This is a genomic window from Rhodococcus sp. MEB032 (genome assembly GCF_030208925.1).
GTDB classification, from domain to species: Bacteria; Actinomycetota; Actinomycetes; order Mycobacteriales; family Mycobacteriaceae; genus Rhodococcus_F; species Rhodococcus_F qingshengii.
Genome location: NZ_JARVSY010000009.1, coordinates 172,273 through 229,943, shown reverse-complemented (window position 1 = coordinate 229,943; position 57,671 = coordinate 172,273). Strand labels below are relative to the sequence as shown.

Below are 57,671 nucleotides of genomic sequence, written 5' to 3'. Positions count from 1 at the left end.
GAACGCAACAGCACCTTCTCCCCCGCCCACAGCTCGCGCGGCATCACCCAAGGCGTGAACTCGTCGTCCCCGTCCTGGACGACTTGGACCTCCCAACTCCGTTGGCCGGTCCTGACATCTGTTCCGTAGACGTTGCCCTCGTCGATAACGACATCCCCGTGCCAGGCGATCTCTCCGGCGCGCTCGGCGTTCGAGCGCCACAGGACCTCCCCGGTGAGCAGGTCCACGAACTGGACCTCGGGCTCGGAACCGGAGCGGGTCACGGCGATCACGTTGCCGATCACCGCCAACGACTGTGCGGTGTCGAAGACTTCACTGTTGGACCACAATTTCTCGCCCGAAGTCCGGTCGAAACCGCTGTGTCCCAGAATGATCGGAGTCGATCCTCCCGCCGGATCATCTCGGCTGTATCGTCCGCCGTAGTACGAGGACTCCGAAGGCAGTTCGTCCGTCCTGGCGAACTCGCGCCCGTACTGATCGAGCGCGTACTCACTTGTCGGACGGCCATTGCCTTCGCAACCGCCATCCGACACCAATGTCACCCCGTCGGACGATGTGTGCGCGGTCGAACAGGTGGAGTAACCGTGTACCCACCGCTGTTCGCCGGTCTTCACGTCGAATCCCAAGGACTCGTCGAGAGCGATCACGCCCAGGTCGCCGTGAACCGACATCACCGGATCGACGTATCCGGCTTCCCACGATCCACCGACGTCGAACGCTTTGGACCAGTTCGCTTCCGGATCGTCGACGGTTCCGCTGTGCACGCGAACGTCGTTGCTCTCGATATCACCTTCGAGCGCGAGTACGGTGTCGCCCGAGACAACCGCGACGATCGGCGACCACGGTGTCTTGATGTCTCGCCGCTCTCCCGTCTCGATGTCGAACAGCGAGTACGAACCACCGGATACGTACGGCCCGGAGAAACACAGCACCGAACTGCCGAGCAGAGTCTCGGAGCAACCACCGATGTCGACCGCCGACGTGCGCCAACGAACTGTGCCATCTTCGGCGTCCAATCCGACCAATTCTGCGTCGTCCAACGAATACGCCTGACGATCCGGCATACCGATCATCGTGACCACGAGTGATCCGGCGTCGATGAATCCGCCCATGTCCATGTTGAATTCGGTTCCAACAAGTGGGCTCCGGAAGATCGCGAACTCGCGCCCGAGAATCTCGGAGGCCTCGACGCTCCATAGCGGCGACGAGATCGCTGTCGGTTCGGAACTCGTCGACGTGACCACCGTGGCGATGGCGGCAGTGACGGTGACTACGGCTGCGGCGGCCGCGATCCGAAGTCGCGATTTCGGGGAGAATCTGGTGGTCATCGAATCTCCAAGCCTTCGGTCGTCGCGAGAAACTCCAACTGCGCGAACGTCATCGGATCGTTCGGGATCGCAGCCGACGACGAAACCGAGACTTGGGTCCCATTCGGGCGGGTGACGACCACCGACCTGCTCGTTTCCTGCGTCGATTCTGCTTTCGAGCCGTCATTTGTCATGGGCACGGTCGCGTAGTTCCGTTCGTCTCGCTCGATCACGGATCCATCCGGTCGCGTCACGACCTCCAAGGGGTGCCCGTCGTAGGAAGGGTCGTATTTGTTGGGCTCCGTAGGGAGTGGTTGTCCGCCGGTAATTGTCATGTTGAGCGTCGACTCGCTGTCTCCCGTCCGGGTGAGAAGTCTCTGACATGCAGTGGACTTGTCATTCTCCGCCACCGTCAGAGTGCCCGGTCCGGTATCAAGAATCGGAAAACCCGGAGGTACAGCGCGCCATCTGACTTCGAGGACCGCGTTGAGACGTTCGATCGTCGCGCGATCGAGTTCGGCCACGTCGCCAGAGTCTCGGGGGATCCCGTGGCACCCGGGCGAAAGCGGTGCCGTACCCGGCGGAGCAGGCGTCGTGATTCGCAGTTGCGGCAGGCTGACCAAGGACACCAGTTCGTCGATGGTCAGTGGAAGCGCGCCGCTTGCCTGAACCTCGGCGCCGACTCGATCGGCAGTGTCATCGAGATAGGCGTGAACTCGTGTGCCATCGATGCCGTAAAGGAACGCCGAACGAGAGAGAGTGCGTTGTCCGTTGATTTCACTCCACGAGTCCTGCACGTCCACAACTGAACCATCCGCGAGTGAGCGACGTTCGACGAGAGAACCGGCAATGCACGGAGGAACCGGCGCCTTACTGCTGTTGACCGAGACCGACAGTCCACCACTGGCCTCGCCTCGAAGTATTGTCGCCGACGCATCAGTGGACGCCAGATCCTCGATCGTCCATCCCTCGGGTAACTCGTCCGAGGTCGACGGTGCCGAGATCGGACCGAACTGGAGTGATCGGCTCGGACTGGCGAACTTGATCTCGACGCCGTCCGGAATCGCATCGGCGACCGCATCCGACATCGATACAGCTTTGGCGCCGGAAAACCACGGAAAACGTGGGTCGTCGTACGCGTCGTCGCCACCTGTCGATGTGAAGATCGAGATTCCGTGTTCGTCGTCCGGCGCTTCGACGCTTTCACAACCCGGAATCGTGGTCGGGTACACCGCGCTCGGCGTGACGTACGAGAATTCAGGCAGGTCCTCCGGCGCCATCTCTTCCGGTGTGGACGTCATGCTGATCGACGAAGTCGCAGCTACCGAGATGTCATCGGACGGCGAACTGCTCCACCGATCCACCAGCCCGGCAACCACTGTCCCGCCGGCGATCAGGGAGACGACCGTCAGCGCGAAGGTCCACTTCTCGGCCCGCTTCAAATCGGTTTGCTCCTTCGACACGTACCCTCGCAGTCACCGTCACGGCTCGCCCCCGATGCGCGTCGCCTCTGGAATTCCTGTCGCGATCACAGCAATTTCTGTTACCAACCGGATGGTTTCCTATCGCGCGGGCTCCGTATGAACACAGAAGAACGGGGTGCCAGTTGCTGTGCAACCGGCACCCCGTTCTGACTGCCTGAGTGCTTACACCCTCACAGGCACCTGATTCGGGTCTGGATCGGAATCCGGATCCTGCTCGATCGGAATCCGTCGAATCGCTTCACCCTCGATGTCGACGTTCGGCAGGATCTTGTCGAGCCACGCCGGCAACTTCCATGCCGAATCACCGAGAATCGACATGACCGCAGGGATCACGATCATGCGGATGATGAAGGCGTCGAAGAAGACTGCAGCCGCGAGGCCGAAGCCCATCATCTTGCTTGTCGTCTCCGAGGACAGCATGAATGCGCCGAACACGGAGATCATGATGATGGCCGCCGACGCGACCACGCGAGCACCATGGGTGTAGCCGGAGATGATGGCGTCCTTGGCCGACAATCCGTGCACGTATTCCTCGCGCATTCGCGTCACGAGGAACACTTGATAGTCCATCGCCAACCCGAAGACCACACCGATCATGAAGATCGGCAGGAACGAGATGATGGGTTGTGTGTGCTCGATCAGCCCGAAGTCGCCCTCCTGGAAGATGGCCACCGTGGCGCCGAAGGTCGCACAGACGGAAAACAGGAATCCGAGAGTTGCGGTCAGCGGCACCAGGATCGAGCGGAAGACGACCATCATGATGATGAACGCCAGCCCCACAACCACGATGAGATACGGGATGAGCGCGGAACTGAGCTTCGACGACATGTCGGCAACGATCGCGGTTTGCCCCGCTACACCGAGTTCTGCGCCTTCCGATTTCACCGTCGATCCGTAATCCCGGATCTGATTCATCAGCTCGTGAGTTTCGGGGCCGCTCGGTGACATCTGCGGGGTGACCGCGATGAGCGCAGAGTTGGCGCCCGCCATCGGGTTTGCCGCGTCGGGTCCGTTTCCGACCCACATCAACTGATCCGGAGTTGCGACGTTGTCGAGGCCCTTGATGTGCGCGACAGTGCCTTCGGCAATCGCGGTGATATCGGTGCCGTCAGGCGCGTCGAGCACGACGAACAATTCGCCATTGACGCCTTCACCGAACCCACGTTGCAGCAGGGCAAGTGCCGGCCGCTCTTCGTCCTGAGTGAACGAGAGTCCGAGTTCGAGCTTCGTCATCGGAATAGCCGCGATCACCAGAAGCACCAGCGCAGCACCCGCGATCGGCCACGGGTACTTGGTGACTATCTTGGCCCAGCGATGTCCGTTGGATTCCATCGTCTCGGGCTCGTCACCGTGGCGAAGCCCGGGGATACGAGGCGAGAACGCGAATCTGCCGAAGATACCCAGGACAGCCGGGATCAACGTGATTGCGCCGAGGACGGCGATGATGACGGCAACCGCTGCAGAGATTCCCATCTGGGTGATCATCGGAACCCCGACCACCGCCAGGGCCGCCAGCGCGACCACAACCGTCAGGCCGGCGAAGACGACCGACGAACCGGCAGTACCCACTGCGCGCCCGGCAGCGGCTTCCCTCGTTCCGCCCAAATTGAGCTCACTGCGGTAACGCGAAACGATGAACAACGCGTAGTCGATCGAGACTGCGATGCCGATCATCGTGACGATTCCCGTGACGCCTTCGTTGATGTCGAAGAAGCCCGAGCCGAGAGTGACAGTCAGAGTGGCCAGCGCAATTCCCAGAATTGCAGTGAACAACGGGATGAACGCCGCGATGAGTGCACCGAACGCCACGATCATCACGATGAACGCCACCGCGAAGCCGAGCATCTCCGACAGACCGCCCGCGGCCTGCACCTGCATCATCGAGCCGGTTCCTTCGACTTGCAAGCCGCCGGTGCGGAACTTTGCCATCAAGTCGAGGAACGCGGTCTTGTTGGCCTGCGTCTGATCCTCGATGCGAATCGACTGATTGAGCTGGATCAGCCCGACCTTGCCGTTGTCGCCGAGAACGGCCGACGCCACCGCTGGATTGGCCTCCGCGAGGGTGACCGGATTGACGATCTTCTCGGGATCGACGATGTCCGGCAACGTCTTCGCCTGCGCGATCAACTGATCGATCTGATCGCTGTGCGCGGCAAGCCCGTCGTCTGCCGCGATGAGAATACTGGTCGACGCCTGAGTTTGCTGCTCCGCTGCAGCTGCAAAGTTCTCGTTCATCAACTCGGTCGCACGCTGTGAATCGGTGCCCGGAAGGTTGAATTCTTTGGAGAACGTCGGATTTGTGGCGCTGATAGCGCCCCCCACCACCGCGATCACGATAATCCACGCGGCCACCACAAGATACTTGTGGCGGAAAGCAAACTTCCCCAACCTGTAAAGATACGTAGCCAACGTAGGCCTCTCTCGCCGTGGACTGGTCTGTCCGAAGAACACGGAGTCTTTCGGTGCCAAGGTCATACGGTACGGACCGACCGGCTCGTTGGCACCTGGTATATCTGCGAAAACGGCATATCCGGCGCGCTCTCCGTCTCCTTTTCAGACCGCTCGGTACCGTGGACACGACACGGGCAGGCGCCTCACCAGAGCAGACGTCGCGTAGTACGAAAGGCAATCCCATGAATCACGGCCAGGCCGTCGATCGCGATCTCCTCCTTGCAGGCCAACAGCGACTCGACGCGCGGGGGCCACGATTGACGGGATCACCTTCACACCACGCGGTGGTGGAGGAAGTCGCGAACGAACTGACCGAACTGGGCCTCGAAGTCCGGCGTGATTCACACACTTTCGAACGCTGGGATCTACCGGCAACGTCTGACGGACTTCGCATCGAATTGCCCACGGGGCCGATCAAGGTTTCGTCCGCATTCCCCTACTCGGGATTGACCGGCCCTCAGGGAATCTCCGCTCCCCTGGTCCACGTCAGCGCGCGACGCCCCAAGTGGTCCTTGGCCAGGGGCGCGATCGCAGTGATCGAGGTCCCGCACATCGATCTTCCGCGCAAGCTACTGGTCAGCGAGTGGGGTCCGATCGCCAACGACGAGACTCTTCGAAATCCGGTTCTCTCCGCGACTCTTCTTGGCCCGAAACTCGACAAGGCCCGCAAAGCCGGAGTGCTCGGCGTGATCGCGGTGTGGCGTGACATCGCTCCGGACAACGCGCTGGGACAATATCTTCCGTTCACGCAGCCGTACCACGACATCCCCGCCGTCTGGGTGGCCGGCGACGAGGGCAGGAAGGTTGTCGCTGCAGCTCGTTCCGGCCAGCGGGCCACTCTCGTTCTGGATGCAACTCTGCATCCGGACACCCGGACCGACACGGTGTGGGCGGTATCCCCGGGGACATCACCGGAAGAGACGATTCTGCTCATCACTCACAGCGACGGAACCAACGGCGTCGAGGAGAACGGGCATCTGGGAATGTTGGCCTTGGCGCGTCACGCCGTCGCGCAGCCGCATCGACGGTCGTACGTTTTTGTGCTGACGACCGGCCACCTTCGCATTCCAGCGGTGTCCAAGCACGGACAGGCAACGTCCACCTGGCTCGAAGCACACCCCGAGATGTGGAAGGGCGAAGACGGTCAGGCGCGCGCAGTAGCGGGGATCGCAATCGAACACCTCGGCGCACTGGGTGATACCGAGAACACCTCGATCGGCAGCTATTCGTTGGAGACCACTCCGGAACCGGAACTGCTCTACGCGACGAGTCGGGAAGTACACGACATCGTTGCACCGCTGTGGCGCGACATCGGGGCAGGCGATCGCCGAATCGTGGCGCCAGGACCGGTCATTCATTTCGGTGAGGGTGAACCGTTGTTCGAGCGGAAGATCCCGGCAGTCGCCTTGGTGACGGCGCCTCAGTACCTGCTCGCTCTGCGTGACGCCGACACCATCACGCACGTCGATCTCGACGCGATGGTCAAACAGGTCGAAAGTTTCCGCGATCTGCTCGACGCCTTCGACGCAACCGACACCGCGGCTTTCGGTCCGGTGGTCTCGCGCTCGGTGTTCGCGAAGTTCTCGGCGCTACTTCAGTTGATGCAGATTTTGTCGAAAGCCAAGAAATAGTGCTGTGCGCCTTTATTAACCGCCCGCGGTTAATAAAGGCGCACAGCAGTTGTCCTACTTGTCGTGAATGATCACGCCACGGATGTTCTTGCCGTCACGTAGATCCTGGTAGCCCTTGTTGACGTCTTCGAGGCTGTAGGTGTTGGTGATCAGTTCGTCGAGCTTGAGCTGACCGGCATCGTAGAGACGCAGCAGTCGCACGATGTCGTACTGCGGATTCATGGACCCGAAGAGCGTGCCCTTGATCGTCTTCTGATTCAGCGTCAGGTCGGTACCCGACACGTGAACGGTCAGCTTGGCGGGGTCGGCGAGTCCCGTGATCACCACGGTGCCACCCTTGCCGATCACTGCCGTCGCTGCACTGACCACGTCCTCGTCGACGGTGCCGACAAGGATGAGCGCAGCGTCGGCACCCTGTCCCCACGTCAGCTCGTTGACCTTGGCAGCGGCGCTCTCGGCGTCTGCAAAGGCATGGGTGGCACCGAACTTCAGTGCGGTCTCACGCTTGAGAGCAACCGGATCGACCACAACGACGTACTTGCAGCCTGCCGAAACCGCACCCTGAACGGCATTGATGCCGAGGCCACCGATGCCGTAGATCACCGCGGTGTCACCGGCGCGGAGGTTGCCTGCGTTGACGGCCGTTCCCCAACCCGACGGCACGCCGCAGCCGACGACCACTGCCGTCTCCAATGGAAGCCAGTCGTCGATCTTGACTACCGAGTGCTGAGAAATGGTGGCGCGCTCGGAGAACGTTCCCAACATGCACATTCCGCCGAAATCCATTCCGTTGCCGTGGAAACGGAAGGAACCGTCGGGCATCGAGCCTTCGAGGATGGTGGCACCCATGTCGCAGAGGTTCTGGCGACCGGTCGAGCAATAGCGACAGGTGCCGCAGTTGGGGATGAAGCTACACACGACATGGTCGCCCGGCTTGACCTTCGTGACGCCTGGGCCGACCTCTTCGATGATGCCCGAGCCTTCGTGTCCGCCGACGATCGGGTAACGCGGCGGGAGATCACCGTCGGTCAGGTGCAGATCCGAATGGCACAGTCCGGCAGCGGTGTACTTGATCAGTACCTCACCCACACCCGGGCCGTCGAGGTCGAGTTCCATGATCTCGAAAGGCTTTCCGGGCTCGAGCAGTACAGCAGCTTTGGTCTTCACTGGTGATCTCCTTGATTGTCGGACGAGAGAATGAGCGATGGGGTCGGTCAGAGAGCGATGTTGACGGCCTTGGTCTGGGTGTAGAGATCGATAGCCGAAGCGCCGAGCTCGCGGCCCCAGCCGGACTGCTTGTATCCACCGAAGGGCATTGCAGTGTCGAAGCCGTTGTACTGGTTGATCCACACCGAACCGGCCTTCAAGCGCTTCGCCGTGCGGTGAGCCTTGGAAATGTCCCGGGTCCAGATGCCGGCGGCCAAGCCGTAGATGGAATCGTTTGCGGCAGTGATCGGTCCGTCGTCCGCATTGAACGGCAGCGCCGCCACGACGGGTCCGAAGATCTCCTCCTGAACGATGGAGAATTCGGGCTTGACGTCAACGAAGACGGTCGGCTCGACGAAGTAGCCCTGATCGCCCCAGCGGTTGCCGCCCGTCAGTGCACGTGCGCCGTCGGCGATTCCCTCACGCAGGTAGCCGGTCACCTTGTCGAACTGCTCCTGCGAGACCAGCGGTCCGAGCTGGGTGGTGGGATCGAGGCCGGGTCCGATCTTGACCTGGCTCGCTGCGTGCGCGACGGCCTCGGTGAACTTCTCGAAGATGGTGTCCTCGACGTACAGACGAGTACCCGCAACGCAGCACTGTCCGTGGTTGAACAGCCACGCGTTGAGCGAACCCTCCACCGCGGAATCGAAATCGGCGTCGGCGAACACGATATTGGGGCTCTTGCCACCGAGCTCGAGCGTAACCTTCTTCAGATTGCCCTTGGCGGCGTCGACGATCTTCTTACCCACCTCGGTGGAACCGGTGAACGCAACCTTGTCCACGTCGTCGTGGCCGGACAGAGCAGCACCTGCATCGCCGAAGCCGGGAACGATGTTGACGACGCCGGGCGGGAAGCCTGCTTCTTCGAAGACCTCCGCGAGAAGCAGTGCGGTGAGCGGGGTCTGCTCAGCGGGCTTGAGGATCACCGTGTTGCCGGCGGCGAGCGCGGGGGCGAGCTTCCACGACGACATCAGCAGCGGGAAGTTCCACGGCACGATCAGTCCACATACGCCGATCGCCTCACGCAGGGTGTAGGCGTGGAACTCGCCGCCCGGAGAGAACGGCATCGACACGTTGACGGTGCTGCCTTCGATCTTGGTGGCCCAACCCGCGTAGTAGCGGAAAACGTCTGCGGCCCAAGCCACGTCGACGGCGGTGGCGATGGCAACGGACTTGCCGTTGTCGAGAGCTTCGAGCTGACCGAATTCCTCGGCACGAGCACTGAGAATGTCGCCGACGCGCCAGATCATCCGCTCGCGCTCGTTTGCCTTCATACGTGACCAGGGGCCGTCCTCGAAAGCCGTTCGAGCGGCCCGTACCGCGCGGTCGATGTCTTCAGCCTGGCCGTGTGCCACGTCTGCGAGCTTCTGTCCGTCAGCCGGGTTGTACGTCGCGAAGGTCTGACCCGAAGCGGCGTCGACGAATTCGCCGCCGATGTAGAGCTTCTTCGGTCCGTTCAGGAAACCCTGTACCGCGGAACTGATGGTGTGTTCGGCTACTGCCGTCATCGGAAACTCCCCTGAAGTAGTGAGGTGCGAATGTGATGCACGCCATATTTCCGCGCTTCCAGGGGTGCTAACTGTCCGAACTTTGTACAACTGAAGTCGGACAGCAAACTACACAGTGATGTCGAGCGCCCGCATCCGTGTGTAGAGAGTGCTTCGGCTGATTCCGAGTTGCGCCGACGCGTGAACCTTGTTGCCGCCACAGTCTTTCAACGCTCCGATGATCGCCTGGCGCTCGGCTTTCTCCCGCCCTGCCAACCGCGACACCTTGGTCGTGGTGCGATAGTCCTCGGGCAGATCAGCGACGTCGATGCGATTGCTCGAGCGTTCATCCGAGGCGCGATTCAACACGACGCGCAATTCTGCCAGGTTGCCCGGCCAATTGGCCGCCGCGAGTGCTTCGGCAGCGCTGGCGGTCAACCTCAGTTCTGGCGAGATCCCCTCCAACATTACTTGTGCCAACTCGGCGATCTCAGCCTGTCGCTCGCGCAGTGGGGTGATGACAACCCGGGAGGCGCATCGTGAGAGCAGCGCGGCGATGGTCGGCGGAAGATCAACTGCCGCTCCGCTGGTCAGTACGATTTTCGGCCCCTCAGCGCTGGCGTCGATCAGGTCTGCGACCAGCGGCAAGACCGAGTCAGGAAGGAGTTGCACCTGTTCGATCACGACCACGCCCGAACGCTTACGGGCTGCTCGCACGAGATCGGTGACCCACTGCTCACGGCCGTCGAACGCGATTCGCGTGGCATCGAGCCAACTCGCATCGACACTGCCGACGACATCCGATGCTGCCGAGGTTCGGCCGGATCCCGCTTCACCAGAGATCGCCACTGCGGCAGAGGTTGCCCGCGCCCGCATCAGGTCGCGCCGCAGTCGTTCGCCCGGAGACGGTGCCCGCTCGTGCGTTCTGCGGATCGGTGCCCGTTCCCGTTGGAGTGGTTCGACCAGGAAGAGCGCACCACCGTCAGCCCCGGAAATCCGGTCGGCTTGAACTCGCGCCAGAGCGCCGGACGCCAATTCGACTGTCACCAATCGTGATTGGTCCGGATTCAGGTCGGCAATCAAGGAACGGAGCGATACATGGTCTGCGGTGTCGAGCAGATCCAAAGCGGTTCGGTTGCTCAGCAGGATGTCGTCGCCGATGGCCGCGACGGCAATGTGGCGCTGATGTGAAACTCGCTGGAATGCGTCGACCAGCCGCTGCTCCGATGCTTTCGAGCCTTCGAGCAGCCGTTTCTCGATGTCCGCTGCAGCACGCGCAAGGAAGGGCGCGAACAGTGGGTTGGCCTGCGAGACAACGCCGGTCATGTCGAGAATGCCTTCGACACGACGTGTGACGGGATGCAGGATCGGCTGTCCGTAGCAGCTCAAACCCTTGAGGCTGTCGAGGAAATGCTCGTCACCGTGGATCACCACGCTTCGTCCGACCTCGAGGGGCGTACCGAGCGCGTTGGTGCCGGCGTGCTCTTCGCCGAAGCGTGAACCGTTGACGACGCCCAACCGCTCGATCGTTCGCTCGACGCGACTGTCGGAGTACACCGAAGCGACGACGCGGCATTCTCGATCAGCAAGCAGCACGCAGAAACCGGTGCCCGCGATCTGTTGCGAAACTTCGTCGAGCACGGGTGCGGCGGCCCGGAGCAGACGAGACTCACCGTCCTGCTCCTCGGTGTCCACGGCGATGGCCGACGACGGGTCGAGGCCACTGAGTCGAGAACGCTTCCAGGAGAGCGCGATCTCGGGGCGTACCGGCTCACGCTCCCCTGGGTTCGCGGACATACTCTCAGGCCTGACCGATCAATTCGATCGCCTGTTCTCGCATCGCGATCTTGCGGACCTTGCCCGTGACTGTCATCGGGAACTCGTCGACGACATGGACGTACCGCGGAATCTTGTAGTGCGCGAGCTTGCCGGTGCAGAACGCGCGGACTGAATCGGCGTCGAGATCATCTGCACCTTCGCGCATCTGGACCCACACCATCAATTCCTCGCCGTACTTTGCGTCGGGTACACCGATGACCTGCGCATCGAGAATGTCGGGGTGGGTGTAGAGGAACTCCTCGATCTCACGCGGATAGACGTTCTCGCCACCGCGGATGACCATGTCCTTGATGCGTCCCGTGATGGCGACGTATCCGGCCTCGTCCATGACTCCGATGTCTCCGGTGTGCATCCACCGGGCAGCGTCGATCGCCTCGGCGGTCTTCTCCGGGTTCTCCCAGTATCCGAGCATGACCGAGTAACCACGCGTGCACAGTTCACCCGGCTCGCCACGGGGCACCGTCAATCCGGTTGCCGGATCGACGATCTTGATCTCGAGATGCGGCCCTACCCGTCCGACCGTTTCGGTGCGCTGCTCGATCGAATCGTCCGAGCGGGTCTGCAACGACACCGGCGAGGTCTCCGTCATGCCGTAGCAGATGGACACCTCCGACATGCCCATGCGATCGATGACCTGCTTCATCACCTCGACCGGGCAGGGCGAGCCCGCCATGATGCCGGTGCGAAGGGACGACAGATCGAAGCTGTCGAAGTCCGGCAACGCCAACTCCGCGATGAACATCGTCGGAACGCCGTAGAGGGACGTGCACTTTTCGGCCTGAACGGCTTCGAGCGAAGCACGCGGATCGAAAGCCGGACCCGGAATGACCATGGCAGCACCGTGACTGGTGCACGCAAGGTTGCCCATTACCATGCCGAAACAGTGGTAGAACGGCACCGGGATGCACACCCGATCGACCTCGCTGTAGTGGCACAACTCGCCGACGAAATAGCCGTTGTTGAGGATGTTGTGGTGACTGAGCGTCGCGCCCTTCGGGAAACCGGTAGTACCCGAGGTGTATTGGATGTTGATCGCGTCGTCGGCCGACAACGCGGCCTGGGCTGCGGCGAGCGGAGCCGGATCGCTTGCCTGCGCCGCCAAGCCGTCTGCAAGCACCGCGTCCCACTCGGGTGAACCGAGCAGGAGCACCGACGTCAGATCCGGGCACTGCGGCCGCACCGTCTCGATCATCGACGCGTAGTCCGAGGTCTTGAAGCTGGCCGCAGACACCAGCGTCGAGATCCCGGCCTGCTCGAGCACGTACTGCAACTCGTGCGAGCGGTACGCCGGATTGATGTTGACCAGGATCGCGCCGACCTTTGCCGTCGCGTATTGCGTGAACGTCCATTCCGGACAGTTGGGAGCCCAGATTCCTACCCGATCGCCCTTCCCCACACCACGGGAAAGTAGTCCGACAGCGAGCCCGTTCACCTGCTCGGCGAACTCCCGGTACGTCCATCGTCGACCGCTGGCGTGGTCGATCAACGCATCGCGGTCGCCGTGTGCGGCAACCGTGCGATCGAGGTTGTCTCCGATGGTGTCGCCCAGCATCGGACCGTCCCATACTCCGGACGTATAGCTGGGCAGCGGCGTACTCACGTGTTCTGTCCTCTCCGGTTACCTGTTCAGGCACCTATGAGAGGGGCCGCCGCAGCGGACCCTCTCATCTACGAATTTACTCGATTCGGTGTGATGCACGACATACTTCCCGGTGCGGGGTGGCCGTAACTGTTCAGAGTCCGGACACCCCACCCGCCTGCTGTGCGCCTTTATTAACCGCCGGCGGTTAATAAAGGCGCACAGTGGTTACAGCGCGTGGTCCTTGGTCTCGACGAGTGCCCAGGTGCAGATCAGGCTCAACACACCCAGGATCGCAAGCATGACTCCGATGGCCATGCTCCCGTAGGCCGAGGCCAGCGGTGCGGCGATCAGCGGCGGCACTGCCCCACCGAGCACTCCGGCGAGGTTGTAGCCGAGGCCGGCACCGGTGTAGCGGTAGCGGGTCTGGAACATTTCCGGAAGCAGCGCACCGCAGGGGCCGTAGGCGATTCCGAAGATCATGAGCGTGCCGAACATTCCGATGATGAACGCGATCGGCGATCCCGTGTCGAGGAGCGGGAACAGCACCAGCGCCCAGACGACGGCCAGACCACACGAGATCATGATGACCTTGCGGCGCCCGATGCGGTCCGAGTACAGAGCGGAAACGACGATCGCCGCACCGAAGACAACCGCGGAAGCGATACCGACAGACAGGACGAACGGACGGGAGAAGCCGAGGGTCTTTGTTCCGTAGCTCGTCAGGAAAGCCGTGCCCATGTAGAAGAACGCGAACAGGCAAGCCAGGGCGCCTGCCGAGAGGAGGATCTCCTTGGTCTGGAACCGCCAAGCATCCAGGAACGGGAGGGTGCGAGGTGCTTCGTTCTTCTGCTCCGCGACGCGCTCTGCCTGCTCCGCCTTGAAGACGGGAGTCTCCTCGATAGCGAGTCGCATGTAGAGGCCGATGCCGACCAACACGATGGAGAACAGGAACGGGATACGCCAGCCGTAATCGAGGAAAGCCTGGTTGGTGTCGCCGAGAACTGCGCCGGTGATGAGGAAGGTACTGCTCGAGAGAACGAATGCGATTGCAGGGCCGAGCTGCGGGAACATCGCATACAGACCACGTTTGCCCGGTGGAGCGTATTCCGCGGTGAGCAAGGTTGCGCCTGCCCACTCACCACCGACCGCGAAACCTTGGCCGAATCGCAAGAGCACCAAGATGATCGGGGCCGCGACACCGATGGTTGCAGCACCCGGCAGCAAGCCGATCAGGAGCGTCGAGATACCCATGAGCAGGAGCGTCGAGATCAGCGTCTTCTTGCGACCGATGCGATCACCGAAGTGTCCGAACAACATTGCGCCGACGGGCCGGGCGATGAATGCGACTGCGAAAGTCGCAAACGATGCGACAGTTCCCGCAGTGGCACCGAGCGCGGGGAAGAACACCGTCGGAAAGACAAGTGCCGCAGCGGTTCCGTAGATGAAGAAGTCGTAGAACTCGATAGTCGTGCCGATGCAACTCGCGATTGCGACGCGCCGCACACTGGTGGTGTTCTGCGGGGGCTGCGTCGCACCTGCGGCACTCGCACCCCCGGCGCCGGCGGCACTGGTGCCGCCTGTGGGAGAGACTGTGGTCACTCGATTCCTCCGTGGTCCCGTGGTGTCGCCCTGTGGGCATCACCGTCGATAGGAGGAAAGGTAGTGATGTGGCTCACCCCCGCACTACCCCCGAAAGGGGGTAGGAGTGATCTCGGTCACCACTTGTATGCAATGGTAACGAGTTTCACGACCCTCGACATGCCGCAGGCCGTCCGATTCGTTCTCACGAATCGGACGGCCCTCGAGAAACGGCGTCACGGTGCAACGCTACGGATCAAGCCTTACCGGCAGCCCCGAACAGTTCCTGACGGATCTCGCCCCACACCGTGGCGTAGGAGTCGATGATCGGTTCGGAAATCCACTTGGACTCCCCCGCTTGCACTTTCGCGAGAGCATCCGAGAAGAGATCCTGGTAACGAGACAACCGCGGAACGAATGCCGACAGATCGTCGAACAGGTTTGCAGCCCGGCTATCCAACTCTGCAAGGGAATCCGCATCTGCGTCGTCGATGAGCGCGGCGAACTCCTCGTCCAAGGGAAGGAACGCCTCGTACACCTCACCGATGGAGTCCTCGTCGATCGAGACGCGCTCGGCGTCCAACTGATCTTCGAGTTCTGCCAAACCTTTCTCGGTCAGGCTGATGGCGTTTTCCGCTTCGACCGCTTTGCCCTGCGCGACAAGTGCGTCGTACGCAGCTTGACCGGAAGCCGAGCTGACGCCCAGGTGCTCGGCCAGGACGACCGCTCCGACCCGCTCCTTGAGACGTACTGCTTGGAGCAGTGCCAACTCGTCCACATTGCCAGCGAAGGCCATCGATTTCTCCTACTCACGTGCCGCCTCTGCGGCTCCAGCATCACGGCGGACACCCGTGGGTTTCCGCAGCCCGACAAAGGGCTCGACAGAATCAGATCACACCCCGATCGATCGTTGTGAAGTCACCGCGACAAGTCGACCGTCACGCGACGGTATCGGCCTGATCGGGGATCACGCTGCCGTCTGCGCGGGTCACGGCACCTTTTGCCCCGGCCGCGTCGGTGTAAGCATCGGTCGAGCAGTGATAGGGAGCGTCCGCCCGGGACTTCGGTTCGATGAACATGGGGTTGACCAGCCATTTCCCGTCACTGTTGTCGTAGGCATTGCACATCAGTTCGGGATTGTTGCGGTTGATCACCAGGCGCGCACCGGTCGCATCTCCGAGGAACGTCACGTCGGTGACAGAATCACCGGCAGCAAATACCTGACGTCGATCGGCGGCCAACTGCTCGAACGCCGTAGGCCCTTGAACCCCGTAGACAACCTCGTTGACCTGGCACCGCTTCCCGTCGATGTACGGAATGACCGAGTCGTCACCGTCCGCAACCCCACCACATCCCCGCAGGCGCCCCGTCAGAACGCCGCCCTCGACGATCGGCCGAACTCCCATCACGTGATCGGCATCCAATCCCAGCTGCTCCGACCAGACACGAACGACCGGTTCGGCCGACGCGGAGATGATCCGCACGTCGAATCCATGAGCGCCGAGGGTTTTCACCAAATCTTCGACTTGCGCGTAGTAACGCACCGAGCCGTCGACTTCCGTGGTACCGACGGTCTGATCGGATCCTTCTGCAGCAGCGAGATTCTCGGCACGCGCTGCGCGGGCGTACTCGGTGATCTCGTCCTCGGTGTGCCCTGCCATCAACTGCACCGCCCACGCGTATGCAGCCTTGGTCCGGCGGTGATCGTAGCCGTCGAATGCAACCTGTCCGTCGCGAGTCTTCTCCTCGAGTACCGCAACGATCTCGTCAGCGCAGTCCAAGTCGGTACTGGTTACCAAGGGTTGACCCGGGGCGGTCTCCGAGCCACACGCGGCGGAAAGTGCGGCAGCGCCGGCTGGAGTCATGAAGCGACTGGTGGTTGCCCAGTCCGCTCCGGCGGGCTGTAACACCTTGTTGTTCTTGATCATCCAGAATGCAGTGGCGCTTCCGATGTCGTTCTTGACAACTGTGTTGTCCCAGTCGAAGAGCGCCAACGGAGCTCCGTCATCGACATCACCTGCAGCTCCACACGTTCCGAACTCCGTCATCATGGCATCCAACCTCACACGGTTGTCGCCGTACCACGCCAGACTGGGATCCAACGCAGCACAGGATGAACCACTCTGCGCCACATCTTCTTTCGGGGCGCTCTCGGCCGAACTACATGCAGTTGCACTCAACAGGACACTACCTACCGCCAACGCACACAGGGCGCGGGCATGCAGCGAACGGAACATCGATTCCCTCGTTTTCGTCGTGATTCGGGTACGACGGCATACCCGAGTGTCGATCGACCCGGGTATGCCGTGCAGTTGTCAATTAATCGAGCGTCAGCACTTCTCTCGACGCAACGGCGTCGGCGCGAGAGGTGTCCTTGAGGTCGACGCCGGAGCGGCCCAACTGGCGCGCTCCCGTCACCAATCCCAGGACGACACGAGCAGCCTGCTCGTATCCGAGTCCCTCGGGTGGGTGGACATTGGAAATGCAGTTTCGATCCGCGTCGGTACGACCGACGCGCGGAAGGTGAGTCAGATAGATCCCGACGCTGTCCGCAACGGAGAGCCCTGGACGTTCGCCGATCAGGACGATCGCCGTCTGCACTCCCATCGCGGCAGCGATGTGATCACCCAGTGCCACACGGGCATTCGTGGCGATCACCGGCGGCGCGATCGAGTACCGCTCCCCCAACACCGTGACCAACGCAGACAGTAATTGCTCGCCGTGGTCCATCAGTGCTCGCGGCGAGAGTCCGTCGGCGAGGATGAACCCGATTTCCTTGTCGGAACTCGCGATCGCACCCAGGTCAGCCGGTTGGCGCCCCAGGTCGGGTCTCCGGAGATACTCACTGCGGGTGGAGACGCTGCTCGCGACCACCACCGGCGCCCCGATGCCCACCCCTTCGACCCGACTGGCAAGCGTCTCGGAGTCGAGTGGCTCGTGGACCGCGTCGCGGGCTGCAGCGTGCGCTGCCTTGAATTCGAGAACCCGCTTGGTGGGCAACGAATCACCGGCGCGGCCCAACCCGATACGCGATTGTGTGGTCTTGCGCAGTGGACCCCAGAAATCGAGGATCGGTGCCTGATCTTCGGTCATGAGTTCACCGTCAAAGCCCGCAGCGGCGACATTTCGGCATCGATCGGAAGAACCCGACCGTTTGCGTCGGTCATCCCCAAGTTGTGGAGCCAGGTCTCGAACTCCGGGGCGGGCTGCAAACCGAGAACCTTACGCACGTACAGCGCGTCGTGGAACGCCAGACTTTGATAGCCGAGCATCACATCGTCGGCGCCGGGCACCGCGATCACGAACGCCGCGCCGGCGACGCCCAGCAAGGTGAGCAGGTTGTCCATATCGTCTTGATCGGCTTCGGCGTGGTTGGTGTAGCAGACGTCCACTCCCATCGGCAGCCCGAGGAGTTTTCCGCAGAAGTGATCCTCCAAGCCCGCGCGAATGATCTGCTTGCCGTCGTAGAGATACTCGGGACCGATGAAGCCGACCACGGTGTTGACCAGCAGCGGTTCGAGATCACGTGCCACTGCGTATGCCCTGGTCTCGAGTGTCTGCTGATCGACCGGGGCTCCGCCGGTGCCGTAGTGTGCACCTGAGCTGAGGGCGGACCCCTGCCCCGTCTCCAGGTACATGACGTTGTTGCCGACCGTTCCGCGGTTCAAGGAGCGCCCGGCCTCGTTGCCCTCACGCAGGAGCGGAATGTTCACTCCGAAACCGGAATTGGCGCCTTCGGTACCGGCAATCGACTGGAAGACAAGATCGACCGGCACCCCCGATTCGATCAGTCCGATCGTGGTGGTCACGTGCGAGAGCACGCACGACTGAGTCGGGATCTCGAATCGCTGACGGATGTCGTCGAGCAGGTGGAGCAGATCCGAGGTGGCCTGGGGTGAGTCCGTCGCCGGGTTGATACCGATGACGGCGTCGCCACATCCCATCAGGAGACCGTCCAATGTGGCCGCCGCGATGCCGCGTGGATCGTCTGTCGGGTGGTTTGGCTGGAGTCGGGTGCTCAGCCGGCCGGGCAGTCCGATGGTAGTGCGGAACCCCGCGGTGACCGTGATGGCCTTGGCGACAGCGATCAGGTCCTGATTGCGCATGATCTTGCTGACCGCGGCAACCATCTCGGGGGTCAGACCGGGACTCACGGCGGACAAGCGTGCTGAAGCTTCCGGCGCCGACGCGGTCTCGAGCAACCAGTCTCGTAGTCCGCCGACAGTCAGGTGCGCCACCGGCGCAAATGCGAGGCGATCGTGGCTGTCGATGATGAGCCTGGTTACCTCGTCGTCCTCGTACGGAACCACCAGATCTTCGAGGAACACCGTCAGCGGAAGATCAGCCAGAACCCATTGGGCAGCAGCACGTTCGGCGTCGGAGCTTGCCGCGCAACCGGCGAGTTCGTCGCCCGAGCGCAGCGGCGTCGCCTTCGCCATCAGATCGACGAGGCTGTCGAACGAGTAGTTGGTTCCGGATACCTGCTGGTGATACTTGGCCATCCCGCGACTCATCCCAATTCTTCTTCCGCCTGTGCAAGTACAGCAAACTCCTCGTCCGGCGAGTTGGCAACAAGGTGGTGGCGACTGTAGAGACCGAAGTACGCCATGAGAACACCGAAGGCGACCAACGTCAGCAATGCCGCAACGGGATCGACCAGGAAGGTGGCCACCACCGACACTGCCGCGATCACGAGTGCAAACGAGGTGGTGGCGATACCGCCGGGCGTGCGGTACGGGCGCGGCATGTTCGGCTCACGCTTACGAAGAACGATGTGACTCACCATCATCAGGACGTAGCTTACTGCCGCGCCGAACACCGCCATGTTGAGCAACATTGCACCTTCACCGGTGAGTGAGAGCGCGAAGCCGATGATTCCGGGTACGACGAGAGCGAGAGTGGGGGCTTTGCGCTTGTTGGTCACCGACAGGTTCTTCGGCAGGTAACCGGCGCGCGAGAGCGCAAACGTCTGGCGCGAGTAGGCGTACATGATCGAGAAGAAGCTCGCGACCAGACCGGCGAGGCCGATGTAGTTGACGGCCTTTGCCGCTCCGCTGTCCCCCAGCGCCTCGACGAGCGGATTTCCGGAGGTGGACAGGGCGTCTGCGCCGAGCGCACCGGTGGCGAGGAAGAGAACCGTTGCGCCTGTGACGATCAGGATCAACATGCTGATGATGATGCCGCGGGGGACGTTCTTCTCCGGCTCACGTGCTTCCTCGGCGGCCAGCGGTACACCTTCGACAGCAAGGAAGAACCAGATCGCGAAGGGCACGGCGGCCCAGATTCCGAGCAGACCGAATGGCAGGAACGACGACGATCCGACTGCGCTGGTGTCGACGGCGATATCGGTGAGGTTGGACGAATCGAAAAGGCCGACAGCCGAAACCGCGAACACGACCAGGCCGACGAGTGCAATGGCGGTGATGATGAACATCGCCTTGAGTGCCTCACCGGCGCCGGTGAGGTGAATGCCGATGAAGATCGCGTACACCGCGAGGTACACCCACCAGCCGTCGGTGATCCCGAACAGGTTCAGCGACTCGACGTACGCACCGATGAAGGTCGCGATCGCTGCGGGCGCTATCGAGTACTCGATGAGAATCGCTGTGCCGGTGGCAAATCCACCCCAGGGCCCCATGGCCCGTCGGGCGAACGTGTACCCCCCGCCCGCAGCCGGAAGTGCCGACGACATCTCGGCCATACCGAGCACCATCGCCAGGTACATACCCGCGATGACAACCGCCGCGATGAGAAGGCCACCGAAACCACCTTCGGCCAGACCGTTGTTCCAGCCGGCGTAGTCACCGGAAATCACATAGCTGACACCCAACCCCGCAAGCAGCACCCACCCTGCTGTTCCCTTTCGGAGTGTTCGTTTCTCCAGATACGAATTGTCTTCCGCATGGAAGTCTGCGCCGTCGTGGTGTGCACCCGCGGCACCGGCGTTTTTGCCGGTTGCGTGGTCGGAAAGAGACATGTCCATCCTCTGAATCGGTCAAGAATGAGACGACGCACGGTGGATGCGTCGCGTGAAATGAACGGTATGTGGGCGATGTACGGAGAAGGTCGCCTGGAGATGACCGTGCTGTTAACTGGCTGTCATGTGAGCGGCCCCGAGTCTGTTCAGATCTTCTTCAGGCTGCCGTTCTCAGGATCGGGCGGCCGCGCCCGGCACCGGGCAGGCGTCGACGGCCTCGGCGACCACCTGGGGAACCGTCGGGGGCAAAGGACGCATGCCCGCTTCCCAATCAGCGCCCACGAGAATGCTCGACGCGCCGAGTGCTTCGTTTTCGTCCGGTGTGAATGCCCTTGCTCGACTGAGGAATCTGAATCCTTCAGGAGACTCCAGGCTGAATCCACTGCCGCGGCCGGGCACGACGTCCAGCACCAACTGGGTGTGCTTCCAGGCTTCGAACTGTGATCCGGAAATCCAGACCTGTACAGCGTCGGTTCCGGTGGGAAGGTCTTCGGGAGTCTCTCCGACAGCAAGTCGGAGATCGACGATTCCGAGTAGTACGTCACGGTCCCCGACGATGAATTCGCCTGAGGGATAACACATCGGGGCCGAGCCGTCGCAGCATCCGCCGGATTGATGCATCATCAGTTCGCCATGAGTCCCGCTGAGGCGGCGCAGGAGGTCAGCCGCCCCAGCGGTGGTCACCAACCGGGGTGGAACGGCGCCGGTATCGGGTGTGTCCGTGGCGCTCATTCCAACCTCCGTGTGTTTGTGCAGGTTTCGCGTGTTGCAGTCTTGCTCACCGGCACCCGCAGCGAGGGGCTCACGGGTACCGGTGGGTAGATCAGAAGAAGCCCTGAGCCTTCTGGGCGTAGCTGACCAGGAGGTTCTTGGTCTGCTGGTAGTGCGAGAGCATCATCAGGTGGTTCTCGCGGCCGATACCGGACTGCTTGTATCCACCGAAAGCGGCGTGTGCCGGGTACTGGTGGTACGTGTTGGTCCAGACGCGACCGGCTTGGATGTCGCGGCCTGCGCGGTAAGCAACTCCGCCGTCGCGGGACCAGACACCGGCGCCCAAACCGTAGAGCGTGTCGTTGGCGATTTCGATGGCCTCGTCGTAGTCCTTGAACGAGGTGACCGAGACGACGGGTCCGAAGATCTCTTCCTGGAAGATGCGCATCTTGTTGTTGCCGGTGAACACCGTCGGCTGGACGTAGTAGCCGCCGGACAGGTCTCCGCCGAGTTCGGCTCGCTCACCACCGGTGATGACCTTGGCGCCTTCGGCCTTGCCGATCTCGATGTACGAGAGGATCTTCTCGAGCTGATCGTTGCTGGCCTGGGCACCGATCATGGTGTCGGTGTCGAGCGGATCCCCTTGGCGCACAGCCTTGGTGCGGATGGCTGCCATCGCGAGGAACTCGTCGAAGATGTCTTCCTGGATCAGCGAACGTGACGGGCAGGTGCAGACCTCGCCCTGGTTGAGGGCGAACATCGTGAAGCCCTCGAGTGCCTTGTCCTGGTAGTCGTCGTTAGAGGCGAGGACGTCGGAGAAGAAGATGTTGGGGCTCTTGCCACCGAGTTCGAGGGTGACGGGGATGAGGTTCTGCGACGCGTACTGCATGATCAGGCGACCGGTGGTGGTCTCACCGGTGAACGCGATCTTCTTGATACGCGGGCTGGACGCGAGCGGCTTTCCGGCCTCGACGCCGAAGCCGTTGACGATGTTGAGAACACCGGCAGGCAGCAGGTCACCGATGATGCCGATGAGGTGCAGGATCGAGACTGGCGTCTGCTCGGCAGGCTTGAGCACGATGGCATTGCCGGCAGCGAGGGCGGGGGCAAGCTTCCACACGGCCATGAGGATCGGGAAGTTCCACGGAATGATCTGGCCGACTACGCCGAGCGGCTCGTGGAAGTGGTACGCCACGGTGTCGGAGTTGATCTCCGAGAGCGAACCTTCCTGTGCGCGAATAGCTCCCGCGAAGTATCGGAAGTGATCGATGGCGAGCGGAATGTCGGCGTTGAGGGTCTCGCGGATCGGCTTGCCGTTGTCCCACGACTCGGCGAGTGCGATGGATTCGAGGTTCTCCTCCATACGATCAGCGATCTTGTTCAAGATGATCGCGCGCTCGGCGACCGAGGTCTTGCCCCAGGCCGGAGCTGCTGCGTGCGCTGCGTCGAGAGCGAGTTCGATGTCTTCTGCGGTGGAACGAGCCACATCACAGAAATTCTGTCCGGTCACCGGTGTCGGGTTCTCGAAGTACTGACCCTTGACCGGAGCAACCCATTCGTTGCCGATCCAGTTGTCGTATCGAGACTGGAAGGACATGATCGCGTCGGCGGTACCTGGGCGGGCGTACACGGTCATTGCAAGCTCCTATGTAAACGTGATCTTCCTGGGCGCACCCACCAAATCGGTGACTGCAATCCCACCCCCCGGTGGGGTGTGATTCACAACACTAGGAGTTGCAACGTTGCAAGTACGTTGCGTGCGAGAAACGCAGATGATTCTCAGATGCCCAACTGGCGGTCGAGGAGATCAATTCTTGCCTGGACCTGCGAATACAGCGGCGATTGAGGATCCAACGTGGACAGGTAGGCCTCCCACACGACTGAGTCTTCGCGGCCGTGCACCGACGTGGTCCACCGGGCCAGAAGGTTGGCGTCACCTCCACGCAGCAGAGCTGCCTGGACCCTGGTGCGTAGTTCTTCCCGCACCTCTTCGATGCCGGGAGACGCCGAGCCCGCCAGCACCGGGCCCGAATACAGTTTCATCGCCGTCGCTGCGTCGCCTCGATCCAACGCTGCCCGCACCTCGCCGACATCTGTCGTGAACTCCGTGATGATCCGATAGGGGCGCGAAGCCAGCCGGTCGGCACCGAAAACCTTACGAAGCCGCGACATTTCCGCGCGAATGGTCACTGCGTCGAGTTCGCCCTCGTCGAGCAGGACCGCAAGGTGGTCGGAGCTGAGACCCTCCGGGTGTTCGGAAAGCAGAAGGAGAATCTCGGCGTGACGCTGCGAAATCGGGATGCGGTCACCGCCGCGAACCAGCGTCGGCCGGCCGGCACCGAATGTTTCGAGGCGCGGAGCCGTGGCACTGAGTGGGATGGGCGAGTTCAAGAGATGGAATCGCAATTCCGATTCGGCGGCCGCGACAGTTGCACGGATCAGTGACAGCACTTCGGGAACCGCAACTCTGGGACCACCGGTGATGTCGATGGCACCAAGGATTTGCCCAGTGGTGGGATCGTGGACGGGTGCGGCCGAACAACTCCAGTCGTGCACGGTTCGGTTGAAATGCTCGGATCCGAAAATCTGTACGGAGTGATCGAGAGCAAGCGCCGTTCCCGGCGCATTGGTGCCGACACGATCTTCGCTCCAATCGGCGCCTTCGACGAAGTTCATGGACAACGCCTTGTCCTTGGCCGAGTTGTCACCCTCCACCCAGAGCAATCGACCGTGTGCGTCACTGATCGCGATCAGTAGTCCGGTCTCGGCAGCATCTTCCACCAGGAGTTTCCGAATCACCGGACGGATCAGTGACATGGGATGCGCGGAGCGATATTTTTCGAGCTCCAACCCTTCGAGCATCTCAGGGTTGCCGACCACATCGGGATTTACCCCCTTGTTGCGGCTACGCATCCAGGACTCGAGTACGACCGAGCGGACATGGGAGTCGTCGGTCAGCCCCTGGCCGGGCACGCCGCGGGCATCGATGAACGACTGATGGGCAGACGAAAGTCGCCGCGCGAGTAACGCGACGTCATCGCCTGGCCTGACCGCCACCCACGGGTTGCCGGGCACAGCCTGTTCACGTGCCATATTTTGCGTTCCTCCGCTCCGTGGACCACTGTAACGCCGATCATAGCCCATAGGCGAGAACGACCATTCGGTATGACTGCCGACCCAGCCTGCTGCCCCTCGCGGTCACTCGTCGCCGAGCAGAATGGCGCTTGCTCGTTCCGCGACCATCACCGCGGTCGCATGCGGGCCGCGGGTCGGGATCGTCGGCAGGATTGACGTGTCAACAATACTGAGTCCTTGCGCGCCGATCACACGGCACCGACCGTCGACGACTGCGAACGGGTCCGCCTCGGCACCCATCACGCAACTACCGGACATATGCAGCGACGTTCCCAGGCGGGATTCGACCCACTCATCGGTGTACTCCATGACGGGGCGATCGATCAACCCCGTCTCGGCGATCGACTCGAGAAGATTCTCGGCGATCCGCATCCCTTCCCGAATGGCAGCTCGATCGTGCGCCGACGCGACGTAGTTGTACCGAATACGCGGCGCCCCAGCGGGATCCCCCGATGCCAGCTCGATGCTTCCCCGGCTGTGCGGCGCCATGAGGACCACTCCGACGCCGTGGTCCATGCGAGGCACACCGGGAACCAGGTCTGTGAAAGATGCGGTGTACGGACGGATTTCGATCTCAGCGAGGTTGAGGGCTGTCTCCAGCACCGGAGTCTGCGATCGAATCGTGCGGGGCTTCGAAAAATGGTACGGCAGCAGCACTTCCGGGTGGTCGACGAAGTTCTGTCCGACGCCCGGTCGATCGAGAACGACGGAAACTCCTTGCTCTACAAGTTGTTCCGCTGGACCAACACCGGAATTGAGGAGAATGTGCGGTGTCGCCACCGCACCCGAACACACGACCACATGGTCGGCACGAATGCGTCGGACATTGCCGTCGCCGAGAACGTCGACGCCGATCGCACGGGTACCCGAGAACGCGATGCGAATGACGTTCACTCCGGATTCCACCCGCAGATTCGGCCGGTGCAACGCCGGCATCAGATACCCGATCGCCGTACTGATCCGACGATGATCCGACACGTTCAGTGGCACTCGGCCCACCCCGAACGAGTCCGGCGCATTCTTGTCGACGTCGTCGGGAAAGCCTGCTCCGAGCGCTGCCGCATGAAACTCGCCGCTCAGTGGATGCAGTTGGTCCCACGCTCGACGCTCGACCGGGATCGGTCCGGCGGTCCCGTGGAACTCGCCCTCGAAATCACGATCCGTTTCGGACTTCTTGAAGTACGGCAAGACGTCGTCGTATCGCCATGAACTCGGCCAATTCTCGAAATCAGCACGGGTCGCGCGGGTGAAGTACGCACCGTTGACGGCTCCGGATCCACCGAGTGTCCGCCCCCGCGCAATTGTGGACGCCCGACGCGGCGTCAGTTCGACCGGATAGGTCCACGTGTATTCGCTCGCAGGTCCGACCGGCAGTCGGTACGGATCACCCAGGACGTCCGGGAGTTCGAGCGCCGATCGATATCCGCTTCCCGATTCGAGGAGCATCACCGTGGCGGATGGATCTTCACTGAGCCTGGCTGCGACCACGCAACCACACGTGCCACCACCGACAACCAGGAAATCTGCGTAGTCGGCTTCTGTCACTTGGTGATTCGAGGTTTCAGCGCCGCCCAGTCGCGGGCGTCGAATGCGCCACGCCAGAGTCCGGCTCCATACGCGATGTCGTCGGCTCGTTTGAAGAAGACGTACCGAACCGGTCCCAGCCCGCCTGGCTCACGGTGGCGATACCAGTCCACCAAACCTTCGGTGACTGCTGCAGCGACGGCCAGCCGCCGAATTCGCCTGGAGGCGATCACCGCCAGGAGCGTCACGGGCCAGTAGTGACGACACATTGCCGAGGCGAGTTGCCAGAATCCGCCGACAACTCCCTGCGCGGTGAGGATCGCCGCGATCCGGGTGGGTTGACTCAGGCCGGTGAACATCTTTCGCAGCCGGTAAACGGTAAACAGTAAAGCGCCGAGTGCGCCGGCAAGACCGGAACGGGTCAGTGTTGCGGCAGCGATGCACGCGAAGAGCGTCGAGAACGACATCGCCATCGGCGGAACCGAACCCTCGTGTCTTGCAGCCAACGGCGCCGCACCCGTGCCGTAGAACGCTCTCCTGGCGAACCACTTGTCGAACTGAACTCGATGATCGTGGGCGACATGCGCAACCGGTTCGTACCTCAGTCGCCAACCCGCAGCCTGCAGTCGCCAGCAGAAATCGACGTCCTCGGCTACTTCGAGACTCTCGTCGAAACCGTTGCATTCGAGTGCCACGTCGCGCCGGACGATCACGGCGGCGCTGGGGACATAGGCGACCGGACTGCCCGACTTCACCGCAGCTTCCTTGCGTCCGAGGTCGAGAGACGATCGCATGTTCTCGTACCGCGCCAGCGCCGTCCCGTACGGATCGAGGGCGACGATGCGGGGTGCAACAAGGGCAACCCCCGGATCGCTGAAGTGGCCCAACATCAACTCGAGCCAACCGGCACGCGGTATGACGTCGGAGTCCAGGAAAGCTACGAAACGTGTTTGGGCCGAACGCAATCCCGAGTTTCTCGCTGCCGAGGGTCCGCGGGCACTCTCGTGCCGGACCACTGTGATGGTGCCGGTGCCCGGGCAGGCGCGACGGGGCTCCACCGGCACTTCCGAACCGTCGTCGACAACGATGACGGTCAGATCCTTGAGGACGGGCAATAGGCGTTCGACGCCGGCCTGGTTGTCCTTGACCGGAATCACGACCGTGACATCGGCAGCGGACGGCGTCGACATCGGACGAGGATTCGCGACACCTGAATCGAGAAGGTGTCGCGCAACCGCAGCGCTCTGCTGATCGACCACCTCGAGGAAGCCGTCACCGATCATCGCCGCAGCCGTCGGCGCCAGCTTGAGCATCCGCGTCGGAGATCCGCCGATGAGTACCCGGCCACCCGAGTACGTGCGCACCTTGGGGTCCAACCGAATGCCGAAGCCGTCGGGGAGTCTTGCTGGTCGCATCAGATGATCGTAAGGGACGTAGCCCGTCGTGCTGCAACTCGTCGCAGCCTCGAAAGCCGTCGCAGGTGGACCGTCCGCCCCCACTCGGTCGTGGTCGTCACCGAAGCCTCCCATCTGGACCAGGCTCCCACCGGGCCAGTCCATCCGTCACGCGTCCTACCAACTCACCGAAGATGTATGCGCCGTCTTCGGCGGTAGCCCCGACTGGATTGCCGAGAACGCCGTTTTGCGACACAGCGACCATACCGCCCGAACGCATTCCTGGCATCAGGTCCGCGATAGGAGACAAATTTCCTGTCTCAGCAAGGCTCATGTGCACCAAATCGGGCGAAAGGTGCAGCAATAGGCTCGTTTCAGTGTGTCCGGCATGGGCGTCGGCACCCGGAACAGCGCACGGCACCCAAGCAGCATCACGCCCCTCATACCGCAGAAGTGCCACCGCTTTGGCCAATGCGGGACCATTTCCGCCGTGGCCGTTGACGAACAGCACCCGCTTCGTCCATCTGAACGCCGACCTTCCGTATTCGACGACTACGGTTTCCATAGCCTCGGCACCGATCGAAATCGTGCCGGCAAACCCTTCGTGTTCGCCGCTCGCCCCGTATTCGATGGCCGGGGCCACGACGACGTCGGGCAGAGCCTGTGCGACTGCTCTCGCGATCCGAGTGTCGGTATCGAGAGGCAGGTGCGGTCCGTGTTGTTCGAAAGAACCGACCGGGACCACGACGGTGAGCGCAGTGCCCTCGAGCGCAGGACTCGGGATGGCAGCAAGGTCACGCGGAGAACTCATCCCCCGATCGTATTGGTGCGGGCCCCTCCCACCGCAACACTGCATGCGGATACACCGGGGCATTGTTGTGCCCCGGCGTATTCGTCAGTTGTCGCGGTTCACGCCGCTGTCGGTGGGCTGTTCCCGCCGATCGGCTGTTGATACGGATCGATCGACATCGGTGGATAGAACACCGATTTCCGATCCGGGCCGATCTCCACCCGCCACTCGGTGTGGTGCAGCGTCCGATGGTGATGACCGCACAACAAGATCAGATTGTCGAGATCTGTTGGGCCGCCATCGTTCCAGTGAACAATATGATGGGCATCGCACCACCCCGACGGTGTCCCGCACCCCGGAAACGCACACCCGCCATCGCGGACCGCCAACGCCCGCCGCTGCGGCACCGTCGCTGTTCTCGCTTCCTTACCGCACTCGAGCGGAACACCATTCTCATCCAACAAGATCCGCGTCACGGTGCAATCGCAGGCCAACATCCGTGCGGTGTCAATACTGATCGGGCCCACCCAATCCGCCCACGCAAATCCGAGTTCTTCGGTGGACGGCAGGAGGTCTTTCAACGCTTGCAGGTCCGTCATGTCTTTTGCGCTGGCGGTGACCGTGATGTGTGGTTTCACCCCGCCCTCGATCGGACCCAACCCCGCCCGCTCGTACCGGCGCAACAACTCGCAAAACCCGTCTGCACGTCGTAATGCCGGAGTGCGGGTGTCTTTGGCGCCGTCCTTCTCCGGCGTCGGAGCCGACAGACTCGACAACAATGTGATCAGACGCGCCCCGTTCACAGCATCTAGGTCTCCCTTCACCGACACGCGCCCGTACAAACCTTTCGACGCGTAGAACTCGTTACGCTCCGAATCTTCCCCCACCGGAACGCCGTCCTCACGGTTTCCGTACTGCTTGTCGATCCGCCGGATCGTCGCCCGCACCGCATCACAATCAGCAATATTCTGCGACGCCAGGCCAAGCAGGATCCCGCGACCCTTGTCCACATCCGCCAGGGTCATGTTCTTCGGTGGATGCTGACAAAACGACGCCACCTGCCGCGCCTTCAACGCATCAACGTCACCGCGATGGAATGCATCCGCGACAACAGGTTCGAGCATCAACAATCGCGCCAACCCGACGAGCAGGCTGCACTCACCGATCTCCAGATTCGTCGACCCGTGCAACCACTGCGCGATCGCCCGAAAACCCTTCCCGACCAAAGTCTCCCGGGAAAACATCTCCACGATCAGCAACACCATCCGCGACTGCAACTCGTGCCGGGCGCGCACCAGATCGAGAACCTCACTCTTGAGGCCCTCACCATCCAGCTGCCACGCATCCCGACTGTCCATGCTCAAAGTTTAATCGAACATACTTTCGAGAACCAGAGACAAAACGGACGACTTATATCGCCAACGCGGCCCGATGCCCCTCGATGACGGCCGCGTGCGAACGCCTCGGAGACAAGGCGTCACCGATGCGAAATTTCTCGAAACAGCTTCCCTGCAAGGTGTTCCACAACTCGTCGACAGGTTCCTGCTGTGTCGCGAAGACCACCCAGTCGACTGCAACTTCCTCGGTCTCACCCGTCGGAAGGTGAACCAAGCTCACGAGCGGCGAGGCCCCAGCGCTCACCGAAGTCACCATCAGATCTGTCCGTTGACCGATCGACTTCTCGAACGCTCGGCGGTTCCACCCCTCGAAATCCAGGGTGATGCTCAGGTCCTGCGCGACCACCATGCCGTTGGTCGCGATCGTGACGGCACAGCCTCGATCAGCGAGGAACTCCGCCACCGACGTACCTTGATGGAATCCCAGTTCGTCGTAGACGAGCACCGTTCCACTCGGCAGAATCTTGCCGTCGAGAACGTCTCGAACACCCACCACACGCTCTGATCTACCCGCCCACGCTGGGCGTAAAGGCCGCGCTCCGGTTGCAATCACGACCACCTCGGGCGCGCGCTCCTCCACGATCGCGAGATCAGCTCCAGCACCCAGCTCGATCGTCACACCGCTTCGGCGACACTCAGATTCGAGATTCCGGACGAGGTCGGCGAGCTCACGGCGAGCCGGTACCACCGAGGCGGTAAGAATCTGTCCCCCAAGTCTTCGTTCACGCTCGAACAGCGTCACCGCATGACCTAGCTGGGCCGCTGTAGCCGCAGCTTGCAGGCCGGCGGGGCCGCCACCGACCACCACCACCGTGCGGCCCCGTCGCCGCGGCATCGGCAGCGGTACCGATTCCCGACCAGCGCGCGGATTTTCGGTGCACCCCAACCAACGCCCCAGACCCATCCGCCCGACGCATTCCTGGTTGCAGGACAGGCAGGTTCGCACCTGTGACGATTGACCGGCACGCGCCTTGTTCACAAAATCCGGATCGGCGATCTGCCCGCGAACTACGCCCACCAGATCGCATACACCGTCCTCGAGTGCGGCTTCGGCTTGCTCCGGCGTCTTGAAACGGCCGACTCCGACGACTGGAAGATCGAGGACCTCCCTGATAGCAGACGGGACGAAGTTGGCGTAGCCGGTGGGTACAGCCATCGATGCTTCGACCAGATGCAGTGTTTCCGTGGCCATTCCGACGGTGGTGTTGATGTAGTCGACGTGACCGTCAGCTTCGATGAGTTGAGCGGTGGCTACTGCGTCGGACAGTTCGATGCCACCCCGCGTTCCTTCGTATCCACTCAGGCGCACACCGAGGACACGATCCGGGCCGATGGCCTTACGCAGTACCCCGAGCACTTCGAGAAGGAACCGTGCACGATGTGCCACGCCCCCGCCGTAGCGATCAGTGCGCAGGTTGGTCGAGGGGGCGAGAAACGCGCGCACTATGGACGACTGCGACGCCTGCAATTCCACCCCGTCGAAGCCACCGGCAACGCAGTTGCGCGCAACAAGGGCGAACCCTGCGAGAATCTCGGCGATGTCCGCGTCGTCGACAGCCTTGGGCACCTCGCGGAACAACGGATCGGCGACGGCGCTCGGCGCCAACAGCGGCGATCGCGAATAGGTTCCAGCGCCCTGGCCCCCATTGTGGTTGATCTGCGCGAGAATCGACGAACCATGTGCATGAACGGCGTCGGTGATCCGCCGGTATCCCTCGATCGCTTCGGGCCGATAGCCCGCAATCATCTTCTCGTACGGTCGATCCGAAGGATGCGTCGAGTGCTCCTCGGTGATGATCAGACCCGCACCGCCGCGTGCCCGCGCCTCGTAGTAGCTCGCGTGCTGCTCCGTCGGCAACCCGTTCTCCGCGTAATTGGTCAGGTGTGCGGAGAACACGACCCGATTGCGGAGTGTCAGGTTGCCCAGGCGCAGTGGCGCGAAGAGGCGCGGGTACGGCGTCATCAGACCTTGGAGTTTCCTTGATCGAGCGCGATATGACTTGCCGTGACGGTGCGGGAACCGTCACCGGCGAGCCACAGGACGGTATCGGCGATCTCGTCAGGTTCGGCGAAAGCGATGTCCGAGAGGATCGGAGTGAAGTTGGGAAGGTACTGCGGAAACTTTGCAAATACCTCGAGAGCGCCCTGGTCGACCCCCATCGGCGTATTCACTCCGTAAGGATGGATCGAGTTGACCCTGATCTTGTACTCCCCCAGTTCCTTTGCTGCGGCCTGCGTCAGACCGACGAGACCGAACTTGGCGCTCGCGTAGTGCGCCTGTCCGGGCAGCGCCTTGAGTCCGGCCACCGAACTGACCACGATGATCGATCCACCGCGCCCACCCTCGATGATCGCCGGCACCGAGGCCTTGAGGGTTTTCCAGACTCCGGTCAGGTTGATGTCGATCAGGGTTTCCCACTGCTCGTCCGACATTTCCCAGAATCGATTCCAGTTGCAGACCCCGGCGTTGGCGACCACGATGTCGAGTCGTCCGAACTGTTCGACGCCGTCCTTGACCACCGCGGTGAGCGCTGCGCCGTCACGGACATCGACCTCGCGGGCGAGGATCTTCCCGCCCTCCGCTTCCACCAGACGTATCGTCTCGGCAAAGTCCTCGGAAGTTGCTGCGTCGTAGGAATTGTCCGACGCCACCGACGCGCATACGTCGACCGCGATGATCGCTGCTCCCTCGCGCGCCATCTTGACCGCGTGCGCACGTCCTTGACCGCGCGCTGCGCCGGTGATGAAAGCAACGCGACCTTCGAGCGAACGAACTGAACCCTGTGTCATGAGATAGCCCTCTCTGCAGAATTGAAACTCGTTCTAGTAGTAAACCCTGCAAAGCGCCCTTCGCGGATGGATTCGAGAACAGTTCTCGGGGCAACCGAGTCGCCCACCTGAATGTCGGCCTCTTCCTTCAGCGTTTCGTTCGGCAGACGAGGCGAGCAGTCGATCACCACTTCGCACTCGAGCTGTGACCGCTCGCCGGTATGGACGTGTTCGACGCAGACGGCCCCTCGAGCGATTTCGGTGACACGTGACGCGAGCACCCTGGTGATCCCGGCCTGCTGGATGCGCGTGTTGGCGCCGACCAGATCCCCACTCGCACCGAGCCTCGAACCGACGATGCTGTCGGGAGTCACAATCGAGACGGAGATGCCATGGGCCGCGAGTGCTTCTGCGAGCGCCACCGCGATCGGTCCACCGAGGGGATCGATCAGCGCGACCGGACCCGGCCCCACGGTGCTCAACTTCTCGAAGGCTTCCGACGCATCCAACCATCGAACCGAATCGTCGACCGGATACGTCGGTGGCCTCGCAGCACTACCGGTGGCAACGACAACAAACTCGCCCCGGCTGCGTGCGTCACCCAGGTCTTGGGCGTCGAGCGCCGCCCCGGTCCGCATCGTCACGCCGCTACGACGGCATTCGTCCTCCAACCACTGCGCGAGGAGTGCGAACCGGCTACGGCCGTCACCTCGCGCAAAAGTTCGGATCATGCCGCCGAACTGCGATGAACTCTCGACGAGTGTGACCGAGTGCCCCGCCACCGCCGAGATCCGTGCGGCTTCCATCCCAGCGGGGCCACCCCCCACGACCAGCACGGCTCCCGGTGTCGAAATCTGCTCTCGCTCATCGGGGTCCACCGTCTCGAAACCCGCGCTCGGATTCCCGACGCACGTCACGACAGGATTGCGAGGATCACGCACGAGGCACGCCTGATTGCAGAGCACACACGGCCGGGGACGATCGCCGCGCGCGGCTTTCACAACCAGGTCCGGGTCTGCGATCTGGGCCCGGGTCATCTCGACGAACTCACCTACTTCCAGCGCCGCGTGAGCGTCGGCGATGTCCACGACGCTCCCCTGCACGACAACAGGAATCGACAGAGCGGCCTTGATCTCACGGCACAGATCGAGGTTGAAGTTCGGCGGGCAGTGAAAATCGGGGCGGTACCGGTCAGACGAATAGAGTCCGCCACGAACGACGACAAGGAGATCGAGGAACGGAGACACTTCACGCGCGATACCGATGGCAAGATCGGGCGTCAGGCCCGCCCATGGAGCTTCCTCGTCACAGGACAACCGCAGGGAGACAACGTGATCCGACCCGACTTCCTCGCGCACTGCCGAGATGACCTCGCGAACAAGAGCAACGCGATCGCTACCGTATCGGTCTTGCCGAGTGTTGGTCAGACCCGAAAGGAATTGTCGCAGAATGCTTCGAGGACCGGCATCGAGTTCCACTCCGTCCATTCCCGAAGCGACGGCCAGCGCCGACGCCTCACGGAAGCCGACTATCAGCTGGTCGATTTCCGGCTGCCCCATTGCCATCGGCAACTCACGCGTCGCCGGGTCGGGCACTCTTGACGGTCCCCACAGCACCGACTGGGAGTATGCGCTCGATCCCTGCATGCCGGTATGACCGAGCCCGGCCAGAACCAGCGTTCCGTACGGAGCACATGCAGCCGCGATCGACTGCCACCCCGGGCCACATTGCGACGCCAACGGCGCCCGCTCGTACGGCCAGTCGTTCTCCGATACCGAGGCCACTTCGGTGACGACGATCCCGGTTCCGCCCTCGGCGCGGCGCTGGTAGTACGCACGGTGCCGATCGGAAAGCGAGCGTCCCACAGCAAGATTGGTCTCGTGCGGACCGAAAACAACCCTGGACCGGACGAGGCGTCCGGCCAGGGTCGTGTGTTCGTCGAGTGTCAACTCACAGCTCTATCGGAGCCGTAATCTCAGCTGGCACCCAATGTGCGTGTGAAGCCTTCCGGAATCACCAGGTCCGCCGGGCTCAGTTCGGTGATGGACGAGTGGCCGAGGCCCATCAGCCCCGAGTCGATGCCCATCCGCATGAGGTCGAGCACGTTCTCGACACCGGCCTGGCCGTTGGCCGAGAGGCCCCACAGGTAGGCGCGCCCGAGCATGACGGCCTTGGCTCCGAGTGCGAGCGCCTTGACGACGTCGCCGCCGCGTCGAATGCCGCCGTCGAGAACAACTTCCACCTGATCGCCCACGGCCTCGGCAATGCCCGGGAGCACACGGATCGGCGCCGGGGTGCCGTCGAGGTTGTTACCACCGTGGTTGGAGACCGAGATAGCGGAGACACCGGCGTCGACAGCTCGCTTGGCGTCGTCGATGCGCATGATGCCCTTGAGCATGAACGGTCCACCCCACTGCTCACGAAGCCAGGCGATGTCTTCCCACGTCGGAAGCGGAGTCTGCATCCACTCGCCGTATGCGCCGAAGAACGTCGGTGCAGGCTGGCCGGGAGCCGCGAGGTTGGGGGTGGTCAGGTCCGGGATCTTGCCGGTCTTGGCGAACTCGAGCAACCACTTCGGGCGCATGATTCCCTCGGGTGCGAACTGGAACATCGCCTTGAGGTCCATCTTTTCGGGGATGGACGGGCTGCCCCAGTCGCGACCGTACGAGAAGGACCAGTCGGTGGTGATGATCAGGCCCTTGGCACCGGCAGCGCGAGCGCGCTCCATACGCTGCAGGAGCACGTCGCGGCTACCGACCCAATACATCTGGAAGAAGACCTGCGGGTTGGCCGCGGCAACTTCTTCGATGGACTTGCTGGCAAAAGAACTCAGTCCGATGGCTGTTCCCCGTGCTGCAGCCGCACGGGCTACCGCTACTTCACCGTCGGGGTGCACTGCCTGCACACCGGTCGGTGAAATCATGACGGGCAACGAAATGTCCTGGCCCATAATGGTGGTGGACATCTCGCGCTTGTCCGACAGCCCGGCAGCGTGGGGAGCGAAACCCAATTCGCTGAATGCCGCGACGTTGTCGTCGACCGTCAGCCCTTTCTCGGATCCCGCCACCAACGCCGCGTACACGGACTTGGGCAACCTCTTCTTCGCACGGCGCTGTGCTTCTGCCACCGTCTCGAAGAAAGCATTCTTAGCCATTGAACTGACCTCTCTGGGGTGCAGCTTTCGCCGCACTGTCGGTATCGCGCAGTAGTTACTGCATTCCCGCAAGCGGGTTTTCGTCACAAATCTTGGCGGGCGGACGCATCATCAGTGTCAGTGGCACCGATGCGCGTGGGGTCTTACGTTGACCGGAACGGGAGTGGTCGACACTGGACTTCGGGACCTCGCCCGCCGACGCCAGTGCCATTTCACCGTTACCGATGACGCACTCGGGGTCAGGTCCGTCCATCGGCAGTCCGGTGAAGAACTTGGCCGCCATGCAGCCGCCGCGGCAGGAGTCGTAGTGGTTGCACTTGCTGCAGGCGCCACCGGTTTGGGGCGAGCGCAGCTCCTCGAACAGGTCCGAGTGCTGCCAGACTTCCTGGAATCCACCGTCTTTCACGATGTTTCCGGCGAGGAACTGCTCGTGAATCGCGAAGGGGCATGCGTACACGTCACCGACCGGGTCGATCAGGCACACGACGCGGCCCGCGCCACAGAGATTGAGACCGGGCAGTGCATCGCCGAAGGCGGAGAGGTGGAAGAACGAGTCGCCCGTCAGGACGCCTTCGCCATTGGCGACCAGCCAGTTGTAGAGCTCACGCTGCTGCTCCGGACGCGGGTGCAGGTCGTCCCACACGTCGGCGCCGCGGCCCGAAGGACGCAGTCGAGTGATGCGCAGGGTCGCGTCGTACTTGTCCGCGAGAGCCTTGAACTCGTCGAGCTGACTGACGTTGTGCCGCGTGACGACCACCGAAATCTTGGCGTCCTTGAAGCCGGCTTCCTTCAGGTTCGCGAGAGCGCGCTCGGCCATCGCGAACGAACCAGGCCCGCGCACAGCGTCATTGACCTCAGCGGTGGCACCGTCGATGGAAATCTGCACGTCGACGTAGTCACTGGCTGCGAGGCGCGCCGCGACCTTCTTGTCGATCTTCACGCCGTTGGTGGAGAACTTCACACCAACCTGGTGGTCGGTCGCGTAGTCGACGAGCTCCCAGAAGTCGGAGCGTACCGTCGGCTCGCCGCCACCGATGTTGACGTAGAAAACCTGCATACGCTGCAGCTCGTCGATGATGGACTTGCACTGTTCGGTGCTCAGCTCGTTGGGGTCACGACGACCCGACGACGAAAGGCAGTGCACGCAGGACAGGTTGCAGGCGTAGGTGAGTTCCCACGTCAGGCAGATGGGGGCGTCGAGTCCGAGTTCGAACTGATCGACGAGGCGACCCACCTTGGCGGGCGGGGAGGGCTGTTCAAGAACTGAGGTCATGGCTGTGTCCTCGCGAAGAAATGAAGCGGGCGAACGTGCGGAAGGGCTGTTCCGCACGTGGGGGCGAGCGTCTGGCTCAGACAGGCACGATCATGTGCGAGTCGGCGAGAGTGCTCAGCGCGCGGGCATATTGGGGAGCCGCGTCATCTTCGATGCCTTGCGCACGTAGTGCGGACCGGACATCAGGATGGTCTGGCAACGCCTTGACCACCGCAACGATGGTCGTGTTCTTCAGGAACGACAGCTTGCGTGTTCCGAAGTGGTAGAGCAACGCCCCGAAAGGTTCGGGGCGAAGCGCTACCTGCGGGTGGAGTTTCCACCCCGCATCGAGATCCAAAGCAGACACGGTCAGTACACGCCGCACATGCCGTCGATGGAAACTTCCTCCACGAGGGACTCCTCGACGAGGTCGTTCTCGAGCGCCTTGTTGTCACGATCTGACATGGATTCCTCCTGCGGTCGCACTCCGTCTGGAAGTCTGTAGATCAGACTTCCAACCTGGGAGTTGGTGGTCACTAGTGGGACTTCACTGTGACTCGGTTCACCACTGTAATGGCATCGAGTGCAGAATGACACACATGGAGCGAAAAAAGTATGCGTAGCCGCAAGAAACCGTCCGCTCGGATAGGTCGTCGCCCCTCCACAACGAAGGAGGGAATCAGCACGATCGGGATCGAACTGTTCTCGACAGTCGGCTTCAACGAGGTGAGCGTCGACCAGATAGCCGACGCCGCCGGCATCGCGCGTCGGACCTTCTTTCGCTACTTCCCGTCCAAGAACGCCGTCCCCTGGGGAGACTTCGACGGACATCTCGACGAGATGCGCGAGCACCTGGATTCACTGCCCGCTGATATTCCGTTGGTCGACGCACTCGAATCCGCATTGTTGACGTTCAACACCTTCCCACCGGAAGAGACTGCGGTACATCGCAAACGGATGGAATTGATCCTCGAAGTTCCGACGCTTCAGGCATACTCTGTGGTGATGTACGAAGGTTGGCGACAGGTGGTCGCCGACTACGTCGCACGCCGAATGAATCTCGAGCCGAGCGATCACGGCCCACGCACGGTCGGCTATCTTCTGCTCGGGGTCGCGATGTCGGCGTACGAGCAGTGGCTCACCGACGATTCACTCGAGCTACCGGAACTCTTGAAAACAGGTACGCAGTCCCTGCGGACCGGTATCAGCACCTGAGAAAGCATCACCACCTGAGAAAGGCGATCATGTCCACCATCACGAACGAACCCGTCCTGGATTCCCTGGCGCCGTCGACGCCGGGCTTGTGGTCGTTCGGGCATGTCACCGTCGAACGCGTCGAGTCCGGTCCGATCTCGCTCGATCGCCGAGGCGGTCGCCTCCACGTCAGGCACTCCCTCACTCCCGCCGATCTGAGTGAGCGACTCGTCGCCGGAGTCACCTCGTCGATCCAGGACGCGGAGTTCGGTCAGGACGAATTCGAGTTGACGATGGTCGGCCTGGTTCGCTCCACCGTGGACGGCGCTCTCGAATCCTGGACCACCTACTACCGGAACTCCCTTGCCGAACTACTGGACGGCACTGCAGATTTCGCGCCGATTCACGACAAAGCCGAAGAGCTGGTCCGCGGTTCCGTGCTCGATCTGGGTTCCTGCTTCGGTTTCCTGCCCCTGCGGCTCGCGCGCGCCGGAATGGACGTGACCGCCACGGACATCCTGCCCGGAACGATGATCCTGCTCGACGCGGTTGCCCCCGAACTCGGCATCACGATCGACACGGTGATCTGCGACGCGGGTGAAGTACCGGCACCGGACAACAGCGCCGACACCGTCACCGCGATTCATCTCCTCGAACACGTCGACGACGCAGTCGGCGAGGCCGTGATCGCGCAAGCACTCCGGATCGCGCGTCAACGGGTCGTCCTTGCCGTCCCCTTCGAAGACGAAGCCACCGCGTGCCACGGCCACATCCGCACTTTCGATCTCGAGTCACTGCGTGCGGTCGGCCGGCAGAGCCGTGTGCCGTTCGAGGTATTCGAGCATCACGGCGGCTGGTTGGTGCTGGACGCATCGGCCGCCTGAAAAGAACTACCCTTCTTTCAGCGTATGGGCGACAAGCGCATTCGCGTGCCCATGACCCATACCGTGCTCCGACTTCAACCAGTTGACCAATTCCATGTGCTTCGTGAGGTCTGAGCTTCTGATCAGCTCTTGCCATTCACCGATAGGCCGACCGTACTTCTTCTCGATCGACGGAAAATACGACGCCGGGCCTTTCACGGGTTCAGTCATGACCGGAATCTACCTCCACCGCCCGACAATATTCGCGCACCGGCGGCGCCCGCATGTCCGCACCTGCGGAATCGCTGGGTAGATACGCGACCATCGCATTATGGTCGAAGAACACCCACCCGAGAGCACAGGAGTTCAGCGATGCGACTGTCCACACGAAATCAACTCACCGGCACCATAACCGAGGTCAACCTCGGCACCGTCATGGCGACGGTCAAGGTGAAGTTGGACGGCGGGAATCAGATTGTGACCTCGTCGATCACCCGCGATGCCGCACTGGATCTCGATCTTGAACCAGGCCAAGCCGCAACGGTATTCGTGAAGTCCACCGAGGTGACGATCGGCGTCGAGTAACTGGCGAGCGATGTGATCAGGGCCGGGTGAGATGCGTGGTCATCGTGTAGTCCTTGCTCGGCCCCGTCACGGTCCAGACGACAGTCCAGGTCGATCGATCTCCGGCAGTGACGTCGATTCGCCCGCGGTAGGTATCCGCACCGCACAGGTGCTCGACTTCCTCCCCCGGCGCCCAGTCGTGGAACTCTCTGCCGTCTTCGAATGTCACGGCCCACTCGAGGCCGCGCTCGGCAACGAACAGAGTTCGGAACACGGGTAATTCCAGGTCGCCGTCACGCAGCGTGCCGCTCTCGTACCAGCGCATCCGACCGTCACCGGCGTCGGAGATAGTGGTCTCGCCGAATACATGCTTGGTGGAACCAGAAAGGCGGTCGACGATGTCCCGCTCGAAGTGCCACTTTCCTACCAGCGCCCTCGGCTCGATTTTCGCGTCGTCGACCATGTGGCGATTCTAGTGACCCTGCATTGCCCGACGACACCGGAGACCGACTCGAACACACTGCGAGAGTATGTTCCGAGTACACCCGGAACACGCAGGAGATTTTCACAACCATGAACGATTCGGCCGCCCTTCACAAACGCGCAGTGTTCGCCGAGGATCTCGAGATCGGCCAAGTGATCCCATTGGGTTCGTATTCGGTGACCGAAGAGGAAATCGTCGAGTTCGCAACTCAGTGGGATCCCCAGTGGTTTCACGTCGACAAGGAAGCCGCCGAGTCCGGCGTCTTCGGCGGGTTGATCGCCAGCGGGCTGCACACCCTGTCGATCTGCCAGAAGTTGGTGGTCGCCAGTCTCTACGACCAGTGGAACGTGATCGCCGGGAAAACCATGCGCGACGTGAGCTTCCTCCGTCCACTTCGCCCCGGTGACACCCTGAGCGGAAAGGTCACCGTCGACAACGTCATGTTCGACAATCGCGCGCGAGGATTGGTGACCATCACAGCGAAATTGGTCGATGCACACGGCAATCGCGTTCTCGACGTGGTCACTGACGCCTACCTGCACTGCCGCTCGACTCGCGGACAGTGAATTATCGGTAAATTTCGCACCACACCGTCCGAATTGCCGTACTTTCAGTGACGTTGCGACGCAACAATACCCATCCCTGCAATCAGGAGTTCCTCACACATGAGCAGCCTCGGCGAGATCAATCCTCTCGGCATTCTTCAGATCCTCATCTACATGCTCTTCGGTGGGTCGTCCAGCACTCCCGAATAAACCCTAGCTTGCCATAGCCATAGTCAGCATCTAGGGTGCTGACTATGGCAATTACTAGTCAGGCATCAGTGGCGGCCGCTCCGTCGACCGACGCAGCGCGTCATCACACCGAATTCGACTCCAGTTGGCGGAGTTTCGACGGCATCCAGGGCGGACTCGCAATTGCACGGATGCTGCGGGTGGCGGTCGACGCGTCCGGAGCCGAACCGCTGGCAGTCACGGCGCATCTGGACCGCCCCGTTCCTCCTGGGCCGGCCGAGTTGACTGTCGGCGAGATGCGGGGCGGGCGGACCGTCAGTTGCCACGTCACGCTGACCGGTTCGGGATTCGCTCTCGTTCGGTTGGCCCGCGACATAGGAGCTACAACAATGTCCGCCCCTGTCGCCGAACCGGCTCCGGCCGACCCGTCAACCCTGCCGCCGCTGGAGATCCCGGTGGATTTTGTGCCGTTCGCCCAGCACCTCGACATCCGGCCGATCAATTCCGCGAGGCCGTTCGCCGGTGGCGACTCCCCTGAATTCGACGTCTGGATCCGCCTGCTCACAGACCTCGATTTCACGGCCCAAGAGCGTGCCGCGGTCCTTCTCGACGCGCTTCCGCCCGGACTGTTCGCGACACTGACGATGCCCGTGGCCATACCGACCATCGAGTTCACCGCGCATTTCACACCGGAGCACCTCACGGCAGATCCCCGAACGCTGTCACCGTGGTATCGCCTACGCCACGGGACTGCCTGGGCGACGGACACTCTCTGTGTTGACGAATCCGAACTATTCGACTCGACCGGACGACTTGCTGCTCGGGCTCGCCAGCTTCGTCGAATTCTTAGTTGAGTTCAGCTCTCCTACACCTGGAGGTCGCGAGCACGGAACGCAACAAGTGATGCTGTCGAAAGTGCTACTGCCACAACGATCATTGCCAGCAGTGGCAGAACTGTCACCGGCTCGGCAGGGGCACCCGGCACGTGAGTGTAGGGCGACAGATCCAGCACTACCTGCGGAAGCTTCAGCAACGTGCCGAGTTGCCCGAGCACGATGCATGCCGCCAAGATTCCCCAGGAGAGCGCCGACGCGTACGTCGGAAACAGTCCGAAAGCCAACGACACCAACCCCACGACTACGAGCACCGCAGGCAGATAGGCCAACGCGGCGCCAGTCATGCGAAGTGTGTTGCCGCCGATGTCGTCCGTGACGAGCCCGAAGGCAAAACCGGTGAAGGCACCCATCAAGACGTGCGCGAGGATCACGCCGCCCACAACCACACCCAGGTGGGAAAGCATCCACCTCCACCGCGACAAAGACGTTGCCAGCAACGGTTCGAGCCGTCCCGAAGTTTCCTCGCCCCGCATCCGGAGAAGACTCTGGACCGAGTACGCCGCGATGACTATCGACGTGAGCCCCAGAGCAGTGGCCAAGTAGGAATCCACCAGATCCGATCCGCCGCCGCCAAGTTTCGCGAACATCTCCGCGGTCTGCTGCGACGATCCCACCATCGCGTCGATCTCGTTGCCCACAGCGCCGTACGCGAACCCGAGTATGACAACGGCAAAGATCCACCAGAACATCGTCATTCGCTGCATGCGCCACGCCAGGCCCCAAGCCGACGGTAGCCACGATGCCGCGACTGGCGGGCCGGGTCGGGGCTGAACGAGTCCCGCTCCCTGATCGCGATGGCCGATGAGAACAAAAGCCACCACCACGTGCACAGCCGCGAATCCGATCAGCAACAACAGGATCCACCAGGCGTCGTCGTCGAAAGGTCTGATCTGTTGTGCCCATCCGATCGGCGAGAGCCACGACAACCAGCCACTGACCACGCGAGTTCCGTCGTCGACGACCGTACTGTTCACGTCGCCGATCGCGCGCAGCATGAACGCAACGCCGATCGCGGCACCCGCCAGGCCGTTGGCCGTACGAGCACCGTCGGTGATCTGCGCCGTCACGGCTGCCACTCCGGCAAACGCGATTCCGGTCCCACCTATCGAGGCGCCCAACGCGAACGAACCGACGACAGGCAAACCGACGGCGATCGATCCCAGTGCAATTCCCAGTGCAAGAACGACGTTCGCACCGACCGTTACGATCAGTGCGGAGGTCAGGAGCGCTCGTCGACCTACCACCGCTGCACCGATCATCTCGGCTCGGCCGGTCTCCTCGTTCTGTCGCGTATGGCGAACCACCGCAAGGGTGCTCATCAATGCGGCCACCAACGCGAACACGAGCACCGACTGACTGGCGACTATCGCGCCCTGCGAATCACCGGACACGATCCCGTTGGTCGCCAGCGCGACCGGCGATACCGCGGAACTGACTGCGATGTTTCGTAATTCCTCGGGTGTCGAGTACAGCCCGGTCACACTGGCGACAACCAGCAGCATGAACAAGACGATGGAGATAACCCACACGGAGAGCTGAATTCGGTCCCGCCGCAAAGCCAGCCGAACCAGTCGGCGTGTGCCGGTGAATTGACTTGCCGAGGCCGGTACCGGTGGAGCGGCCTCGACAACAACGGTCACGGCCGTACTCCGGTCTCGGCTCGCAGGTGTACCGAAGTCTCCCTGGCCCGTTCGTCACCGTAATGCCGCAAGAAAAGTTCTTCGAGAGTCGGCGGAGTGGAAGTGAGCGCCACGATTCCGAATCCGACCAAGTACGTCATGAGTGGTCCGAGTTGCGCGCTGTCGACTTCGCAGGTGACGTGGTTACCGTCGATCACCGCGTCGTGGACACCGCCGAGTCCGTCGAGTCCACCGATCGGACGCTGCGTCTCCGCCGCGACGGACGTGCGCGTGAGATGCCTGAGTTCGGACAGTGTTCCCTCTTCCACCGTCCGCCCGTCGCGGATGATGCTCACACGATCGCACAGCGCTTCGACCTCGGCGAGGATATGGCTCGACAGCAGTACCGTCTTTCCGGCGTGAGCCACCTCCTCGACGCAGTCCTGGAATACCGCCTCCATCAACGGGTCGAGCCCCGATGTGGGTTCGTCGAGGACGTAAAGGTCGACGTCGGACGAGAACGCGGCCACGAGTGCAACCTTCTGCCGGTTACCTTTCGAGTACGTACGCGCCTTCTTGGTCGGGTCCAATTCGAAGCGATCGAGCAACTCGCTGCGGCGTTTTCGGTCCAAGCCACCGCGCAGGCCCGCCAACAGATCGATAGCCTCACCGCCGGTGAGGTTGGGCCACAGATTCACGTCGCCAGGCACATAGGCGAGACGTCGATGCAAAGTAACAGCGTCTCGCCACGGATCGCCGCCGAGAACGGTTGCGTCTCCGGAGTCCGAGCGGAGCAGGCCGAGGAGCACCCGAATAGTGGTGGACTTTCCGGAACCGTTCGGCCCCAGGAATCCGTGCACTTCACCCGTCGAGACGTCGAGGTCGAGGCCGTCCAGCGCGCGGGTGGTACCGAAGGTCTTGACGAGGCTTTTCACTGAAATTGCCGCACCCATGAATTTGACCGTACGCCGATTTCACAAATGTGTGAAGATAGAAAAGACGGAAAGATCGAAGGGTTCCGATGACCGACACCAGCCACACCGTTGCACCGGACGAGAGCCGACACTATGTCGAGCGACTCTCACTCGTACTGAGCGACATGGGTTTTCCGCCGATGCCCGCCCGCGTCTGGGCCGCGTTGATGACCAGCGAGACACCCTCGTCCACGCCAGGAGATCTCGGATCTCGGTTGGGAGTGAGCCCCGCCGCCATTTCCGGAGCCGTCAGATACCTCCAGCAAGTCGGATTGATCGAGCGTGTGGCCGTCCCCGGATCGCGGCGTCAGCACTACTGCGTCAGCGTCGACATGTGGGCCGACGCGTTTGTCACGAAACAGTCCTCGCTCTACCAGGTCTCGGCAGTTGCGGACGAGGGCATACGAGTCCTCGGTGAAGGAACAACCGCCGGCGATCGTATGGCAGATCTGCGCGACTTCTTCGACTTCATGGCCGCGGAAATGCCGCGAATGCTCGCGGACTGGCGCTCCCGGCGAAAAGACCGGACACCTGGCAGGTAACTTCAGGTTTACCCGCAATTTCGGCGGGGTACCTCAATTCTCGTTCCAGCATGGTCAGGTGCGGTGTAATCGAGGAGTTGCTGATGAAGCTGTCGATCAGGGGCGCGAACACTTCACCGACTCCACCCTTCGCGCGTACCACTTCACCCGAAACCTGTGAACGATCGATTTCCCTGAATCGCACCGCCGCCGAGGCATTCGCCGGTGATCACCATGCACTGTCGAAACTACTGGCCCGGTTGCACCCTCGCGTCGTTCTCTACTATCGCGCCAGACTCCTCGGGACGCCCGTCGCGACATTCGCCGACGATCTCGCCCACCAATGCACCCTGGACGTCGTCACACGAATGTCCGACACGATCTCGGCCGACACACGCATCGAGACCTTCGCGTACGAGTTGGCCTCTCGACGAATTGCGTCAATTCCCCAGTCACGCAACATCGACGGACAATTCAAACGCCCGCGTCGCCTGACCGACGACCAACGTGAGGTTCTGGTACTACGAATCGCAGTGGGTCTGACTGCCGAGATGACCGCGTCGACTCTGCGCACAACTCGTTCGAGCGTGCTCCTCCTACAGCATCAAGCGCTGCGCGCCTGGACGGTCTCCGAGCAGAGCTAGATCAGACCTTGCTTACTCGCGGCATAGACGGCCTCTGCTCGACGGCTCACCTCGAGTTTGCGCATGATGTTGCTGACGTGAAACTTGACGGTGGTCGGTGAGATGAACAATCTCTCACCGATCTTGATGTTGGACAAGCCGTTTGCGAGGAGTCTGAGCACTTCGAGTTCGCGATCGGTCAATCGTTCTTTCGACGACGACTGCCCGTTGAGCGATCGCACGACAGCTGACGCGCTGCGCGAATCGAACGCACTCTCACCCCGCGAGACCGCCCTGATCGCACGCACCAATTCGGTGGTGTCGACGTCTTTGACGACATAGCCGCGAGCACCCGCGTGCACCGCTCGCACCACCAGTTGATCGTCGAGAAACGTGGTGAGAACCAACAGTCCGAGGCCGGGATGCGCCGAGGACAGCTGGCCACACAGGGTCAGTCCCTCGTAGTCCGAACTGGCGGAGAGTTTGAGATCCATCAGGACGATGTCCGGGCCGACCTTGTCGACCACGGCGAGTGCCTCGGCGAGGGACGACGCCTCCCCCACGATCTCGAGATCGCTTTCGCGCTCGAGAACCGAGCGGAGCCCTTGCCGCAGAATTGCATGGTCGTCGACCAGGACGATTCGAACCAATCCCAGAACCGGCGATGCTCCGCGGGTGATGACGGGACGCGCAGTAGTCATGATTCCTCGCTCTCGATTTCAGTGGTGGAGCAAAGGTTTTCCATGCCCGAGTCGAACGGCAGTGGTAGTCGCACGAGAATCTGAATCCCACCGATCCGCGCGCGCCGTACTTCGAGCGCACCACCCAACTCGAGTGTTCGCGCCTGCATGTTCGCGAGACCGCGATGGCGGCCGTCGACGTCGTTGGTGGCTGCGAGTTTGAGGATCAGACGCATTCGCGCAGGGTCGCCGTCACCGTCGTCGGAGACCGACAGCAACACGGAGTCCGCCCGATAGGTCAGACGAAGCACCGCCCGATTCGCGTGAGCATGGACCGCTGCATTGAAGAGCGCTTCCCCCGCGATCCGGAGAAGAGCGTGTTCGGCATCGCCCGGAAGTTCGGTCGGGGTACCGCCGACGCGAACGCTCACCGCCAACTCGTCCGGCATGTGAACCACGCCGAGCTGCTCGAGCATCTCGGGCAACGACGTCCGGTCCGCGTCCGACGAATGATTGAGCGCGTAGATCGCCGAACGAAGCTGCTCGACCGCCCTCCTGGTCAAATCCTTTGCCAAGTCCAGTCTTTCACTGCGTTCAGCCTCCGGGATGTCACTCCGGCAGACCTCGATCTGCATGCCGGCCGACAACACCGCCTGTGTCACACTGTCGTGCAGTTCGCGGGCGATCCGGTGACGTTCGTCGTCGACCACTTGGTGCCGGTGCGCCACTCCGAGTTGACGCTGAGTGGACTCCAATTCGCTGTTGCGCACCGCAAGGTCGGCTGCAGTACGATTGGCCTCCGCATACGCATCTTCGGCACGCTCGAGCAGTAGTTGTCCGCGCTGATAGAGCGCCGAATTCTGCAGAGCCACAGCAGTCTGGCTGGCCAGAATGCTGAGCACGGCTCCGTCCGTCGTGTCGAGGGTTCGGTTGGCCGGCGTCCAGGCCGCAAAGGCACCTACCACGCCGCCACCGAGCACGATCGGCACAAACGCGTAGTGCGCGTCGATCACCGAGTTGGATTCGATTCTTCCGTACCGGATGTCGTCGAGGCATTCGACGACATCCTCCGGAAGTGGCGGCCCCTCGACGTTGTCGACCAGAAAAGGGGTGGCGTCCGGGCCGAGAACCAGTCGCCGTGGTCCGGCGTCGGGCAAAGTTCCGTCAGCCAAGGCGAAGACTATCCAGTTGGCACTCAGATGCGCACGGGCAGCTTCCGCGACCGCGCAGACGAGGGTTTCCGGCCCCTCGACGGTGCGCACCAAAGCCCGCGAGATCAACTCCAAGGCATGCACGACGCGTTCGAGGCGCTCGGCCGCACCGCGATACTGCGGGTAGAACGAACTCTTACCCGATCGTAATCCGGTGAGCCGGGACAGGTCCGCGGTCATCGCCTGCACCAATTCACAGCGGCCCTCTTCACAGCGTCCATCTTCACAGCGTCCATCTTCACAAGGCACCTCGGAACAACGCCACCATCTGTTCCTGCGTCGCTTCCCTGGGATTGGTGGACATGCAGGCGTCGAGTAACGCGAAGCTGGCAAGTCGACTGAGGTCTTCCTCTCGAACACCCAACTCCCCCAGCCCCTTCGGCACACCGACCTCCCGGGCGAGACGTTCGACACGGTCGGCCACCGCCAGCGCTGCTTCCTCCGGGGTGCCGCGCTGCTCGGGAAGACTCAGTGCCGCAGCGATGGCGACAAAGGGGGCGGCGTCCGTGGTGGAATTGAACCGGATGACGTGGGGCAAGAGAATTCCGTTGATGACGCCGTGCGGAAGGTCGAGCATGCCGCCCACCTGATGGCTCATGGCGTGCGCGGCTCCGAGTATCGCGTTGGTGAACGCCAACCCGGCCTCGAGGCTCGCCTGCGCCATCACCGATCGAGCTTCCATCTCCATCGGGTCCTGGATCGTGTGCACCAGATTCTCGGTCACGAGGCCGACAGCGCGGAGCGCGTGATGATCGGTCAACGGATTGTGCGCCAGTGAGACGAAGGCTTCGATTCCGTGCGTCAGTGCGTCCAATCCTGTTGCCGCATTGAGCCACTCGGGCATCGTCGTGAGCAACCGCGGATCGATGACCGTCACATCTGGAACCAGCGCCCGGCCGATGATGGTGATCTTGGTGCCGCGGGTCGTGTCCGTGACGATGCAGAACTGCGACACGTCCGCGCCCGTGCCGGACGTGGTGGGAACCATCACCAACGGCGGGATCGGTTTGGTCGCCTGATCTACCCCCTCGTAGTCGAGTATGTTGCCACCGTTGGCAGCGAGGACGGCTACACCTTTAGCCGCGTCGATGACCGAACCGCCGCCGAGCGCGATGATGACGTCACACTCGCCTTCCTGGTACACCTCGAAACCGGCCGCGATCTCGAAGTCCTTGGGATTGGGCGTCAGCCCTGACCACACCGTCGCCGTCAATCCCTGCTCCGTGAGATGGTCTTCGAGTTCGCTGACCCACCCCGCGTCGATCAGACCGGGATCGGTGACCAGGAATGGCCGGAACCCGCCGAACCTCAGAGTCGCGTGTGCTGCCTCGACCAGGGAACCGATACCGAAGACGATCTCGGGGGCGTGAAATTTGACCAGTCGAGCAGCAGTGCCGCGGCGATGAACACCGTGGTTCACAGCATCCGGGTATGCCACGGACACGACCCCACTCTCCTCTCGCTGCTCTGAGATCTCCGGTCGGGATTTCGCATCCGTCGCTCTCAGCGCATCAACTCCCACGTGCACAAACTGGTGTGATCCACCTTACAATCGCTGGCCCCGAGCCTACGCGGACAGCAGTCGGGGCACACCCACCGAAGGAGAGGCGCTTACCTACCCGTTCGGGCAGGTAAGGCGTCTCGGGAAAATGAATGGCGCGGCGAGAAGGTCCCGCTGTACTTTCGGTTGCGGCCAGAGTGGCCCGTAGAACCGATTCAGAAGGTGTTTATGACCCAGCCCGCGCCGAGCGCGCCTCCCGCCCCTGCACTGCCGGCAACCTCGAGGGTCACATGCTGATCCTCGAAACGTCGGACTGACAGCCGCGAGGCCCCCTCGGCCTGCTCCTACTGCTTTGTTCACTCAGCTAGGAGTTCTCCAGTGCCTCAATCACACAATTCCATCTCGAAAACCGACACCTTCTCGTGCATTCAGTGCGGACTCACAGTCATGACCTACGGCCCCGATGGTGATCGCCGAAACCACTGCCCCAGTTGCCTGCATTCCCGACACCTGTTCGACCAGGTGGAAGGTGGACCGTCGGACTGCGGAATGCGGATGGCTCCCATTTCGATCGCAGTACTGCGCAGTGGCGATTGGATGATCATCCACCGCTGCGCACAGTGCCTCGAGCTCACCTCCAACCCCGTCAGCCGAGACGACAACCAGTTGTTGTTGATGAGAATGGCAGTGCGACCGCTCGCGCAACCGCCCTTCCCGCTCGAAGCCTTCGGCGACTTGTGAGGGGGAATCAGATGCCACGTAGGAATCCCAGCACCCGCGCGCGGCGGGCACCGCAACGGGCCAAGCACGTACTGCACGGAATCGGCGGAGAACAAGGATCGAGCTTCCGTTGTCTCACATGCCGTTTGGACATCTCCACTGCGGCGCCGGGTACCGCTCATCGGAACCACTGCCCGAACTGTCTGGCCAGCCGCCACGTGGACGGTCGCGTTCCGGGCGACCGAGCACAACAGTGCCGAGGTGCCATGGCGGCGCTGTGCCTGTCGGTCCGTCAAGACGGTGAATGGATGCTCGTTCACCAGTGTGTCGAGTGCAATACGTTGAAAGTCAACAGGATTGCCGGCGACGACAACGTCTTGGTCCTGCTGCGCTTGGCGCTACGTCCGTTGGCAGACCCCCGCCTGCGCTCGCGCGCGTTGCTAGCGCTCTGATGATTCGTCCGGTGTACTCGCGCGGTTCTGCGCACGATTACACCGGACGAAGACCACGAACACGATCCCGGCGAGCACGCCGACCACCGTCGGTCCGAGGACCAGTCCCGAGTACAACCACGGGGCAGGTTCTGCCGGAAAGAGGTCCATGAATATGGGTCCGGTGTATGTCGGTTCGGAAAACGGCTCCCGATAAGATCCTCCGGTGAGAATGTGCGGTGACGCCAACGACTTCCACCACCACTGAAACACGCCGAGCGCCACAACCCCACACACGGCGCCGAGCACTGTCAGCGCCGCGATCGGTCGCCAGATCGATCCCCTGATTTCGGACATGAGATCAAACTAGTTCACGACAGATCGCGCAGTGACATCGGTGAAGTGCACTGACATCAGCGAAGTGCGTGCCCCAGCTCGGCGGCCTTTGCCATCAGTTGCGCGGCATCTCGGGCAACAACAACCTCGTCGCAGATCTCCGAATACTCCGGCATCGCGCACGATGCCTGGTTCCAGTAACGCTGTGGTTCAGGCGTGATCCAGGCCAGACGGTGGACCTTTCGGCGGAGTTCCTCGAGCTTGTCCGCCTGCGGGGGCAACCCGTTGCACCGACCGTCGCCCACGATGATGACAGACGTCCGTGAGTTCAAGGTGTTTCCGTGCTCGTCCAACAATTCTGTGAGCACCCGCCCGTAATCGCTGCTGGCTTCCAGATCCAGACCCGGGTGCGCGAGTACCGCGGCCAGTGCGCCGTCACCACTACTGGCGAGAAGGGTGTCGGTCACGTCGACCGGACGATCGACGAAGGCGAGGACTTCACAACGATCTGCTCGGCGATGCATTGCCTGAGCCAAGCGCAGAGTGAACGCGGTGATGGGGCGCACGGACAGCGACACGTCGGCGATGAGAAGTAGTCGAACACGATCGGGGCGAGGAGCTTTCACGACGAGATGGAAGGGTATCCCGTCGGTGCGCAGGCTCGAACGCACCGTGCGCCGCATGTCGAGATGCCCACGAGAGCGCTCACGGGGCCGCGGTCTGGACGGTCCTCTCATCCGCCGAAGCACTTCGTGGCACGCGAGTTCGATGTCGTTGTGCGTTGCGCCCGCGGCAGATTCACTGTCGGGCGCATCGGGAGCGGTTTCGGCGAGTGCAGCTGCCGAGAGTGCTTGCACGAACGCTTCGACCGCCTCGACGAGCCGGTTCAATTGTGCTTGCGTCAACGGCCCGTCGTCGGAGACATCTGCATACGCTTTGCTCGGGTCGTAGGCATCCAACCAGGCGAGGATCGACGTCGGATCGTCCCAGGACAGCGAGCCGACCACTGCTGCAGCAACACTGGTGCTCAGGTCACCGACCACCGCCGATGCTGCACGGTCCACGTCGACCGTGTAACTGACTCCGCGTCGACCGGTCTCCGAACCGGTATCGACCGACAGTTCGGCATCGCTCGACGTCATCGACACATCGTCGTCGTCCTTGTGCGGGTTGAAGCCCTTCTCCGCTTCCGGAGTGTCGAAGTAGTCGCCGACCTCGGCCGCACGCTCGTTGTACTCGGCGTACCGACCAACTTCTTGATCCTCGTCGATCCCCAGCGCGGTGGGCAGACCGTCCGCCACCTCGGCGCGCGAACCCATCCGCTCGCCGTGCGCTTTGCCTGCGGCCGGCCGGAACAGCGCGTCGAACGCCCGATCGAAACCGGCCTGCTCGTAAGAGTACTTGGCGCACACTGCCCGAAGACATGCTCGCAACGTCTCACGATCCGAAGCGCCGACCATCGCGAGAACACGCCGAACCTCGATGACCTCGGCCGGTGACGCGGAAACTCCGGCCGCCCTCAGCAATCGGCCGAAACTCGCGGACACCACGTCGAGAACAAACGACGGTTGCCACACGGCAAGGCCACCGAGCGTCGTCATCGCGTCGAACGGATTCCGCTGCCGCCGCGGATTCCCTGTTGATGAGGGTCACGTCCACCCGTGCCCCGGAACACGGCCGTCGTCGTGTTGGCGGGTTTGCTTGCCACCGTGGACCGCTCGATCGGCTCGCCGCCGTCACGCGACGGTGATTCGAGACGCTTTCCGTCGAATCGTTCCTTGGCCAGCGTCACATCGGACGAGTACTTGAGCAACGCCGTGAGCAGGATGTCGCGCACCTTGGCGTCGGAAGCGGTGTCGAATCCGCCGGCCGCGAGCACTGTTGCCGCTCTGGCCGCGTCGATGACCTCCGAGATGGACGGGCTCTTGCGCAGCGGGAGATCACGCAAGATGCGAGCCAATTCGACAACCTCGGTGGCCGTAGCCGAATCCACCTCCGGCGCTCGGGCCGTGACGATCTCGCGTTCACGCTCCGATGTCGGATAGCCGAGATGGTAATGCAGACAACGACGCTTGAGTGCGGGTGAGAGCTCGCGGGTGTCGTTGGACGTCAGGATGACCCAGGGCTGCGAGCGGGCAACGAACGTACCGACCTCGGGAATGGTGATCTGCTGTTCGGCGAGAATTTCGAGGAGCAGTGCTTCCATCGATTCCTCGGTGCGGTCTACCTCGTCGACCAGAAGCACTACCGGATCGGGTGAGAGGATTGCTTCGAGCAGCGGTCGTACGGACAGGAAGTTCTCGGAGTACAAACCGAAATCCTGATCGGCCAGAAACTTGGACGCTTCGGCGACGCTGTCGAATTCGGAAACCTGATCGCTGATCCGGTCGCGGAGCATCTGCACGTGCAGGAGTTGCTTCGCGTAGTCCCATTCGTACAGGGCGCGATTGTCGTCCAGCCCTTCGTAGCACTGCAATCGCACCAGTTTGCGGCCCCCGATCGCAGCCAGAGACTTCGCCAGTTCCGTCTTGCCGACACCGGCCGGACCTTCGAGCAGGAGCGGACGCCCCAACGCCGTCGCCAGATGAACGACTACCGCGAACTCGTCATCGGCAATGTAGTCCTGCTCTCGCAGAGCATCTTTCACTTCGATTCCGCTGGAGAAACTGCGACCGGACATGGAATACCTTTCGATAGGGGCACAGCCCATGTGCGCCTTTTTGGTAGTGCGGGCTACCAAAAAGGCGCACGGGGCCGAAGGCCCTGCTAGAAGTACGACTTGTTGATCGCGTGATCGACAACCGGGATCATCGACTCCACGGTGACCTCACGGGGATTGCCCGGGGTGCACCAGTCGTCCTGAATGTGCTCGGAGATGGCGCGCACAGTCTTCTCGTCACCCTTGATGACATCACCACGGCCCTCGTACTTCTTGGTGTTCATCTGGTTCTTCGCGTACGAGTCGGTGCGAACCTGACCGAAGTTGTCGGGGATACCGACGTCCTTGGCCAGACGGATGGCAGCCTCGACGGCAGCATCTGCGGCCTGAACCGTGGTGAGGTTGCGAGTGTCGACACCGAGTGCGCCGGCCAACTGGGCGTAGCGCTCGTAGCGCGAAGGCAGGTTGTACTCCCACACACGCGGCAACGCGATTGCGTTGTTCAGACCGTGGTGGCTGTCGAAGAAGGCACTGACCGCGTGCGAGATCGAGTGAACGATGCCGAGGCCACCGGAGTTGAAGGCCTGCCCGGCAATGTACTGCGCGTTCATCATTCCCTCGCGGGCCTTGAGGTTGCGCGGCTCGAAGACGGCCTCGCGCAGGTTCTTCGCGACCAACTCGACCGAGTAGATCGCGTTACCGAGCGAAGGCGCGAAATCGAGACGAGACACGAAAGGCTCACTGCCGTGCGCGAGTACGTCGAAGCCGCAGTACGCGGTGAAATGCTGAGGGCAGGTGTAGTAGAGCAGCGGATCGTCGATCGCCAGGGTGACGATGGTCGCCTCGTCGAAGCCCACCCACTTGTGTGGGTTGTTCATGTCCGACGTGTCGGTGATGACGTACGCCCACGACGTCTCGGAACCCGTTCCGGCCGTGGTGGATACGGCGATATGGGGCGGGTTCTCCTTGTTGGTGGACTTGGCGAAGCCCTCGAACTCGTTGATGTTGCGACCGTCGTGTGCGATCACGACGCGAGCGCCCTTGGCGGCGTCGTGGCTCGAACCACCGCCGATCGAGATGATCGAGTCGCACTTCTCCTTCTGGTAGAGAGCCGCGGCCTCCATGACGTTGTAGTCCTTGGGATTCGACTCGACCTTGTCGTAGAGCACGACCTCGACACCCTGGTACTCGATCTTGCCGACGAGTTCCTCGATGATGCCCGAACCGCGCAGACCGGTCGTCATCAGAAGGGTGCGCTTGAAGCCGAGGTTCTTGGCCTCCACCCCGATGATGTCGTGAGCGCCCACACCCATCAGGGCGCGAGGGAAGGGGTGGAACTCCTTGATGGGAAAGTCCCAGATCTGGTTGAGCTCGATAGCCATCGGTATCTCCTCAGGGATGTGCACGAATGTGACTGCGGGAGGGATTCGAGCCGAATCTTTGTGACCGGCGTCTCACCTGGTTCCCACTGTGTACCGACAAACAGCCCGTGCACAGACTTCGGCAGCTCAACCGCCCGGACGCCGCTCACGAACCGCCCGTTCGGGCAGGTCGACGCCACCCCGGACTGCCAGGACGGCTGGATCAGACCGCCGTGGTTCCCGCTGATCGGGAACGTGTTGCTCGGCGACTACGATCCCCAGTAGCTTTTCATCACTGCTAACATTGAACTAGAACACGTTCTAGATGTTGCACTTCACTGACCTGCGCTTTACCCAGCTTCACGAGAGGACTAGCTTCGCGATGACGACAGTCGAGGTACCGCACAGCTCGCGATCGGCGGTACTCACCGTGTCCGGAGTCATCGAAGAGACTTCCGACGCCCGGTCGCTGGTGTTCGAGATTCCCGCAGAACTGAAGGACAAGTTCGACTACAAGCCAGGTCAATTCCTGACCCTGCGCATCCCGAGTGATCAGACCGGCTCGGTCGCACGCTGCTACTCGCTGGCCAGTTCACCCTTCACCGACGACGCCCCCAAGGTGACCGTCAAGCGAACCGTCGACGGCTACGGCTCCAACTGGTTGTGCGACAAGCTCCAGGTCGGCGACACCATCGAAGTGCTGCCGCCGTCAGGTGTCTTCACGCCCAAGTCGCTCGATCACGACTTCCTGCTCTTCGGTGCAGGCAGCGGTATCACTCCGGTGATCTCGATCCTCAAGTCCGCCCTCACGCAGGGCAGCGGCAACGTCGTGCTGATCTACGCGAACCGCGACGAGAAGTCCGTCATCTTCGGCGCCGAACTTCGCGAATTGGCAGCGCAACACCCCGGCCGCCTCACCGTTGTCCACTGGATCGAAACCGTGCAGGGACTCCCCGCCGTCTCACAGTTGGCGACACTGGCCAAGCCATTTGTCGCGTACGAGGCCTTCATGTGCGGTCCAGGCCCCTTCATGGACGCCGTCCACAAGGCACTGGCAGAGGCCGGCATGCCCCGCACGCAGGTTCACGCCGAGGTCTTCAATTCACTCGCGGGTGACCCGTTCCGTGACGTCGAGGTAGCCGAGGTCTCCGACGAGGAAGCAGCCGACGCCGCAACCGTCGAGGTCGAACTGGACGGTGAAACCCACACCCTCGTCTGGCCGCGCAAGCAGACGCTCGTCGACATCATGCTCGCCAAGGGCCTCGACGTGCCGTACTCCTGCCAGGAAGGCGAGTGCGGGTCGTGTGCCTGCACCGTCACCGAAGGCGAAGTTCAGATGGACAACTCCGAAATCCTCGACGCCGAGGACGTGGCGAACGGCTACATCCTCGGTTGCCAGGCGAAGCCGATCACCGATCACCTGAAGATCGAGTTCTGAACCCTGCCTCGATGCATGACGGCCCCTGATTCCCTGCGGAATCGGGGGCTTTGTCATGTTCGGAGTCTCCCGAGTCATCTTCCGAGTCCCGCCGCGAAACCCACACCGGCGCCGTTGTGGGCAACCGCCACAGCGCAAGAATCAGTGCGAGGGTCACGATCAGGAAACCCTCACGAAGGAGCAACCCGAACGGCAGCAGGAGCGGCAACGTCTCGATGAACTGCTGTCCCATACTCGGCCCGCAGTAGACGATGGCCAACCCCAGAGCGGCCGCACCGAACTGCAGCGGCGATCGAAGCCGAAAGAGAACCGTGACGGCAGCAGGCACGAGATACACCCAGTGGTGAATCCAGCTGATCGGCGAAAGAATCGGCGCGCTCAATCCGATCACCAACGCCGCATCGACCGCTCGCCCGACGCGATAGACATCTCGGGCGATCCATAGCGCTACCCCCGCGCACAGCACGGTCGACGGCATCGCCAGAGACGCTGTCCATGGGCCCAGCGCGGCAAGTCCGCCCTGCAGCGAACTGTTGCCGGCACTCGCGATCGCCTGCCCGCTCAAATCCACCCGGTCGCTGAGGTTCCAGACGACGTCCGACCAGAAGGTCCAGCTGACGGCCGGGTCCACCACTGCTGCGACGGCGGTCGCCGCGGCAAATCCGATCGAACTCCAGATCGCGAGTCGCCACTGCTTCGTGACGACGAAGTAGACGATGAAGAGAGCCGGAGTCAGCTTGATCGCGGCCGCGACGCCAATCAGCAGTCCTCGCGGAAACCACCGGCCGAATCTCGAATCCTCTCGGCGAGTCACGTCGAGCAGTACGAGCACCATCAGCACCAAGTTCACCTGGCCGAATGAGATGTGCGCACTGACGATGGGCGTCACCGACACGGCCAGGACCAATGCCGCCATGACGAGCGGCCGCTTGGGGACGCGAGCGGGAGTGAACCTCGCAACCGTCCACACCAACGCCGCGATGCACAATCCCGACCACAGCAGATAGGCAGTCCACCAGTCGAAGAGGACAGTCGGCCAGAGGAAGATCACCGCGAATGGGGTGTAGGTGAACGGCATACCCTCTTCGACGATCAACGGGCCGGACAGATTGCCCTCGTAGATGTTCGATCCCGCTGCGAACGCCTGGGCAGCGTAGCGGTAGACGAGAAAATCAACGGGTTCGACGGCTCGAACGGAGTACACGAGATAACACAGAGCTGCGACGCCGGCAGCGATCAGTGAACCGATCGTCACAATTCGAGACGCCTCGACACGGGTGGCGGGCATACCGAGAATCGTCCCACAACCTACCGAGCGGTACTTCGCTAGCGGGCCGCCCGGAAGTGCGCTCGCTCGTCTGCGGTCAGGTGTTCGCACGCGTAGCTCAGTGCCGTGCGTCCCATGTCTGCTGCATTCTTCGCGAGGAAACCGGTCAACAAATCCCGGTCCACCCGCTTGCCCACCTCGCGGAGCATCCAGCCCATCGCTTTCTGGGTCAGGTCTCGTCGATCACCCAGCACCCGCGCGGCAAGCTCGAGCGTGGTCGACCCGTCGCCGCGAGTGATGAATCCGTAAGTCGTCAGCAGCGCCACCCGTCGTCGCCACAGGTCACCCGAATCGGAAAGCTCGAAGATCAGCCGGCGATCTCGGTCGTACAGCCAGCCGCCGAGGATCTGTCCGGCGGACGAATCCACGAGATCCCAATTGTTCACCCGCCCGTCCTCGACAGCGCTGAGATAGAAGTCGGCGATGCGGGAGCGACTCTCGTCGTCGAAAAATTTTGGGCGACTGACCTTTTCGAATCGAGCAACAAGGATCAACAGACCGGCCAAGCGATGCTCGTGGACGTCGCTGTCGAGAAGGAGGCGTACCTGAGACAACTCGAGACCGACATGCTTCTTCACCACCGAACGCGTCTTCGGTACTCGCACGCCGATGAAGACGTCACCCTCGCCGTACTCCCCCGGCGCTGTCTTGAAGAACTTCTGTAGCTGGACGGCATCCGCGGGATCCGCGAGGTCGGCCAACTGTTCGATCACGTCCTGGGCACTCGATTGCGTCACCCCAGAACCTTCTCACGGGTCGTCTGTGCGGACTCTTCGATTCTCTCAGCGTCCTCACACCGTGTGCCCTGCTCGGCCACAGGTCGGCAGACGACACTCGAGGACAGTCAGTGAAAGGACCACCCATGAT

The 57,671-nt window shown here is 62.3% G+C and carries 51 protein-coding genes (1 of these 51 running past the window's edge); 11 read left to right on the top strand and 40 right to left on the bottom strand.

The features are described from left to right. From QRN54_RS10095 to QRN54_RS10085, 3 genes are all read right to left on the bottom strand, one after another. A protein-coding gene (locus QRN54_RS10095) for an outer membrane protein assembly factor BamB family protein (protein WP_042922394.1) crosses the window boundary here: on the bottom strand, nt 1-1,328 show its 5' portion. 37 nt of this gene lie to the left of the window's left edge; 1,328 of the gene's 1,365 nt are visible here — the first part of the coding sequence; it begins with the start codon at nt 1,326-1,328; its stop codon lies off the left edge, out of view. Next, a complete protein-coding gene (locus QRN54_RS10090; RefSeq protein ID WP_054827684.1) occupies nt 1,325-2,770 on the bottom strand; it encodes a hypothetical protein in 1,446 nt (481 codons plus the stop codon). The genes QRN54_RS10095 and QRN54_RS10090 overlap by 4 nt, the downstream gene beginning before the upstream one ends. A gap of 183 nt (nt 2,771-2,953) precedes the next feature. Continuing rightward, the gene (locus tag QRN54_RS10085; protein WP_047268953.1) at nt 2,954-5,200 is read right to left on the bottom strand and encodes an MMPL family transporter; all 2,247 of its coding nucleotides are present in this window, start codon (nt 5,198-5,200) and stop codon (nt 2,954-2,956) included. A gap of 224 nt (nt 5,201-5,424) precedes the next feature. Here QRN54_RS10085 and QRN54_RS10080 point away from each other — a divergent pair, with 224 nt between their 5' ends. Next, nucleotides 5,425-6,873: a zinc-binding metallopeptidase family protein gene (locus QRN54_RS10080; protein WP_285181906.1), complete on the top strand. Its 1,449-nt coding sequence runs from the start codon at nt 5,425-5,427 to the stop codon at nt 6,871-6,873. 54 nt (nt 6,874-6,927) lie between these two features. Here QRN54_RS10080 and QRN54_RS10075 read toward each other — a convergent pair whose 3' ends face one another. The 24 genes from QRN54_RS10075 to mftA all read right to left on the bottom strand — a co-directional run bounded on the left by QRN54_RS10075 (nt 6,928) and on the right by mftA (nt 37,133). Next, nucleotides 6,928-8,040 (bottom strand): NDMA-dependent alcohol dehydrogenase, encoded by a 1,113-nt coding sequence (locus tag QRN54_RS10075; RefSeq protein WP_003942086.1) that lies wholly within the window; start codon nt 8,038-8,040, stop codon nt 6,928-6,930. 47 nt (nt 8,041-8,087) lie between these two features. Next, nucleotides 8,088-9,587: an aldehyde dehydrogenase family protein gene (locus QRN54_RS10070; RefSeq protein WP_019744236.1), complete on the bottom strand. Its 1,500-nt coding sequence runs from the start codon at nt 9,585-9,587 to the stop codon at nt 8,088-8,090. A 108-nt stretch (nt 9,588-9,695) separates the two neighbouring features. Then, the gene (locus QRN54_RS10065) at nt 9,696-11,363 is read right to left on the bottom strand and encodes a sigma-54-dependent Fis family transcriptional regulator (protein ID WP_003942072.1); all 1,668 of its coding nucleotides are present in this window, start codon (nt 11,361-11,363) and stop codon (nt 9,696-9,698) included. 4 nt (nt 11,364-11,367) lie between these two features. Continuing rightward, the gene (locus QRN54_RS10060; RefSeq protein WP_285181918.1) at nt 11,368-12,957 is read right to left on the bottom strand and encodes an AMP-binding protein; all 1,590 of its coding nucleotides are present in this window, start codon (nt 12,955-12,957) and stop codon (nt 11,368-11,370) included. Between the two features lie 255 nt (nt 12,958-13,212). After that, nucleotides 13,213-14,490, bottom strand: a complete 1,278-nt coding sequence (locus tag QRN54_RS10055) for an MFS transporter (RefSeq protein ID WP_085998903.1) — start codon at nt 14,488-14,490, stop codon at nt 13,213-13,215. A 331-nt stretch (nt 14,491-14,821) separates the two neighbouring features. Continuing rightward, the gene (locus tag QRN54_RS10050) at nt 14,822-15,361 is read right to left on the bottom strand and encodes a hypothetical protein (protein WP_054186891.1); all 540 of its coding nucleotides are present in this window, start codon (nt 15,359-15,361) and stop codon (nt 14,822-14,824) included. Between the two features lie 142 nt (nt 15,362-15,503). Further along, nucleotides 15,504-16,802, bottom strand: coding sequence for an HAD family hydrolase (locus QRN54_RS10045; protein WP_054186892.1), 1,299 nt, complete (start codon nt 16,800-16,802; stop codon nt 15,504-15,506). An 82-nt stretch (nt 16,803-16,884) separates the two neighbouring features. Further along, nucleotides 16,885-17,658: an ethanolamine ammonia-lyase subunit EutC gene (eutC, locus tag QRN54_RS10040; protein WP_054186893.1), complete on the bottom strand. Its 774-nt coding sequence runs from the start codon at nt 17,656-17,658 to the stop codon at nt 16,885-16,887. Next, nucleotides 17,655-19,079, bottom strand: a complete 1,425-nt coding sequence (locus QRN54_RS10035) for an ethanolamine ammonia-lyase subunit EutB (protein WP_285181905.1) — start codon at nt 19,077-19,079, stop codon at nt 17,655-17,657. The genes eutC and QRN54_RS10035 overlap by 4 nt, the downstream gene beginning before the upstream one ends. Next, the gene (gene eat, locus QRN54_RS10030; RefSeq protein ID WP_003941913.1) at nt 19,076-20,548 is read right to left on the bottom strand and encodes an ethanolamine permease; all 1,473 of its coding nucleotides are present in this window, start codon (nt 20,546-20,548) and stop codon (nt 19,076-19,078) included. The genes QRN54_RS10035 and eat overlap by 4 nt, the downstream gene beginning before the upstream one ends. Nucleotides 20,549-20,713: 165 nt before the next feature. Continuing rightward, a complete protein-coding gene (locus QRN54_RS10025; protein WP_058038116.1) occupies nt 20,714-21,274 on the bottom strand; it encodes a DUF779 domain-containing protein in 561 nt (186 codons plus the stop codon). Between the two features lie 91 nt (nt 21,275-21,365). Further along, nucleotides 21,366-22,889, bottom strand: a complete 1,524-nt coding sequence (gene adh / locus QRN54_RS10020) for an aldehyde dehydrogenase (protein WP_007730158.1) — start codon at nt 22,887-22,889, stop codon at nt 21,366-21,368. A gap of 143 nt (nt 22,890-23,032) precedes the next feature. Further along, a complete protein-coding gene (locus QRN54_RS10015) occupies nt 23,033-24,346 on the bottom strand; it encodes a sigma-54-dependent transcriptional regulator family protein (RefSeq protein ID WP_047268928.1) in 1,314 nt (437 codons plus the stop codon). A gap of 105 nt (nt 24,347-24,451) precedes the next feature. Further along, on the bottom strand, nt 24,452-25,933 hold the full coding sequence (gene mftG, locus QRN54_RS10010; RefSeq protein WP_058038117.1) for a mycofactocin dehydrogenase MftG: 1,482 nt from the start codon (nt 25,931-25,933) through the stop codon (nt 24,452-24,454). After that, nucleotides 25,930-27,327: a mycofactocin biosynthesis glycosyltransferase MftF gene (gene mftF / locus QRN54_RS10005; RefSeq protein ID WP_007730153.1), complete on the bottom strand. Its 1,398-nt coding sequence runs from the start codon at nt 27,325-27,327 to the stop codon at nt 25,930-25,932. The genes mftG and mftF overlap by 4 nt, the downstream gene beginning before the upstream one ends. A gap of 97 nt (nt 27,328-27,424) precedes the next feature. Then, nucleotides 27,425-28,117 carry a mycofactocin biosynthesis peptidyl-dipeptidase MftE gene (mftE, locus tag QRN54_RS10000; protein WP_058038118.1) on the bottom strand — a complete coding sequence of 231 codons (693 nt, stop codon included), beginning with the start codon at nt 28,115-28,117 and terminating at the stop codon, nt 27,425-27,427. A 98-nt stretch (nt 28,118-28,215) separates the two neighbouring features. After that, nucleotides 28,216-29,454 (bottom strand): HNH endonuclease signature motif containing protein, encoded by a 1,239-nt coding sequence (locus tag QRN54_RS09995; RefSeq protein ID WP_285181904.1) that lies wholly within the window; start codon nt 29,452-29,454, stop codon nt 28,216-28,218. Between the two features lie 52 nt (nt 29,455-29,506). Further along, entirely contained in the window at nt 29,507-31,456 is a 1,950-nt protein-coding gene (locus QRN54_RS09990) for a mycofactocin system FadH/OYE family oxidoreductase 2 (RefSeq protein WP_285181903.1), read from the bottom strand. Beyond that, nucleotides 31,456-32,283 (bottom strand): mycofactocin-coupled SDR family oxidoreductase, encoded by an 828-nt coding sequence (locus tag QRN54_RS09985; RefSeq protein ID WP_003941966.1) that lies wholly within the window; start codon nt 32,281-32,283, stop codon nt 31,456-31,458. The genes QRN54_RS09990 and QRN54_RS09985 overlap by 1 nt, the downstream gene beginning before the upstream one ends. Next, the gene (locus tag QRN54_RS09980) at nt 32,280-34,211 is read right to left on the bottom strand and encodes a mycofactocin system FadH/OYE family oxidoreductase 1 (RefSeq protein WP_285181902.1); all 1,932 of its coding nucleotides are present in this window, start codon (nt 34,209-34,211) and stop codon (nt 32,280-32,282) included. The genes QRN54_RS09985 and QRN54_RS09980 overlap by 4 nt, the downstream gene beginning before the upstream one ends. Nucleotides 34,212-34,237: 26 nt before the next feature. Further along, nucleotides 34,238-35,416, bottom strand: coding sequence for a pre-mycofactocin synthase MftD (gene mftD / locus QRN54_RS09975; protein WP_003942047.1), 1,179 nt, complete (start codon nt 35,414-35,416; stop codon nt 34,238-34,240). Nucleotides 35,417-35,471: 55 nt separating this feature from the next. After that, nucleotides 35,472-36,689 (bottom strand): mycofactocin radical SAM maturase, encoded by a 1,218-nt coding sequence (mftC, locus tag QRN54_RS09970; RefSeq protein ID WP_003942089.1) that lies wholly within the window; start codon nt 36,687-36,689, stop codon nt 35,472-35,474. A 76-nt stretch (nt 36,690-36,765) separates the two neighbouring features. Next, entirely contained in the window at nt 36,766-37,053 is a 288-nt protein-coding gene (gene mftB, locus QRN54_RS09965) for a mycofactocin biosynthesis chaperone MftB (RefSeq protein WP_007728309.1), read from the bottom strand. Continuing rightward, nucleotides 37,038-37,133, bottom strand: coding sequence for a mycofactocin precursor MftA (gene mftA / locus QRN54_RS09960; protein ID WP_063836238.1), 96 nt, complete (start codon nt 37,131-37,133; stop codon nt 37,038-37,040). The genes mftB and mftA overlap by 16 nt, the downstream gene beginning before the upstream one ends. Nucleotides 37,134-37,283: 150 nt before the next feature. Here mftA and mftR point away from each other — a divergent pair, with 150 nt between their 5' ends. Together mftR and mftM are read left to right on the top strand one after the other, a co-directional pair. Next, complete coding sequence (gene mftR, locus QRN54_RS09955; RefSeq protein ID WP_003941984.1) at nt 37,284-37,883, top strand: mycofactocin system transcriptional regulator MftR; 600 nt, start codon at nt 37,284-37,286, stop codon at nt 37,881-37,883. Between the two features lie 29 nt (nt 37,884-37,912). Continuing rightward, complete coding sequence (mftM, locus tag QRN54_RS09950) at nt 37,913-38,746, top strand: mycofactocin oligosaccharide methyltransferase MftM (RefSeq protein ID WP_042920988.1); 834 nt, start codon at nt 37,913-37,915, stop codon at nt 38,744-38,746. Between the two features lie 6 nt (nt 38,747-38,752). Here mftM and QRN54_RS09945 read toward each other — a convergent pair whose 3' ends face one another. Next, complete coding sequence (locus QRN54_RS09945) at nt 38,753-38,956, bottom strand: DUF4287 domain-containing protein (RefSeq protein ID WP_007728313.1); 204 nt, start codon at nt 38,954-38,956, stop codon at nt 38,753-38,755. 141 nt (nt 38,957-39,097) lie between these two features. Between QRN54_RS09945 and QRN54_RS09940 the strand changes: the two genes are divergently transcribed. Beyond that, the gene (locus QRN54_RS09940; RefSeq protein WP_003942061.1) at nt 39,098-39,310 is read left to right on the top strand and encodes a TOBE domain-containing protein; all 213 of its coding nucleotides are present in this window, start codon (nt 39,098-39,100) and stop codon (nt 39,308-39,310) included. Between the two features lie 16 nt (nt 39,311-39,326). On the opposite strand, the gene QRN54_RS09935 is transcribed toward QRN54_RS09940, so the two are convergent. Continuing rightward, nucleotides 39,327-39,752: a DUF6314 family protein gene (locus QRN54_RS09935; protein WP_042920992.1), complete on the bottom strand. Its 426-nt coding sequence runs from the start codon at nt 39,750-39,752 to the stop codon at nt 39,327-39,329. 110 nt (nt 39,753-39,862) lie between these two features. Between QRN54_RS09935 and QRN54_RS09930 the strand changes: the two genes are divergently transcribed. After that, entirely contained in the window at nt 39,863-40,339 is a 477-nt protein-coding gene (locus QRN54_RS09930; protein WP_285181901.1) for a MaoC/PaaZ C-terminal domain-containing protein, read from the top strand. 233 nt (nt 40,340-40,572) lie between these two features. After that, nucleotides 40,573-41,361: a thioesterase family protein gene (locus QRN54_RS09925; RefSeq protein WP_285181900.1), complete on the top strand. Its 789-nt coding sequence runs from the start codon at nt 40,573-40,575 to the stop codon at nt 41,359-41,361. A gap of 11 nt (nt 41,362-41,372) precedes the next feature. Here QRN54_RS09925 and QRN54_RS09920 read toward each other — a convergent pair whose 3' ends face one another. Both QRN54_RS09920 and QRN54_RS09915 read right to left on the bottom strand, forming a co-directional pair. Continuing rightward, complete coding sequence (locus tag QRN54_RS09920; RefSeq protein ID WP_064074177.1) at nt 41,373-43,043, bottom strand: ABC transporter permease; 1,671 nt, start codon at nt 43,041-43,043, stop codon at nt 41,373-41,375. Further along, complete coding sequence (locus QRN54_RS09915) at nt 43,040-43,975, bottom strand: ABC transporter ATP-binding protein (protein WP_003942009.1); 936 nt, start codon at nt 43,973-43,975, stop codon at nt 43,040-43,042. The genes QRN54_RS09920 and QRN54_RS09915 overlap by 4 nt, the downstream gene beginning before the upstream one ends. A 68-nt stretch (nt 43,976-44,043) precedes the next feature. Here QRN54_RS09915 and QRN54_RS09910 point away from each other — a divergent pair, with 68 nt between their 5' ends. Beyond that, nucleotides 44,044-44,538 carry a GbsR/MarR family transcriptional regulator gene (locus QRN54_RS09910; RefSeq protein ID WP_007728322.1) on the top strand — a complete coding sequence of 165 codons (495 nt, stop codon included), beginning with the start codon at nt 44,044-44,046 and terminating at the stop codon, nt 44,536-44,538. An 83-nt stretch (nt 44,539-44,621) separates the two neighbouring features. After that, nucleotides 44,622-45,161 carry a hypothetical protein gene (locus QRN54_RS09905; RefSeq protein ID WP_064443509.1) on the top strand — a complete coding sequence of 180 codons (540 nt, stop codon included), beginning with the start codon at nt 44,622-44,624 and terminating at the stop codon, nt 45,159-45,161. Here the strand turns inward: QRN54_RS09905 and QRN54_RS09900 are convergent. From QRN54_RS09900 to QRN54_RS09890, 3 genes are read right to left on the bottom strand one after another with little or no spacing between them, the layout of a single operon-like run. Next, entirely contained in the window at nt 45,158-45,841 is a 684-nt protein-coding gene (locus QRN54_RS09900; protein ID WP_042453153.1) for a MadR family response regulator transcription factor, read from the bottom strand. The two genes, QRN54_RS09905 and QRN54_RS09900, sit on opposite strands and share 4 nt — an antisense overlap. Then, nucleotides 45,838-47,211, bottom strand: a complete 1,374-nt coding sequence (locus QRN54_RS09895) for a MadS family sensor histidine kinase (protein ID WP_003941844.1) — start codon at nt 47,209-47,211, stop codon at nt 45,838-45,840. The genes QRN54_RS09900 and QRN54_RS09895 overlap by 4 nt, the downstream gene beginning before the upstream one ends. A 58-nt stretch (nt 47,212-47,269) precedes the next feature. Next, nucleotides 47,270-48,475, bottom strand: a complete 1,206-nt coding sequence (locus tag QRN54_RS09890) for an iron-containing alcohol dehydrogenase (protein WP_003942060.1) — start codon at nt 48,473-48,475, stop codon at nt 47,270-47,272. A gap of 435 nt (nt 48,476-48,910) precedes the next feature. Here QRN54_RS09890 and QRN54_RS09885 point away from each other — a divergent pair, with 435 nt between their 5' ends. Both QRN54_RS09885 and QRN54_RS09880 read left to right on the top strand, forming a co-directional pair. Continuing rightward, nucleotides 48,911-49,273 (top strand): RNHCP domain-containing protein, encoded by a 363-nt coding sequence (locus QRN54_RS09885; RefSeq protein WP_003941922.1) that lies wholly within the window; start codon nt 48,911-48,913, stop codon nt 49,271-49,273. Nucleotides 49,274-49,284: 11 nt separating this feature from the next. Then, nucleotides 49,285-49,704, top strand: coding sequence for an RNHCP domain-containing protein (locus tag QRN54_RS09880; RefSeq protein WP_054187804.1), 420 nt, complete (start codon nt 49,285-49,287; stop codon nt 49,702-49,704). On the opposite strand, the gene QRN54_RS09875 is transcribed toward QRN54_RS09880, so the two are convergent. From QRN54_RS09875 to mdo, 4 genes are all read right to left on the bottom strand, one after another. Then, nucleotides 49,693-50,040 (bottom strand): hypothetical protein, encoded by a 348-nt coding sequence (locus QRN54_RS09875; RefSeq protein WP_063314737.1) that lies wholly within the window; start codon nt 50,038-50,040, stop codon nt 49,693-49,695. The two genes, QRN54_RS09880 and QRN54_RS09875, sit on opposite strands and share 12 nt — an antisense overlap. A gap of 56 nt (nt 50,041-50,096) precedes the next feature. After that, nucleotides 50,097-51,620, bottom strand: a complete 1,524-nt coding sequence (madC, locus tag QRN54_RS09870) for a MadC family VWA domain-containing protein (RefSeq protein WP_063314738.1) — start codon at nt 51,618-51,620, stop codon at nt 50,097-50,099. Continuing rightward, complete coding sequence (locus QRN54_RS09865) at nt 51,617-52,699, bottom strand: MadB family AAA-type ATPase (RefSeq protein WP_063314739.1); 1,083 nt, start codon at nt 52,697-52,699, stop codon at nt 51,617-51,619. The genes madC and QRN54_RS09865 overlap by 4 nt, the downstream gene beginning before the upstream one ends. A gap of 86 nt (nt 52,700-52,785) precedes the next feature. Next, a complete protein-coding gene (gene mdo / locus QRN54_RS09860) occupies nt 52,786-54,060 on the bottom strand; it encodes an NDMA-dependent methanol dehydrogenase (RefSeq protein ID WP_003942095.1) in 1,275 nt (424 codons plus the stop codon). A gap of 361 nt (nt 54,061-54,421) precedes the next feature. On the opposite strand from mdo, the gene QRN54_RS09855 reads away from it, so the two are divergent. Further along, nucleotides 54,422-55,477, top strand: coding sequence for a ferredoxin--NADP reductase (locus QRN54_RS09855; RefSeq protein WP_003941851.1), 1,056 nt, complete (start codon nt 54,422-54,424; stop codon nt 55,475-55,477). On the opposite strand, the gene QRN54_RS09850 is transcribed toward QRN54_RS09855, so the two are convergent. Beyond that, a complete protein-coding gene (locus QRN54_RS09850) occupies nt 55,449-56,765 on the bottom strand; it encodes a glycosyltransferase 87 family protein (protein ID WP_285181899.1) in 1,317 nt (438 codons plus the stop codon). The two genes, QRN54_RS09855 and QRN54_RS09850, sit on opposite strands and share 29 nt — an antisense overlap. A 38-nt stretch (nt 56,766-56,803) precedes the next feature. Next, the gene (locus QRN54_RS09845; RefSeq protein ID WP_063314741.1) at nt 56,804-57,541 is read right to left on the bottom strand and encodes a DNA alkylation repair protein; all 738 of its coding nucleotides are present in this window, start codon (nt 57,539-57,541) and stop codon (nt 56,804-56,806) included. Between the last annotated feature and the right edge of the window lie 130 nt (nt 57,542-57,671).

What these genes read in the sequence shown, in the direction of transcription:
- QRN54_RS10080 (WP_285181906.1), top strand. Translation starts at nt 5,425, where the DNA reads ATGAATCACGGCCAGGCCGTCGATCGCGATCTCCTCCTTGCAGGCCAA.
- QRN54_RS10070 (WP_019744236.1), bottom strand. Translation starts at nt 9,587, where the DNA reads ATGACGGCAGTAGCCGAACACACCATCAGTTCCGCGGTACAGGGTTTC.
- QRN54_RS10065 (WP_003942072.1), bottom strand. Translation starts at nt 11,363, where the DNA reads ATGTCCGCGAACCCAGGGGAGCGTGAGCCGGTACGCCCCGAGATCGCG.
- QRN54_RS10060 (WP_285181918.1), bottom strand. Translation starts at nt 12,957, where the DNA reads ATGCTGGGCGACACCATCGGAGACAACCTCGATCGCACGGTTGCCGCA.
- QRN54_RS10050 (WP_054186891.1), bottom strand. Translation starts at nt 15,361, where the DNA reads ATGGCCTTCGCTGGCAATGTGGACGAGTTGGCACTGCTCCAAGCAGTA.
- QRN54_RS10045 (WP_054186892.1), bottom strand. Translation starts at nt 16,802, where the DNA reads ATGTTCCGTTCGCTGCATGCCCGCGCCCTGTGTGCGTTGGCGGTAGGT.
- eutC (WP_054186893.1), bottom strand. Translation starts at nt 17,658, where the DNA reads ATGACCGAAGATCAGGCACCGATCCTCGATTTCTGGGGTCCACTGCGC.
- QRN54_RS10035 (WP_285181905.1), bottom strand. Translation starts at nt 19,079, where the DNA reads ATGAGTCGCGGGATGGCCAAGTATCACCAGCAGGTATCCGGAACCAAC.
- eat (WP_003941913.1), bottom strand. Translation starts at nt 20,548, where the DNA reads ATGGACATGTCTCTTTCCGACCACGCAACCGGCAAAAACGCCGGTGCC.
- QRN54_RS10025 (WP_058038116.1), bottom strand. Translation starts at nt 21,274, where the DNA reads ATGAGCGCCACGGACACACCCGATACCGGCGCCGTTCCACCCCGGTTG.
- adh (WP_007730158.1), bottom strand. Translation starts at nt 22,889, where the DNA reads ATGACCGTGTACGCCCGCCCAGGTACCGCCGACGCGATCATGTCCTTC.
- QRN54_RS10015 (WP_047268928.1), bottom strand. Translation starts at nt 24,346, where the DNA reads ATGGCACGTGAACAGGCTGTGCCCGGCAACCCGTGGGTGGCGGTCAGG.
- mftF (WP_007730153.1), bottom strand. Translation starts at nt 27,327, where the DNA reads ATGCGACCAGCAAGACTCCCCGACGGCTTCGGCATTCGGTTGGACCCC.
- mftE (WP_058038118.1), bottom strand. Translation starts at nt 28,117, where the DNA reads ATGAGTTCTCCGCGTGACCTTGCTGCCATCCCGAGTCCTGCGCTCGAG.
- QRN54_RS09995 (WP_285181904.1), bottom strand. Translation starts at nt 29,454, where the DNA reads ATGGACAGTCGGGATGCGTGGCAGCTGGATGGTGAGGGCCTCAAGAGT.
- QRN54_RS09990 (WP_285181903.1), bottom strand. Translation starts at nt 31,456, where the DNA reads ATGACGCCGTACCCGCGCCTCTTCGCGCCACTGCGCCTGGGCAACCTG.
- QRN54_RS09985 (WP_003941966.1), bottom strand. Translation starts at nt 32,283, where the DNA reads ATGACACAGGGTTCAGTTCGTTCGCTCGAAGGTCGCGTTGCTTTCATC.
- mftD (WP_003942047.1), bottom strand. Translation starts at nt 35,416, where the DNA reads ATGGCTAAGAATGCTTTCTTCGAGACGGTGGCAGAAGCACAGCGCCGT.
- mftC (WP_003942089.1), bottom strand. Translation starts at nt 36,689, where the DNA reads ATGACCTCAGTTCTTGAACAGCCCTCCCCGCCCGCCAAGGTGGGTCGC.
- mftA (WP_063836238.1), bottom strand. Translation starts at nt 37,133, where the DNA reads ATGTCAGATCGTGACAACAAGGCGCTCGAGAACGACCTCGTCGAGGAG.
- mftR (WP_003941984.1), top strand. Translation starts at nt 37,284, where the DNA reads ATGCGTAGCCGCAAGAAACCGTCCGCTCGGATAGGTCGTCGCCCCTCC.
- mftM (WP_042920988.1), top strand. Translation starts at nt 37,913, where the DNA reads ATGTCCACCATCACGAACGAACCCGTCCTGGATTCCCTGGCGCCGTCG.
- QRN54_RS09945 (WP_007728313.1), bottom strand. Translation starts at nt 38,956, where the DNA reads ATGACTGAACCCGTGAAAGGCCCGGCGTCGTATTTTCCGTCGATCGAG.
- QRN54_RS09940 (WP_003942061.1), top strand. Translation starts at nt 39,098, where the DNA reads ATGCGACTGTCCACACGAAATCAACTCACCGGCACCATAACCGAGGTC.
- QRN54_RS09935 (WP_042920992.1), bottom strand. Translation starts at nt 39,752, where the DNA reads ATGGTCGACGACGCGAAAATCGAGCCGAGGGCGCTGGTAGGAAAGTGG.
- QRN54_RS09930 (WP_285181901.1), top strand. Translation starts at nt 39,863, where the DNA reads ATGAACGATTCGGCCGCCCTTCACAAACGCGCAGTGTTCGCCGAGGAT.
- QRN54_RS09925 (WP_285181900.1), top strand. Translation starts at nt 40,573, where the DNA reads ATGGCAATTACTAGTCAGGCATCAGTGGCGGCCGCTCCGTCGACCGAC.
- QRN54_RS09915 (WP_003942009.1), bottom strand. Translation starts at nt 43,975, where the DNA reads ATGGGTGCGGCAATTTCAGTGAAAAGCCTCGTCAAGACCTTCGGTACC.
- QRN54_RS09910 (WP_007728322.1), top strand. Translation starts at nt 44,044, where the DNA reads ATGACCGACACCAGCCACACCGTTGCACCGGACGAGAGCCGACACTAT.
- QRN54_RS09905 (WP_064443509.1), top strand. Translation starts at nt 44,622, where the DNA reads ATGAAGCTGTCGATCAGGGGCGCGAACACTTCACCGACTCCACCCTTC.
- QRN54_RS09900 (WP_042453153.1), bottom strand. Translation starts at nt 45,841, where the DNA reads ATGACTACTGCGCGTCCCGTCATCACCCGCGGAGCATCGCCGGTTCTG.
- QRN54_RS09895 (WP_003941844.1), bottom strand. Translation starts at nt 47,211, where the DNA reads ATGACCGCGGACCTGTCCCGGCTCACCGGATTACGATCGGGTAAGAGT.
- QRN54_RS09880 (WP_054187804.1), top strand. Translation starts at nt 49,285, where the DNA reads ATGCCACGTAGGAATCCCAGCACCCGCGCGCGGCGGGCACCGCAACGG.
- QRN54_RS09875 (WP_063314737.1), bottom strand. Translation starts at nt 50,040, where the DNA reads ATGTCCGAAATCAGGGGATCGATCTGGCGACCGATCGCGGCGCTGACA.
- madC (WP_063314738.1), bottom strand. Translation starts at nt 51,620, where the DNA reads ATGACGACGCTCGGTGGCCTTGCCGTGTGGCAACCGTCGTTTGTTCTC.
- QRN54_RS09865 (WP_063314739.1), bottom strand. Translation starts at nt 52,699, where the DNA reads ATGTCCGGTCGCAGTTTCTCCAGCGGAATCGAAGTGAAAGATGCTCTG.
- mdo (WP_003942095.1), bottom strand. Translation starts at nt 54,060, where the DNA reads ATGGCTATCGAGCTCAACCAGATCTGGGACTTTCCCATCAAGGAGTTC.
- QRN54_RS09855 (WP_003941851.1), top strand. Translation starts at nt 54,422, where the DNA reads ATGACGACAGTCGAGGTACCGCACAGCTCGCGATCGGCGGTACTCACC.
- QRN54_RS09850 (WP_285181899.1), bottom strand. Translation starts at nt 56,765, where the DNA reads ATGCCCGCCACCCGTGTCGAGGCGTCTCGAATTGTGACGATCGGTTCA.